Raw genomic sequence first — 55,902 nt, 5'->3', positions numbered from 1 at the left:
AGAAGGCTCACTACGAAAAGAAATAGTAGGCTCGATAAAATGAGCAAACCTGAAAGTTCTTCCAGCATGATAGCATCCCAATCTGAAATGTTCATAAAAATACTGGACTGAAAATTGAGCTTTATAGGGCTTTGATCGTCCTGCCACGTACTGTTATTGATGAGAAGTCCGTCATTTTGTGCAAAATTTTCTCCCAAAAGGATTATTGTATCATTGTCTTCAGGATTATAAATTTCCTTTTTGTTTCCCAAAGAATCTGTAAGTGTTACTGAAGTGAGTACCTTTTTAATCTTTACATTATAATTCTCTTTCTCCTTTGCCAATCCTTGATTAAAAAGTTGCAGAAAACCCGGGTTGATTTCTATAGTTTTTTCCCGAAGGTTTAAGAGTAAATCTTTTTCTTTTAACTCACCCTTTTCATATGCTCTCAGGTTTTCAAGAAAATCTGTCCGGTACAACCACATTATGGAGTCCAACTCCTTGGTGTTGTACACCTTGGCAATCGCGTTACGGGCATCAATAGTGTAAGTTTTCTTTTTGAGCTCGTAGGTATTATAAATAAGATATCCCTGAATGCCAATAAGCGCGATCAGGGTAAAAATTGAAATGGCGACTAAGCCTTTAAACTTCAATTGCATGGCGTAAAAATATTGTTTAGATGAAAAGTTAAGGAAATAAAACGAACCGTTAACTTATCGTTAACCGAAGTGTAAAATTTTGGAATGGGCAATTTGTATTATAGAAATTTTGATTTCAGTTCCGCAGTGGGAATCATACAACTTTCCTTTTTCCCGAACCATTTATAGCGGTTTTTGGCAATGTAATCATAGACTGCATTTCTGATGAATTTTGGCACAACCATAAATCCAAAAAGTAGGGGATAGGCGCCCGAAAGGTATTTGGCTATACGAAGCGCCGCCGAGGATTTTTCGTAATGTTTTTCGCCATCAATAAGAATGATGGAATCTACTTTTGAAGTATCTATATTGAATTTTGAAGTCAACTCACGCCCAATTTCACTTTGAAGCGCTGCAAATTTAAAAACATCCTTTTTGTCCCGCTTGATTATAAAAGTAACAGCGCCGTTGCAGAGATTGCAAACGCCGTCGAAGAGGATTATTTTGTGGTCTTTACTTTTCATAAATAGTATTCAGTCGCAGTCTCAGTTAGCAGTTTCACTGAAAACTGCGACTGAAAACTGAAAACTTTTTTCAGACTTTTTCAAGTTCTTCCAAACTAACATTCGTTGTAAACATTCCATAATTCACAATGGCCTTATTTTTTTCAATGGTATCAATCGTGCCGATGGCGCGACCATCAATCATTCGTACTCTGTCGCCAATTTTTAGGGTAACTTTCGGTTTTGGCGGTGGCAGCTTTTTGGCTTTTTCTTTTTCTTCTTTTTTGCGTTCCCGGATTACTTCCACCTTTTTTTCAACTTCCTGTATCACTTTCTTTTCCTTGGCTTTTACGGCTTTTTTGACTTTGGGCGCCAGCTTTTTGCGTTTGCTGTTTTCAATCATCACAAGTTTCATCAACTCGTCAATCAATTGCTTTTTCTGCTTGTTGTTGAAATATTTCTCAGAAAGCACATCAACCTTTTTTCCCAGACTGATGAGTTTTTGGTTAGCGTCAAACAATTCCTGATAGCTTTCCAGTTTTTCCTGTACACGGGCATTCACTTCTTCCAATTGTTTGCTTTCAATCCGTGCCTTTTGTTCTTCGGTTTTTAAAGATTCCGAAGTCTTCCGAAGGTTTGACCGCTCTTTTTGAAGATTGGCAATGGTTTTATCAAAACGCACTTTGCCACGCTCAATCTTCTTTTTCGCCTTGTTTATCAAACTGTACGGAATACCGTTTTTCTGCGCAACCTCAAAGGTATAGCTGCTTCCCGCTTCGCCCAAGTGCAACTGGTACAACGGCTCCAGCGATTTATTATCGAACTGCATATTTGCATTGATGGCGTGGGGCAGTTCATTCGCCAATAATTTTAAATTGGTGTAATGTGTGGTGATTATCCCGAAAGCTTCCCGTTCGTAAAAAACCTCCAAGAATGTTTCTGCCAAAGCCCCGCCGAGTTCCGGGTCACTGCCCGTTCCAAATTCATCAATAAGAAAAAGCGTTTTGTAGTTGCACTTTTTCAGAAATTGGTTCATTTTTTTTAAACGGTAACTATAGGTGCTGAGGTGGTTTTCGATGGATTGATTGTCGCCAATATCTGTGAGAATTCTTTTGAAAAAACACATTTCGCTTTGCGGCACAGCAGAAATCAAAAGCCCGCTTTGTAGCATCACCTGCAAAAGCCCAACGGTTTTTAATGTGATACTTTTCCCGCCGGCGTTGGGTCCGGAGATTACAATGATGCGTTTTTCCGGAACCAATTCAATGCTCTGCGGAAATGTTTTTTCTTTTCTTTTATTGTTTGAAACCAGCAATAGCGGATGATATGCCTTTACTAATGAAATCTTTTTTTCCGAAACGATAATGGGCAACACGCCGTTTATTTTTAAAGCATATTTTGCTTTCGCGTAAAGCACGTCCATCGTTATCAAATATTCCTGATAGCTTGCCAAAAGCGATGCATGTGGACGCACAAATTCCGTCATCGCTTTTAGAATACGTTTTATTTCTTCGTCTTCCTCGTAAATTAAATTGCTGAGCTCGTTGGCATATTCAAGCGTTTCTTGCGGTTCTATGTAAACAATGCTTCCCGTCTTTGAACTGCCCAACACGGCGCCTTTCACTTTTTTGCGGTGCATAGCTTTTACGGCAAGCACACGACGGTTTTCAACCACAGACTCGCGGATTTCATCCAAATAATCACTCTGTGCGTATTGTGAAAGAGCCTTTGTGAAAGAGGAATTGATTTTTCCCTTTACCACATTCAATCTTCTGCGAATCGTGCCAAGCTCGGTGGAAGCCTCATCCTTTATTTCGCCGTATTTGTCAACGCGTTTGTTTATTTCTTCAGAAATGATGGAAGTGTAATTTACTTCTTCCGAAAAGGAATTCAAGTGAATATAAAACTCTTCAAATTTTTTAAAGAATTTCAGAAGAATCCGCGTGGTTTCAGAAATGGATAGAATTTTTCGGAAACCCGAAATTTCCAAACTGCTGTTTTCAATTTCAAGCAAACGCAGCTCTCTAAAAATTGGATCGAACCCGTGGTTTGGGATGCGGTTTTCTCCATCAAAAGAGGCCGTGAATTCTTTTACGCGTTTCAGTTCCGGCTCAATTTCATCAAAATCCTGAAAAGGAGAAATAGAAAGTACACTTTCCTTTCCGGGCTCTGTAACACAAAATTCAGCAACTTGCCGAAGCACGGCAGGAAATTCTAAATCCTCTAAAGTTTTACTGTCAATACGGGCTTTCCGTTTTATTTCCATTAATTTTACTTTTTCAGCAATCATACAAAAGTAACAATAATGGAGGTAACAATTGAGCCGGGTTGGAAAGCCATTTTAAAAGATGAGTTCGAAAAACCCTATTTCAAGAATTTGGTCGAATTTGTAAAGAATGAGTACGCGTCTTCAAAGTGTTTTCCTCCTGGAAAGCAGATTTTTTCGGCCTTCAACCACACTCCCTTTAATGAGGTGAAAGTTGTGATAATAGGGCAGGACCCATATCACGGACCGGGGCAAGCCCATGGTCTATGTTTTTCGGTAGGCAAAGAAGTAGCTATGCCGCCTTCGCTTAAAAATATTTTTGAAGAGATACGGACCGATGTGGGTACGGCCATTCCGAACAACGGAAATTTGCAACGCTGGGCGGACCAAGGGGTTTTGCTTTTAAATGCCACGTTGACGGTTCGGGCGCACCAAGCGGGAAGCCATCAAAATAAGGGATGGGAAAAATTTACGGACGCCGTAATCGAAAAACTTTCAACGGAAAGGGAAGGTCTGGTTTTTATGCTTTGGGGCGGGCCGGCAAAGAAGAAAGGGGCTAAGGTTGATTCTTCAAAACATCTGGTGCTGACTAGTGGACATCCATCGCCATTAGCCGCGAATAGAGGCTATTGGTTTGGCAACAAACACTTCAGTAAGGCAAATGAATTTTTAAAGGAAAAGGGAGAGGTTCCGATTAATTGGTAGTGCTTCGGCATCGCTCAGCAGCCTTAAAAGGGAAAGCCTGAATAAACAATAAGATATAAAAATAAATAATAAAGAATAGAAACGGGGAGAAATTTTCTATTCTTCTTCAGGTGTTTCGGGTTCTGTGGCGTCGTTGCAGCTAAACTGCAATAGCAAAAAGTTTGTGACTAATAACGCCCCCAGAACGATTAAGAAAGTAGTCATAATAGTTGTTTTTATATAAACAAGATGCACTTAGCTCGGTAGGGTTGCGTAAATATTAAGATTTTATTTGGAAATGATATAAAACGCTGTCTTCCTGTATTTTATCGTCAATTAAATCCAAATCCATCAGTTTTTGCTGAATATTTTCCAGCTCTTTTGAAGTCAACTGGCGGTCGCTCCATTCGGTTAAAGATAGCCATTCGCGCACGTCCTCGATTTTTTGGCCGTAGCGTTTGGCAATCATTTCATCAATGTTTGGCAGGGTTTTAAAATTCTCGGTTACAGCGTTTATAACTTCCAAGATAGCTTTTATGCTTTCGCCATCTTTCTCCAAAACATCATTTCGAACGGCTATTACAAAACTTGGCCATGGGGTCGGGGACTCACCGACCAATCGGAAAATACCGCTGTCCACATAGGGCTTGGTCATAAATTTTTCCCACATAAAATAGTCGCCGTCTCCCTTTGGTAGCCCTTCCAAGGCGCCATCCAAATCCTGGATTACCTTAAATTTTAAATCATTCTTTAAATCCCAGTTATGATTTTCCGCATTTACGAAAGCCATTAAGTGAGAGCCCGAACCATAGCGGCTAATGGCCGCATCGGTCCCTCTTAAATCGCTCACTTCTTCGTATTCGGAAGCATTGGCCACGTGAATTCCCCAAAGCAACGGCGATTTCACAAAAACCTGCACAATCTTGCAAGGGTTTCCATTGATTATGTCGCGCACAATGCCTTCGGTAAGGATAACGGCCATATCTATCTCCTTTTCACGCAAGGCTTGCGCCATTTCCCCGGTGCCGCCGGGGTAATCCTTCCACCGTAGGTTGATTCCTCGTTTTTGAAATTCCTTATCGCGAAGGGCAATATACCAAGGTAGGTTAAAGTGTTCCGGCACGCCGCCGATTAAAAAATTTTTCATTCCGCAATTTTTTCCAAAGTATATTGAATAAGCGCATCGATGGTTTTTGAGGCATTTTCACTAAAGCTTCCCGAGGTGCGATTGGCTACGATAGCGTTCATTGAAACTGCGCGATGACCCAAAAGTTTCGCCATTCCGTACATTGTGGCGGTTTCCATTTCCAGATTGGTTATTTTTTTCCTTTTATATCGGAAGGAGGTCAGTTTTTCGTTAAGGTTTTCATCCTTCAGTTTTGCTCGAAGTACGCGGCCTTGGGGACCGTAAAACCCAACATTTGTAATGGTTATTCCCTGAATTGTTCTATCGGAAGTGAATTTTTTAAGCAGAGTTTTATCGGCTTCCACGGCATAGGGAACTGAATTGTCTGGATTCCATTGGGTGTGGTCTATAAATGACTGGGCAAAATCGCGATTGAAGATTTTATCGGTTTTATCGTAATAGTGCATCACGTTATCCAATCCTATTCCCAAAGCACTCACCACAAAACTATCTACTTCAATTTCAGGGGTTAGGCCTCCGGAAGTGCCAATTCTTATAATATCAAGTGAAGTGAGCTTTCTGTTGACTTGGCGTTTTTTAAAATCTATATTCACCAATGCGTCCAGTTCATTAAAGACAATGTCGATATTGTCCGGCCCAATTCCCGTGGAAATCACACTGATGCGTTTTCCTTTATAAATGCCCGTGTGGGTTTTAAATTCGCGATGTTGGGCGGTGGTTTCAACGGTGTCAAAATATTTTGAAACCATTTCCACGCGACCCGGATCGCCAACGGTAATTATCGTGGGCGCCAATTGGGAAGGAGCAAGGTCTAAATGATAGATTTTGCCTTCGGGCGTTAAAATGAGTTCGCTGGGTTGTATAGTTTGAGATTTCAATTTGTTTAAATTTTTAAGAGTTTATGAGCCTGCACGCTTAAGAGGATTAAATGTTAGAAGGTTTAGAAATGGTGGGTACTGCAAACTGCCACTGCGACTGTAAACTTTTTTCAACCGCCCACACGCTTCACCTTAAAACCCTTGTCCTTTAAAAACTGCATGATTTTATCCCGATAATCGCCTTGGATAATAATCTGTTCATTTTTAAAACTGCCGCCCACGCCCAAAAACTGTTTCAATTCCTTCGCAAGTGTTTTAAAATCTAAATCAGCACCCGTATAACCTTCTATTATTGTTATTGGTTTTCCTTTTCGCTTTTCATATTTGCAAAGCAAGGGTTCGTCCTGCAACCACACTGTAGGTTCATCGATTGTTTCAGGAACTTCTTTTGGTTCGTGGTCCGGAAATAGGTTTTTTAATTGGTCTTCTAAAGAATTCAATGTTTCAGGTTTCAGGTTTCAGGTTCAACTGCAAACTGCCACTGCGACTGTTTACTTTTTTATCAATCCAATCTCTACCAAACGTTGGTGCAGAAATTCGCCCGCGGTAATATCTTCGTAGGCTTTTGGGTGTTCTTCGTCAATACATTCTGGCAAACAATTCAATTTCATATCGCTGCGCGGATGCATAAAGAAAGGGATGGAATAGCGTGGTTGGTCCCACTCTTCGCGCGGTGGGTTTACAACGCGGTGAATGGTGGAGCGCAATTTGTTATTGGTGTGCCTTTCCAGCATATCGCCTACATTTATAACCAACTCGTCCTCATTAGGGATGGCGTCAATCCATTCGCCGTCTTTGCGCAACACTTGGAGTCCACCTGCGGAAGCGCCCATCAACAAGGTAATCAAATTGATATCGCCATGGGCTCCCGCTCGCACGGCGCCTTTGGGTTCTTCGGTGATAGGAGGGTAGTGGATGGGGCGCAAAATACTGTTGCCGTTCGTGGCCCAATGGTCAAAATAAAACTCATCCAATCCAATATAAAGCGCCAGCGCACGAAGAACATATATGCCTGTTTTTTCCAGCATTCGGTATGCTTCCATGCCCGTGTGGTTGAAATCCGGCAATTCCTTTACCTGCACGTTTTTTGGATATTCTTCGGAAAGGTTTGCGTCCTCAGTCGGTTCCTGCCCAAAATGCCAGAACTCCTTTAAATCGCCTTCCTTTTTGCCCTTTGCGTGTTCTTTTCCGAAGGATATATACCCGCGCTGCCCACCGAGGCCTTCAATTTCATATTTTTTCTTTACTTCGAGCGGAAGCGCGAAAAAGCTTTTCACCTCCTTATAAAGTTCATCTACCAAATTATCACTGAGGAAATGGTTCTTAAGCGAAACAAAGCCTATATCTTCATAGGCAGAACCTATTTGGTCCACAAATTTCTGTTTCCTTTTTGGGTCTTCGGAAAGGAAGTCTGCCAAATCTACGCTGGGTATATTATTCATAGCATTTAAAATTTAGGCTACAAAGATACCAAATTGTAAAAGTTTTTCCGCAGCTAAATATTCTCTTTAATAATCCTTGTTACAATAGGTTTTTTTCTACTTTTGATACTGCAAATTTTTTATGATGAAACCAGAAACCTCCACCCAAATTTTCTTCGACTATAACCGAAAAGACCTCGATGACGCTACCTTATTAAAATTATACCGCGGCATGTTGAAACCGAGGCTGATAGAAGAAAAAATGCTGATTTTGCTTCGACAGGGGAAGGTTTCAAAATGGTTCAGCGGCATAGGGCAGGAAGCTATTTCGGTAGGAATCACGGCGGTGTTGGACAAAGATGAATATATTTTGCCAATGCATAGAAACCTCGCTGTTTTCACAATGCGCGACATTCCGTTGCACCGCTTGTTTTCGCAATGGCAGGGAAAAGCAAACGGATTTACCAAAGGCCGTGATAGAAGTTTTCACTTTGGCACGCAGGAATTCCACATTGTGGGGATGATTTCGCATTTGGGGCCGCAGTTTGGCGTTGCCGATGGCATTGCACTGGCTAATAAGTTGAAGGGAAACAATAAAGTCTGTGCAGTATTTACTGGAGAAGGCGGAACAAGCGAAGGTGATATTCACGAGGCACTGAATGTAGCTTCTGTTTGGCAACTTCCAGTTTTATTTTGTGTTGAAAATAATGGATATGGTCTTTCCACGCCTACAAACGAGCAATACAATTGCGAGCATATTGCAGACCGCGGAAAAGGCTACGGAATGGAGGCCCATATAATTGAGGGGAACAATATTTTGGAGGTTTACACAAAATTAAAGGACTTGGTAGAAAGTATGCGCACTAATCCGCGTCCGATTCTTTTGGAATTCAAAACCTTCCGAATGCGCGGTCATGAAGAGGCGAGCGGTACCAAATATGTTTCGACCAATTTAATTGACGAGTGGGGCTTGCGCGATCCGCTGTTGAATTATGAAACCTATCTGCTGAATGAAGGCGTCCTTTCCGAAGAAAAAATACAGCAATTTCGGGAGGAGTTTAAACGGGAAATAGATGAAAATCTCGACATCGCCTTTGCGGAGCCAAAAATAGAATTCAATGAAACAATCGAATTAAATGATGTTTACAAACCGTTTAATTATGAAGAAGTTACTGCGAATTCTGCTAAGGAAAATATTCGCTTGATCGATGCCATTTCCCAAGGATTAAAACAATCCATGAAGCGGCATGATAACCTGGTTATAATGGGACAGGACGTGGCGGAATACGGGGGCGTTTTTAAAATTACCGAAGGTTTTGTGGAGCAATTTGGGAAAGACCGAGTTCGAAATACACCTATCTGTGAATCTGCAATTGTTTCTGCGGCAATGGGACTTTCCATCAATGGCTACAAAGCGGTTGTGGAAATGCAGTTTGCCGATTTTGTGACTTCGGGCTTTAACCCAATCATAAATTATCTCGCGAAGAGCCATTACCGCTGGAACGAAAAAGCAGATGTGGTTGTGCGCATGCCCTGTGGCGCAGGAGTGGGAGCGGGGCCTTTCCACAGCCAAACTAACGAAGCTTGGTTCACCCACACGCCCGGATTAAAAGTTGTATATCCCGCATTTCCGTATGACGCAAAAGGGCTGCTGGCTACAAGTATTGAAGACCCCAATCCTGTGATGTTTTTTGAACACAAAGCATTGTATAGAAGTATTCGCCAAGATGTGCCAACGGATTATTACACACTGCCTTTGGGAAAAGCATCTCTTTTAAAAGAAGGAAAGGACGTTACAATTATAACATACGGAGCCGGCGTACATTGGGCTTTGGAAACATTGGAGCAAAATCCGGAAATCAAAGCCGACCTTATAGATTTAAGAACGCTGGTTCCTTTGGACACCGAAGCTATTTATAAATCTGTGAAGAAGACCGGCAAGGCTATCATCCTGCAAGAAGATTCAATGTTTGGCGGTATTGCTTCAGATATTTCGGCTTTGATCACCGAAAATTGTTTTGAGCATCTGGACGCTCCCGTTAAGCGTGTTGCGAGTTTGGAAACACCAATTCCCTTTGCCGCAAATTTAGAATCTGGCTATCTTCCTAAAGAAAAATTTAAAGAAAACCTATTGGAATTATTGTCTTACTAATAATTTAACATTCCTTGTTAAACTTTAGATAAAGACGGTCGAAACGTTAAAATTGTTATTTACTTTAGTAGCATACTAATCATTAAAACTACTTATTATGTTACGTTGGATCATTATTTTTCTAGTTATTGCAATTATTGCAGCAATTTTTGGATTTGGTGGTATTGCAGAAGGTGCCGCAGATATCGCAAAAATTATTTTTTACATTTTCTTAGTGCTTTTGGTACTATCATTACTTTCAAGATTATTCAGAAGATAATCGCTACTTAAACAATTCAAAACTAATTTAAACTTTATGAAAAAATTCCTCATTCTGGCTGTAATTGCAGCCACAACATTCGCTTGCGGTACACCGAAGACCGTTCAAGAATCACGAAAAGTAATAAAAGGGTATTGGTCCTTGGACAATATCACTTATGATTCCTCGGGAACCTATAATGTAACTTTATTCAATGATACTTCCGTAGAATGTATTGAAGGAAGTTCCTGGAGGTTTATTCCGAATAACAATACTGGTAATTATACAGTTGACAATCCCAATTGTCCTACCGGTGAACGCAATTTCATTTTTACCATTCAGGAAATTGACCCAACTTCAGGGCTGTACGATTTCCTATTGAAACCAACCAATGCCAAAGGCAAATCAGAAACTAATGCCGGCTACAGATTACGTCTAGCGCAGCTGAATGATTCGTCTATGCGTTGGGAACAAACGGTTAATTTGGATGGTAAACCATTTAAAATAAATATGAACTTTTCTAAAATTCAAGACTAAATCTTATGAAGACATTTTTTAAACAAACCGCATTAATTGCATTGGCATTTACATTTGTTATTAGCTTAACAAGTTGTGAAGCTACACGAAATGCCAATAACAAGCAGAAGGGTGCCGTAATTGGTGCTACCAGCGGGGCCGTACTTGGAGCAATACTTGGTAACAATATTGGAAAAGGAGGTAACGGAGAACTCGGTGCCGTAATCGGCGGTGTTGTTGGTGGTGGTGCCGGAGTACTTATTGGTGCCAAAATGGACAAACAAGCCCAAAAAATTGAGCAGGAAATCCCCGGTGCCCAAGTAGAAAGAGTTGATGACGGTATCGTTGTTACTTTTGACGAGAATAGCGGGGTATATTTTGACACTGCAAAGTATAATATCAATCCCGCGTCGCAAGCTACTTTGGATAAATTAGCAAATATCCTAAAGGAATATCCTGACACCAATGTTTTGGTTGTGGGACATACCGATAGCGTAGGGGCTGATGAAATGAATATGACGCTCTCTAAAAATAGAGCACAAGCCGTTACCAATTATTTTACACAAAATAAAGGCTTAAGTCCTTCGAGGTTTACTACTAACTGGTATGGTGAAACCGCTCCAGTGGCAGACAACTCAACAGCTGAAGGCCGTGCAAAGAACCGCCGTGTTAACCTTGCCATCATTCCGAATGAGAAAATGAAGAAAGATGCCCAAAACCAAGCAGGCGAATAAAAAATAAATTAAAATTTTTAAAATCCCGTACCATATTTGGACGGGATTTTTTTTAGTTTTAAACGAAGTATGGACAGCTATCAAAAATGGGATGTAATAATAATTGGCGGCGGACTGGCTGGCCTTACCACAGCCTTGCATCTTGCATCGCAAAATATTTCGGTGTGTCTGGTAGAAAAAAATGAGTATCCCAATCACAAGGTATGTGGCGAGTACGTTAGCAACGAAGTTTTGCCATATTTACAATATCTTGGCATTGATCCATTCTCGGTAGGAGCAAAGCAGATTTCAAAATTTGAAATTACTGATACAAATGGAAACCCAATTACAGCCCACTTGCCACTCGGCGGTTTTGGAATAAGCCGCTATACTTTTGATAATATGCTTTTTGAAGCGTTAAAAAATAAAGCAAAAGTATTGTTCGACACGGTTGAAAAAGTAATTTTTGAAGAAAATCAATTTCGTGTTACTACCCAAAAGAAAACCGCCCTGCTTGCAGATTTTGTAGTGGGCGCCTTCGGTAAAAGATCAAATATTGATACTTTTTTGAACAGAAAATTTATGCAAAAGAATTCGCCATGGCTAGGCGTTAAGGCTCATTATGAATATGATTTTCCGAGTGATAGCGTGGCACTTCACAATTTTAATGGCGGCTACTGCGGGCTTAGCAAAACAGAAACTGGCGCTGTAAACGCCTGTTATTTGGCAACGTTAAAGTCTTTTAAGAAATATGGGGATATTGAAACTTTTCAAAAGCAGGAACTTTCAAAAAATCCATTTCTGGATGAATTCTTCAACACAGCAAAACCACTCTTTAATAAACCTTTAGCAATCAGTCAAATATCCTTTCGGAAAAAGAAACCCGTGGAAAACCATATATTTATGGTGGGCGACAGCGCTGGGCTCATACATCCGCTGTGCGGAAATGGGATGGCAATGGCTATAAGGAGCGCCCAACTTTTTTCTGAAATGTTTCTTAAGTTATTTAAGACGAAAAATTATGACAGAGCATTGATGGAGAAACGCTACGCAAGCCAGTGGCACAATGAATTTGACTCGAGATTGAAGACCGGAAGATATATACAGCAAATTTTAATGCACCCGTTTGCTTCAAAAGTTGGATTTGCTATGGTAAAAACATTTCCATCCTTGGTTCCAGCCCTCATTGAAAAAACCCATGGGAGTCCACAAATATGATATACTTCAGCAATAAAAAGAGATCTGAGCAATCGGAAATAATGGACTCAATGGATTTTCAGGGGAAGGAAATGGAACGGCTTCTGAATGACCTTAAAACAGTCAATAAATGGCTGGGTGGCAACAGAATAACCGTCAAGGGAATGGACTATCTACTGCGGAATCATCCTAAGGACAGGAAGCTGACCATCCTGGATATAGGATGTGGCGATGGCGAATTGCTTCGGAAATGCGCAGATTACGGGAAACGAAATAATTTTCACTTTGAATGTATCGGGATCGATTTCAATTCCAACATCTTGGAATATGCGAAAACGCAGAGCAAAAACTATGCGAATATTGAATTTAGAAAAGTTGATGTTTTTTTGGAGGAAAATTTAATTCCAAATTGCGATATTGCAGTGTGTACTTTGTTTTTGCACCATTTCAATAATAAGCAGATTGAAGAATTATTGATGAACCTTGTTCCTAAAGTAACCATTGGAATAGTAATAAACGATTTACACCGAAATAGAAATGCATTTCAACTTTTTAAGATTGTAAGCACCTTTTTTTTAAAAACCGAAACGGCAAGACATGATGGATTGGTTTCCATTGCCCGGGGTTTTAAAAAAGATGAATTAAATAATATTTCAATAAAGATCCCAAATCAAAAGAGTGAAATCAACTGGCGCTGGGCTTACCGTTACCAGTGGATACTCAAAAAGAACACATGAATGTAAAAATAACCACTGTCGCAAAACAACTGCCGCAATACAGCAGAAAAACGGAAGAAGTAATTCCGTTTGTAAAGCAATGGATGCAAGAGCAGGAAAGCCGTTTTCAACGAAAAGTAATCAAGATTTTTGAAGGCGCGGGGGTAGATAAACGGTACTCCATTATGGATCCCGTGGAAGTTTTTACCAACACGAGTTTTGAGGAACGCAATGATATTTACGTACGCGAGATTACAAAGCTGGGTAAACAATGTCTGCAAAACGCATTGGAGAAGGCAAATTGGAAACCTACCGACATAGATTTTATAATTACTGTAAGTTGTACGGGCATTATGATTCCTTCCGTAGATGCATACTTGATAAATGAACTGAAAATGAAGCAGGACATTGTGAGGCTACCGGTAACGGAAATGGGCTGTGCGGCTGGGATTTCGGGAATTATTTACGCCAATAATTTTTTAAAGGCCAATCCCGGCAAGCGAGCTGCGGTAATTGCTTTGGAAGCTCCCACAGCCACCTTTCAACTAGAGGATTTTTCTATGGTGAATATTGTGAGTGCCGCTATTTTTGGTGATGGTGCCGCCTGCGTTTTAATGTCTTCAAATGAAGAAGACAACGGCCCCGAAATCCTAGCAGAGGAAATGTACCATTTTTATGACGCTACAAATATGATGGGTTTTAAATTGGTAAATACTGGGCTACAGATGATACTCGATAAATCTGTTCCCGAAAAAATTGCGGAGCATTTTCCAGCAATCATACATCCGTTTTTAGCGAAGAATAACCTGAAAATAGAGGACATCGACCATTTAATATTTCATCCGGGAGGCAGGAAAATAGTGGAAACCGTTGAAGATCTGTTCGGAAGTCTCGGCAAAAATATAGACGATACAAAGGAAGTACTTAAATTGTACGGTAATATGAGCAGCGCAACCGTATTATATGTACTCGAGCGGTTTATGGACCAAAATCCAGGCGAGGGCGACTTGGGGCTGATGCTGAGCTTCGGCCCCGGATTTTCGGCACAGCGGGTATTATTGAAATTTTAATGATGGCAGAATTTAAGAACCAATGGGCATTGATACTTGGAGGCAGTAGTGGCTTGGGCCTTGCCACAGCAAAAAAACTCGCTTCCGAGGGAATGAATATCTGCATAGTACATCGCGACCGGAAAAGCAATTTAGAAAGTTTTGAGGCAACTGTAAAACAGATGCAATCTTTTGGCGTGACCGTAAAAACCTTCAATAAGGATGCCTTAAAAGAAAACGTTAGAGACGAAATCATAATGGAACTTCCCAAACAAAGCGTCAAATTGTTACTCCACAGCATTGCAAAGGGAAGTTTAAAAAAGATGTACGCCTCTGAAGGAGAAGACATATTGACCAAACAAGATTTTGATATTACCATTCACGCCATGGCAACCAGTTGGTATGAATGGACCCAGACATTGATCGCCCATGATGTTTTTGCTTCAGCGGGGCGAAATATTGCCTTTACCAGTGAAGGCAATTCTAGGGTCTGGCCAGGATATGCGGCGGTTTCTGCAGCAAAATCGATTTTGGAAGCATTGATGCGAAATATGGCAATTGAGTTGGCACCCTTAAATATCACAACCAATTGCATTCAAGCGGGAACTACCGAAACTGATTCATTTTTAGCTATTCCGGAGAGTGAAAAGTTAGCTGAAATGGCCGGGCTTCGCAATCCGCAAAACAGACTTACCACACCCGAAGATGTGGCGAATGCGGTCTATTTGCTCTGCAGAAATGAAGCCGATTGGATAAATGGCAGCATTCTGAAAGTGGATGGGGGTGAAAGTTTGAGATAAAATAAAGCCAATGGATTACACCAAAATTATAGACAAGCTTCCATATACCGAACCTTTTCTGTTCGTAGATGAATTGCTTTCGGTTTCAGAAGAGAGCATTGTCGGAACCTATATTTTTAGCACGGATTTATATTTTTATAAAGGCCATTTCAAGAACAATCCCATAACCCCGGGCGTCATTTTAACGGAATGTATGGCACAAATTGGGTTGGTTTGTTTTGGGATTTATCTTTTAAGGGATGAAATTTCTTTAGAAAAAATAAACGTTGCCCTAAGCAGTACCGAAATTGATTTTCATTGTCCGGTTTTTCCCGGTGAAAAAGTAGCGGTAATTTCAGAAAAAATATACTTTCGGTTCAATAAACTGAAATGCAAGGTAAAGATGGTTAATAGCAAAGACGAAATAGTAGCCAAAGGCACGATAAGCGGAATGATTGTGAATAAGGATTTAATATGAAAAAACGCGTTGTAATTACCGGACTCGGAATTGTTGCGCCTAATGGGGTGGGTATTTCGGCATTTTCGGATGCCATTAAGAAAGGCATTTCCGGCATTGAGTTTTTGCCGGAGTTGCGCGATCTTAACTTTTCCTGCCAATTGGGTGCAGCCCCGAAAATTTTCGAAGAAAAAAAACGCGAATACCTTACAGACCTTCAACTGCGTAATTTTAACAGCAGCGGTATTTTATACGGGGTTATTGCGGGGATGGATGCTCTTAAGGATGCCGGAATCAAACCGGCCTTGCCCGAGGAAGAGGCACTTTGGGATCTGGGGATAATTTTCGGCACCGGTATTAGTGGAGTGGATAAATTCCGGGAGGCAATCCATAAAATAGATGACGGTAATGTGCGTAGATTGGGGAGTACATCGGTAGTACAAACAATGACGAGCGGGGTAAGCGCCTATCTTGGCGGATTAATTGGAGCCGGAAATATGGTCACTGCCAACTCTTCGGCCTGTGCGACAGGGACAGAGGCGTTGCTAATGGGCTATGAGCATATTGCCGCGGGCAAGGCCAAGTATATGCTTTGTGGCAGTACTAGCGATTCGGGCCCGTATATTTGGGGTGGTTTTGATGCCATGAAAGTTACCACCTATAAATATAACGATGCGCCCAATGAAGTTGCTGGCCCAATGAGTGCAGATGCCAGCGGCTTTGTGCCAGGCAGCGGCGCCGGGGCCTTTGTTTTGGAGTCCTTGGAAAGTGCGCAGGAACGTGGTGCCACCATCTATGCCGAGATACTTGGAGGGGCAATAAACAACGGGGGACAGAGAAATGGTGGCAGTATGACGGCCCCCAACAGTTCCGCAATCCAGAAATGCATAAAGGATGCTCTGAAAGTTTCCAATACAGCCGCCTCAGAAATTGATTATATAAATGGCCATCTTACCGCTACCATAAAAGATCCCGATGAAATTGAGAATTGGACCCACGCCCTAGGCCGAAAGGGGAAGGATTTTCCTTATATAAATTCCCTCAAGGGAATGACGGGCCATTGTTTATCGGCAAGTGGCAGTGTTGAGATTGTTTCGGCAATTCTCCAGTTGCATGAAGGCTTTGTTTTTCCGAATGTGAATCGTGAAAATCTGCACCCAAAAATAGCTTCTTTGATCTCTTCGGAAAAAATTTCGTTGAAAATGCAAAAAACTTCGTTACAAACCATTGTCAAGGCCAGCTTTGGTTTTGGTGATGTGAACGCATGTGTTATCTTTAAAAAAATTTAAGACCCATGAATTCGGAAGAAATTTTCGCACTTCTTGAACCCATCATAATAACATATTTGCCCGATGATGTTTCGGCCAATGAGATTAACCGGGAAAGTGATTTAACCCGTGAGTTGAATATAAATTCGGCACATCTAGTTGATATAATTTTGGATATTGAGGATGTTTTCAATATAGAGTTTAAGAATGAGGACATGGAGAAGCTACGCAATGTAGATGATGCTATTTTGCTTATTCAACAAAAGACTTCAGCTTCCCAATAATTTAAAATATCGGGAAAAAGTTTGTTAAGCTACATCCACAGGCCGTTAAAGAGCGTTAAAGTAATTGGGGCTGGATTATTTTTTTATTATTTTAATTGAAAATAATTCAAACTGAACCCATGAAAAAATTAACAACCCTTATTATGCTGTTATTAAGTATATCAGCATTCTCGCAAGATCCGTTTTTCCAAAAATCAAATGAACAGGCTGAAAAGGAAGCACTGGAAATTACCAATAGCTACGATTTAGAACTATCGCTGACCGAAAAGCAGGAATTGCTTTTTCAACGAAAGGTGGAGGAATTCCTTATTCGCCGCTATAAAATTGAGGCCGAAATTTCCGGAAAGGAAAAACTCGACCTCCTATATGGACTGCAAAAGCAGGAAACCGCTGAAATGAATGATATTTTAACCCGGCCCCAAATGGAAGTTTATAAGCAGGTAAAACCTACTATTCAGCCATTGGAAACCGTGGCTAAGGAATAATTACTTTTCTTTTTCAATAAAGTTTTCGTTACCCGTAGTGCGTTCTATATCTGGCGGGGTATCGTTTGATGGGCTCTGCTCAAGCCCTGCAGAATCTACTTCAAAAAACTCCATAATCTCTGGGGGATTGTCGATCTGCTTGGTTCGATTGCCCTTTATGGCAATAGGCTTTGATATTACGGAATCATTATTCTGAATAATTTTAAGCCAGTCGTTGGAATCAAATTCTGCGGTACTTTCTACCTCAATGTCCATTTGGCGTTTATCTACCAGATCTCCAATTCCAACCCCAAGGGCATCGGCTATTTCGGCCCATTGGGTATCAGATACCTTAGTCTTGGCCAGGTCGATAGCCAGATATTTTTCATCAATTCCCGTTAAATAGCTTAGCGTGTGCGTGCCCACGCGGGTATTGCTGCTATATATAAGTGTTAACTGTCTTTCGTCTCTTGCTATTACTCCCATTTCTTTCATGATTAATGTGTTTTCATTTTTTCCTTTCGTTTCTGAAGTTGTGAGCGAAGCTCGGTAATAACTTTAGCAACGGAAGCCTCAAATGATGCGGTAGAAGATTCCGCAAAAATGGTAGGGCCGGGCATACTTAGACGTACACTGCAAATTTTTCCGATGTCGGGATTGGTGGTGTTTTCTTTTTTAAGATAAACATCGGCACCTACAATTGAGTCATATTTATTTTCAAGTTTGTTTAATTTTTCAGCTACAAAAGCTTCCAGTCTTGGGCTCGCTGCCACCTCGTGATACTCGAAATTGATATTCATATTTTTCGGTTTTGATTGTAGATTTAAAGATACAATAGCAAAAAACCAATCCAAACATTTTAATAGGATTTTGTGAAATTAATCTTCCTCTACCACCGCTGGGTTGGGGTCAGGAATCATTACGGAAGCAATAATCCCGGCAGCCAGTGAAACCCCTATTACGCCCAGCGAGAGCCATTCTGGAATTTCAATATTGTGGGACAGGATCATTTTCACTCCCACAAAGGCCAGGATAACAACTAAACTATAATTGATATATCGAAACTTTGTGAGCATTCTGGAAATAAGAAAATACATAGACCGAAGTCCCAAAATCGCTAAAATATTTGAACTGAATACAATAAAAGGATCTGCCGTTATAGCAAGAATAGCAGGAATACTGTCCAAAGCGAAGAGAATATCGGTCAGTTCAATTATAATTAACGCTACAAATAGTGGAGTAGCCGCTTTAACACCCATGCGTTTTATAAAAAATTTATCGCCGTCCATTTTATAGCTTACCGGGAAAAGCTTTTTCATAAAGCGAAACATCTTGGATTTCTTGGGATCAAATTCAGATTCCTTGTGGGTCAACATTCGAAAGGCAGTGAATAATAAAAATGCCCCAAAAACATAAATTATCCAATCAAATTTATTGATAAGCGCTACCCCGAAAAAGATCATCAGCGCCCTAAAGACAATTGCTCCCAAAATTCCATAGAATAAAACTTCGTGCTGGTATTTCTGGGGAATGGCGAAGGAGGAAAAGATTACTGCAATCACAAAAACATTATCAATACTCAAGGAAAGTTCTATCAGATAGCCGGTAATATATTTAAGAACGGCCACATCGGGCGCCAAATTGGTAGGATTTTCTACCAACCCATCCTTAAAGAGCCAATAAATAACTCCCGAAAAACCGAGGGCCAAGGTTACCCAAACAGTAGTCCAAATGGCAGCCTCCTTGGTTTTGATAACATGTGGAGTTCGGTTAAACACACCTAAATCCAACGCTAAGAATAAAATAATAAATGCGATAAAAATTCCCCAGACGATCATTAATTAAATTTTGAACAAAAATAACAGCAATTAAGGTTGAATTATGATATGAAAATGTTAATACTGAAACAGAGCGTTAAATCTTTTTTAAAAACTTTTTATGCCAAAGGAAAGCGGTTACATTTAAAAGAAAAAAATGGAAAACCCAGTTACAGTAAACAAAATAACACCTGTGGACCATCCGGTTCTCGACAGTATAAAAAACAGATGGAGTCCCAGAATGTTTTCGTCAAAACCGATTACGGAAGCAGAAGTCAAAAAATTGTTGGAAGCCGGCCGATGGGCGCCAAGCGCGTCAAACATTCAGCCTTGGCGGGTAATTTGGGGAATAAAGGGCACAAAAATGTACGACCGCATTTTTGATTGTCTGGATGAATTTAACCAGTCTTGGGCAGGCAATTCACAAGTGTTGTGGATAAACGCCTTTAAAAAAACAATGGAAAAAAGCGACAAGGAAAATTTTCACGCTTTGCACGACTTGGGCTTGTTTATGGGCAACGTAATACATCAGGCCAACAGTATGGGGATAGCGGTACACCAAATGGCTGGGGTACAGTTTAAAAAGGCGCAGAAAGAATTCAATTTTACCGACGATTACCACGTGGCAACCGCGGTGGCCTTTGGTTATTTTGGTGGCGACCCCGACGGCTTGCCAGACGATCTAAAGAAAAAGGAACTAAAGCAAATGAGGCAACGAAAGGAGCAGGGCGAATTTGCCTTCAACGGAAATTTTCAGAATAAAAACCAATAAAAAAAATTGATTATGAGTGATAAAAAGAAACATGCCGATTTTCAGGATGAATATCGAAAATCATCCAATTTTGGAAAACTGCAGCCAGAGGAAGACCTTAAAATTAAGGGAGATGGCGAATTGAAAGTGGAGAAGGATGCTGAGATGAAATCAAAGTCTGAAAAGAAGAAGATTTCTGAAACCATGAAAAAAATTAATTCAGAAGAAGAATAAACATAAAATAAAAAATTATGAAAATAGGAGTAATAGGAAGTGGAAACATTGGTGGAAACCTTGGAAAACATTGGGCCAAAGCGGGCCACGAAGTATTGTTTACTTCCCGTCATCCCGAAAAATTGAACCAATTGGTAAAAGAAGCAGGAGGAAAGTCAAAAGCAGTAAGCCTCGACGAGGCTTGGGAAGCCAATGCAGATGTGTATCTGTTGGCAGTTCCGTTCAAGGCAATAGATAAATTATCAGAACTCTATGCCGGGGAATACGGCAATAAGGTAATTATTGATGCTTCCAATCCATATCCCGAACGCGATGGCGAGATGGCGCAGGAAGTTCGTGACAGCAACCGAAATGCCTCTGAATATACCGCAATGAAATTCGGAACCGCCAAAACCGCAAAAGCGTTCAATACTATTTATGCCGAGCATTTAAAGGAGCGCGCCTTTCGGAACACCGATAAATTGGCGATCCCCTTTGCCGCCCAGGACGCCGACAGTAAAAGGGTTACCCAGCAACTAATTGAGGATATCGGTTTTGATGCCGTATATGTAGGAGGCTTGGAGGACACCCATATTATGGATCCCGAGCAGAAAATCTATGGAAAATCCACCAACCGGCAGCATTTAGAGGAAATGATACGCAAATAAGCGTACTTTTCAATAATATACGGGTTTCGTTTTCTGATTTTGTAAATAATTATATCTTCGGAAATCGAAACCTTTTTTATGAACATACCCTATGTCAAAGGAAAAAAACGAGAAGACCCAGGAGCAGCAGAATATTGATGACGAATTGAAAAATTCCAAGGCATCTGAGGCCGACACTGCAAAATCGCACGGAGAGATTCTGAAACAGCAGATTATTGAAGGGCAGGAGACTTATGATAAAAGTCCAGTGAGTATTTTGTTGAGTTCCCTTACTGCCGGTCTTGAGATAGGGTTCAGCTATTTACTGATTTGTACCTTATACTTTTTTCTGGAGGGCAAGGTTTCCGAAGACACCATCATTAAAAGTCTGTCACTGGTTTACCCCATTGGATTTATAATGATTATCCTCGGTCAATCCATTCTCTTTACGGAACAAACTTCGCTACTTACACTTCCGGTTCTCAATAAAAAGCGAAGTCTTGCCAGTTTATTGCGGCTTTGGGGATTGGTTATTTTAGGAAACTTGATAGGGGGTTATTTAATCGCCTTTTTATTGGTTTGGTTTGGACCCCAATTGGGAATCTTTGATTTAAAAACCATAGAAAAAATAGCCGTCCACGTTACCGATTATCACGGCAGTGTAATTTTTGTGAGCGCCATTCTTGCAGGCTGGTTGATGGGGCTGCTATCTTGGCTGGTAGCTGCTTCCAAAGATACTTTAAGCCGTATATTGATTATTTATATAATCACCGCCGTACTTGCATTTACAGGCCTTCACCACAGTATTGTCGGCAATGTGGAAGTATTTTCCGGACTCATAAGTTCACCAAAAATTATTTTAGTAGAATATCTTTCCTTTATATCATTGGCGCTATTGGGCAATGCCCTGGGAGGGGCTTTCTTTGTTGCACTTCTTAAATACCGTGCCTTTGTGTATGATGTAAAAGGTTGAAATAAAGCTTCTGAAAAAAATCTAAAAAGAGAATGATTTTACGGTTCAGCCAGCAAAACAAAACTTAGTCTGGGTTAATAATATCTTCCGGGTTTGGAGCTCCAGTTTTAATTGCTTTTTTAAGCAATAGTGGATGCTACAATTTCACTATAAAGTTTATATATCTAATTGAGGTATAGGTGGGTTTCCAAATATTCTATTTTACATAATATAAATTATAGTTCAAATGATATATGTATAAAATTGCGTATAGCTGTTTAATTTATATCTAATCAGTTCTAGAGCTTTAGCTATAATGTAACCCTTATTATTAGCTTATAGTTTTTTTTGATAAATAAAAGTGTTTTAATATTCCTCTATATTGATTTTCTATAATTTTCATATTCGCAAATTTGCCAACAATGTTTTTAAATATGCAATCTATGAATACCTTAAAAAATGGAATAAATGAAAATTATTTTTAGGTTTTGAATGATATGAAATTTACAGTCCTGAAAAATTATCCTAAAATTTAGACTAAATTACTGTGAGTATATAGGGCTTTCATAGGAAGTATCTATGGCTTTGGTATGGCTTTTATACGGGTGATCCTAGGGTTTGTTATCGGTTGTTTGTTGTCTGTTCAATGCTTAGAATATGGCTATGCACTCCATTGCTTTGGCTGTTTCAAAAGGTACGAATTTGTTATCAGTTTCTTTGCCAAAGCTTATGCCCAACCAGACTGTTATCGCTACACCACCGGAAATTGTTGTTTTGGCCGGGTTTATTAGTTGGATGCTTATATTTTGGTGTTCTATTTTACATAATAATGGTTCACTCTTTTTTGTATCACCCAGACCATTTACCTTAGGGTAATCCGGTTCATATTTTTTAATTTTTGAATTCCAATTATGAATTGAAACTATACTTAATGCTGCCGTAAGGATAAAATGGGTTGCGGAGCTTGGATTGTTCTTAAGATTGTATGGAGTAATATTTGGGATTTTTATTGTGATTTTTGTACGTTTCTCGTTAACGGAAACTATATATTTTGCCGTAAATATTTGATTGAAAACATTGTTTTTTTGCAATTGAAAACCCATTAGGTTTTCGGGACCGTTAAGGATGTTAGCCTCCCTCTTTCCAGGGGTGCCCCTCCCCTTTTTGATTATTTTTTGAAGAGCAGCCGTTAGACGACTTGTACAACGGGAATCCTTGAAGGTATGTATATTGTTTTTAAGACCGGTAGCTATAGATTTTGAATAAGTGGAGGCCCCTCCAAATTCCTTATTATTTGCCCTCACGCCCGCAAAGCGAGGATCATTATAGATTTGATCTTTGGTGGGTGGATTGGGGATGCGTTGGCGGGGTTCTCCATTTTCAAAATAGTAAGAAACCCCCTTTATGAACCCCTTAATTTTAATAATAAAGGATTTTTGTTTTGGCATATACTGATATTAAGCAGTTTGTGGATCTAATATAGATAAAATAATGTTAGTTTGTGAATAGGTAGGTTTTAGGCCGGAATCATTTTTATTTAAGAGTTTGTGAGTGGGTAGGCTTTAAGCTATAGGCATCTAGCACTTCAACCGCTGTGCAATCAGAAGGTTTTTTGGCCTTTATAAGGTTTTTTAAAGCGAGAAGACAATCGGTACCCGTCGTATACAATTGATCTTCCACTTCCTTAATGGCATGGTACATATCCCAATTTATATAGATTTCGTCTCCCTCCTCCGCGGCCTGTCCCGCCCTTTCCATAGTGGCGATAAGATAATACGTTTACCCATTCTACTTCACAAATAGCCCCTCTATGGATGGAAGGTATTGGGATAGGAATTTTATTCACTGAGTAAGGGATTTAAAAAGTGTACTCTGACCTATGTAAAGCTTTTCCAGATAGGTTAGATTATATTCATATAGTGAATATAGGTAAGAAATACACTTGTACGAGCCACTAGACGATAGAACTCTTGGTTCAATGTTCTTATCACCTCATGTTCTTAATAAAAGTCACGTTCAAATTTTTTGAAATGTTTTTTAAAATCCCTCCATGTGTTTGATGAGCTCCATTTATAAGTGGTATTTTGATACACTTTCGCAGCAGCAGTACAATAAGCTGCTATAAAGGGATGCCCATTTTTATACCCATACCACATGGGCTTTGAACCCTATACGTGCACCAATTGTTGGTATTTCTTAAAAGCATTCCGAAGCCATTCCCGGGCTTCAATAACCGCTGCGTTCTTAGTGCTTCCCGAAATTAGGATAAGGTGGCCAGGGGCTTGGGCTGTAGGTGCGTAATAAAATACCTGTTCAATAGTAAGTGCTTTAGTTAGCTGTTGCAGTTTGGCAGCCAATTCGGGCGACAGGGTCTGAAAGGATTGATTTTGAATTGTTTCCATGACATAATTTTAAAAGATTGCTTCAGTAAAGCTCTTTCAAAGAATAGGGATATTCAAGTTTGAAAAAGGGTATTTTATAAATGTCATTACGAAGGATGTACAACTGCCTGTACGGAGTGGAGTCGAAGTAAAGCAAATCGAAGATTCAACGGAGTTAATCTGCCGAGGTGTAGTCAAATCTATTCCCCTTTGGAGGGGGCTAGGGGGATGTTCATCACAACAAGCAGCCTCATGAAAGTACAACGACCTATCAACCTCACAATTAAGGGTTAACACCATTATCTTTTTCAGTATAGAAATAAATAGCATCCAAAAAAATACGCATAAGTGTAAACCACATTACGAGTTGTAAATGCTTTTTTAGTATTGGGTCATTTTCAAAAGCCCACCTTTGTTTTGGGGTTACCGGTTTGTCAAAAATGGTGATTTGTTCAAGCAGCCTGTCGTAATAGGGTTTCCCCACTATGTTCAGCATGGAAGCTGCCAATTCCACTTGAAATTCCTCAAGGGGCATTAAGGTGATCGCAACCTTCATGGTCATGGGGATTTCAAAGTTAGGCCAATCACCCTCCGGGTTACCATAAAATCTTTTTCCAAACAGTCGCCAACATTCACTTAATAAAAACATAAGGAGCATTGCCAAGCCCACCGTTTTCAGTATTTGTTTACTACTTATGCCGGGAAAATCCATTTTTGCCTCTAAAAAATCCGTTATTGAATAGTTCCCTTCCTCCAAAATTTCGGGTATATTCAAATAAAGTTTATAGGCTTCTGAATCTTCCATACTCTTTAGCCATAGTAGGATGCCCTCGTTTAATGTTTCCTCTGTTTGGTCATCAAATAATTCTCGAAGAACCAGTTTCGCCTGTTGCATATTGGTTACATATAGGTATTCTTGTTTTTTTTTATTCTCCTTCCCCGCTCTCATACCGTACTTTTTAATGGATTAGCGCAGGGAAGTTCTTTCTCAAAAAGCGGATATACCATTCTAAGGATGAATAATTTATCTTTTCAGGGGGATATTTTAGAAGGAACAAAGGTGGGGTTTATTAAAATATTTGGTAAATTTGATAACTGTCAGTTCGAGTGTTTTTAGGGTAAGCGACAGCGAAACCTAAAAATGTATCGAGAACCGACAAGAGACAAGATTCAAGAGATAAGAGACAAGAGCCAAAAGCCAAAAGCGACGAAATACGAATTACGAAAGTAGAAACACACTTAACGCTTAACGTTTTAATAGACAACCGACAACAGACAACAGACAACCGATAACAGAAGATGGAAACAAAAATACACCAAGGCCGCAACATAAAACGTTTTCGCGAGATGCTTGGCATTAAGCAGGAGGCGCTGGCCTATGAGCTGGGCGAGGAATGGAACCAAAAGAAAATATCTCTCTTGGAACAAAAAGAGGAAGTGGACACTCCCCTACTCGAGCAAATCTCCCAAGTATTGCACATACCGGTGGAGGCTTTTAAGAATTTTGATGAGGAGCAGGCTATTAACGTAATTTCAAATACTATTAATAATAATGATCATGCGACAATGACCAACCCAGCAGTATTTAATTTTCATCCAAGTTTCAATCCTATTGATAAAATGGTGGAATTATATGAGCGTATGCTGGAACAACAAAAGGAAATGATTGAGAAGTTGGAAAAATTAATAGATAAAAAATAAATCTTTTCCAAGTCATCCCACTCTTTTTAGTAACTTCTCACAAATATTTACGCCATTAACTTCTCAAGTCTATCCTTCCATTTTTCCCAATCCGGCATTTTTTCAGTTAAGAGTTTATAAAATTCTTTATTATGTGACGCTATTATCAAGTGGCATAGCTCATGGATTATTACATACTCAATACATTTTGAGTTTGCTTTTATTAGCTCTGGGTTTAAGATAATTTTACCCTCTGAGGTGCAGCTGCCCCATCTAAGTTTCATTCTTTTAATTTCAAAAGACTGTCTTTCTATTTTTTCAGCACTGAATTTATTTAACGATAATGCCATCACCTCTTGAAACTTTCGCTTTGCGTGGGTATAATACCAAGCTGTCAATAAACGCTTTACTATTTCATGCTTCCTGTTTTCTTCATCGTTAGGTTTTAGGGTTACCACTATTTCCCCAGCTTTTAGTTTTACGCTATTTTCATCAGCCTCTTTAACTTTTAGCATATACCGTCTGCCAAGATAGTAATGGGTTTCACCAGAAACATATCCACGTATGGGAGTAGCTGGAAGGAAGGTTTCAAAATACGCCTGTTGCTTCACAATCCATTTGCCACGGTGCGCTACCCTACTTTTTAATTCCTCCAAAGGAGCATTCTGTGGAGCTATCAACTGCACGCTGCTATCTGGATGTACTTCAATGGCCAAGGTTTTGCGAGCGGTCCTGGTTATTTTAAAGTCAATGGTCCTTGATCCGTATTGTACGCTGTGCATCAATAATTGTTTTTGGCCACTTTTAAACATTTGGCAAGGATGACGTCTATTTCATCAAAATTTATGGAAACCCCCAAGTCTTTACGGTGTTCCATTAAATAATCTTCTATGGCATTTTCCATTTTGTTCTGAATTGTCCGGCGTGAACAGCTTCATGATATCCAATTCGCAATAAATATTTGCCAAGGTTTTTTTTGGCTCCATTTCCAGGGTGAATGATTTCCGTTTCGTTTAATTCCCTATCCGAAAATTGGCGGATGCTTTCCAAAATGGCATTTCTATGGGGTTCAGCAAATTCAAGCTCGTCTGCAACACTGAGGTATGGACGAGTTTGCCAAGGGGTTTGATACTTTGCCATACTCCCATTATTGATTATAATATTCCATCCATAGTCTGCTTCCAGGACGTGTCTAACCATTGCTATGGCACTCATTGCCTTTGCGTCTGGTTTCAAATGGTGGTTGCTTTCAGGAAGCTCTTTCCATAGTATTACGCTTTTTCTCCTTATTTCCGTAAGGTTTAAAATAATGAGTTCAGATTGAGTTATATTCTTTGTTTCCGGGAATATGGGATTAGATTAGCTCCCGCTACCGCGCACTTGCGGTGGCTGACGCACCTAATTTAGCAAAACGAGGTGAATTTCCGATTAGTAAATGCAGCCGTTATTCGTGTACACGCTGTTGTGCTTTTGCTATTTCTTTTTTGTCATTTTTTGTTCTTTTTATTGTTTGCTGCGTTCGTCCATTACAACGACTGCCAACAACGAAATATCCTATTGCTTTTATCCCCCCCTGTGAGTAAGATCTAATTTCAAATATAAGTCAAAATAATGCAGCAGGAGCCCAAATCAAAAAATCCCACACCCAACCCCTTTCTATATTTCTCTATTGAAGCAATTGCTCAGAAAGTGCTTGAAGCTGGTTAAGGGAATGTTACTAAGCCAGCAATTTCATAATACAATGAAGACCAACATCTACACCAAATCCCAAAGCCAGTAGATAAAATATCCTCCCATTTTAGTTTTTTAAAAGTCGCATAGGTTTTTTATCCCCCCAACCTTTTACAACTTTAGCATTAGAAGGCTTTAGGCCGTGGACCATGCATTAACCTTTTCAGGCATCACGTCTAACTAAAAACCAAACTGAGAACTGAGAACTGACACCCAGAACAGATTCACAAACTCACAAATTCACATAATTATGAGCTACCAACCCATCATATCGTCCACCCCAACCCACCTACTACCGGAAGAACTTTTAAATGAGCTGATAGCTGCACTAAATCCGTTTTTTATTTTCTGGGGAGAATTTACGGTTAATCCTGAACTTAACATGCTTACCCTTATTGTAGGTGAGGCCGATTGCAAGCCCAGCAATTTTGAAAAGGCAGATGCTTTGTTGAAGGAACATCCACAACTGCGGCACCGTATATATACCCAAAGCTATGCTATGGAACAGATTGAAGCCGGAAACCTCTTTTTTATTGAGAATCTTTTATTGGGGAACGTTGTGTATGGACAGCAGGAGTTGGGATTTCCCTTTATGAATTCTACTCTATGTCTAAACGATTTGATAGGCAGAAGCAAACGCGCTTTCGATAAGGAGCTAAAAAAGATTGATGCTTTTAGTAAAGGGGCAAGTAGTCATTTTGAAAAGGGTCACTATGCCCAGAGCACCTTTGCTTACCACCAGACGATGGAACTACTATTTCGAGCAGCGGAGTGTGCCCTGATGGGCAGGAATAAGATAACCCATCGGCTACGTGAACACCAAGAGTACTGCCACGGCTTTATAACTTCCTTGGCTTCCTTTTTTGATTTAAATGATTTGGAAGAAGCTGCGACAATGGAACTTCTGGACCAGTCCTATTGCGCCGCCCGCTACCAAAGTGATTTTGAGCCTAGTATTGAAGCTGTGGATATGCTGTATTACAAAACAGAGCAACTTTTCATTTTGGTTAAATCATTATTCTATTTCAGTTGGCAACGGTGCTTTGTGGCAAGCTATAAAAAAGATAAGTCCGATGAAACCGGAGAGAAAATAGCGGTAGCAGTGGAAGCACCAAATGATACTTCCGTGGAAACTGCGGAAGTGCTACCCCATATGGATAGCGAAGAACCCCAATCCATTAGTATCAAAAGAGGCAACTACAAAACCGAAGACGAACTTTTAATTAGGGTAATCGAATTGTTAAAAAAAAAGTTGGAACTTGATTCCGTTTTTCTTATCAGCAAATACGAGGATTCACAAAGTATGGAAGTCCATTTGGAGCAGACTATTCCATTTTTGCAAAATACTATTATCTACACACTGATGCTTGTTAGTAATACACCCGCCTCCCTGGGCCCTGCCGCAATATCAGATTATATTTATAAAGAAACCGAGGGAAACTGTAGGGTGTATGCTATTTTATACACCGTAAACGAAGTATTTGAGAAAAGGAATTATGGAAGTCATTTTTTGGAATCTATTATTACACAGTCCCAATGGGCATATTATGCTTCGGAAAAAAATTATGGCCCAAACTTTCAAGTAAACTATCATCCATTAATGGTAGCAAATATTGAGAAAATTTGGGAAGATAGATCCAGCAAGGCGGCCTACTTATTAAATTTAATGGAGAATGATGGCTTTACTAATTATGATTTCAACATCACACTTACGATGGTAAGATTGGCAATTGAACAAACCTGCATAGGAATGGCACAGGTATTTTGGGAATATAAACCAAAACAGTCTTCCTTGCCATATCTCCTACATCTCTGCAGTCATTTCTCCAATACCCCCACAGCGATATTCCATAAAACCACCTATGAAAATCAACGGATGTACCATCTTATCTGCAATGCAAGGCGTATGCTGCGCAATAATAAGAACCCAAAAGTAAACTGTAATGACAGTGAAACGGCCATAAGTATAGCCGAGGAATTTGTACGTTTGGCAAGGGAAGAAGTTTCTGATCACATAAAACATCTAAGAACTTTGGCGGAAGCATATAAAACAAAGTGTGCCAATGAATGGCGAAAGAGACTTTAGTCAATAAGCTGTAAGCTGCGGACAGAAGGCGCAATGGTGAATAGTTGAATAGGTAAATCTGTGAGTTTGTGAGTGTGTGAGTATGTGAATTGTCTAAAAATCTTACGTCTTACCGACTAATGTCATACGTCTTTCAGCGCAGCGGTCTTACATCTTTCACCATCAAGGCATACGCCTCACGCTTCACTATTTAACAGCCAAGAGAAAAGAGCCAAGAGCGACGGTATACGAACGACAACGTACGAAGTACGAGATTTGAATTGCCTAATAGGAGATTTTGAGCAAGACGCAAGGCCTTTACCTGAAAAAACTATTTACCAATTAAATTTAACTTTTATAATAAAGTCAGTGTTAAATAATGTTAGCAAACATGGGAAAGCGCTGGGAATTTGATAGTTTGTATAAATATTTAGAAAACAGTATAAAATAACTTAAAATCAAATTGTTATGAAAACACCAAACTTCGAAGACAAACAAGGCAAACACCCCATTCCCCACGCAAAAGGAATCGCAAAGGACGATAACTTAAATCCAAAGTCGCAAACGGATGGTAAAGGCGCAAAAAAAGTTAAGCAGGAAGAGGAATAACAACTAATTTCACTACAAAATCAACCAAAAATGTACTATTATGGAAAAGAAAACCCCTATGTTGGACCCAAAAAAGAAAAACGAACAAAACATAGAAAAGCAGGACAGTCCCAAGGAACCAAATTCCAAACCCGAAGCTATAAAGATGCCCAAAAAGGAAGATCCCAAAAAAGTACCGGAATCCAATGATCCTGCTGGTTATGGCGAATCGGAAGATGTGAAGGAAGCTCCTTTTAAGAAGAAATAGGGTTTTTCTGGAAACTATCCCGAAGCGTGTGTAAGTTCAAAAAAGCTTTGATGTCCCGTTAGAATTTTCACAGTTACTACTGAAAGTAGCACTAAATCTGTTACAATCAAAGTATTTATTTTAATAATAAAGCATGTGATTTTTCTAGATTAACCAAGCTACTTCTTTGGTACGCTTTCCTACCCTAAGATAACGGTTTAATGCGCAGCTGCACTATAAATTACCGGCATCTGTCCTTTCCATTTAGCCCATAAATCGGCATCATGGATTAACCGGGCCATAAAATGGGCTACGTTTATTCTGCTTACTTTGCCAGCATTAAAAATGGCGCTTCTTGTTGGAGAAGGATAAATCTTATAATCCGTTACCACTTCCTCATTTATCAAACCATCGGGCCGTACTGCAGTCCATTCAACATAGGGATTGTCTTGCCCAATTTCTATACGCAAATAATCCGCCGCTTTTTCGTTGTCAACATGCGGCGGCAGCAACAAGCGAAGCAACCCAATAACACATTTTTGGGCGAAGGAAATAGGTTCGTCTAAGTCGCGATTGCGGTTTCCCGTGGTGTTCATCAAAACAAATTTCACTGCCCGTTGCGGTTTATTGTATTTAATGGCATCGCATAACCTTCGCGTAGCATCCGTTACCAATTTTCTGGGTTGGCCATAAATACCTTTCCAGGATAGATTGTGCCCAAGACAAGACGCTACGGCGTCACAATCCTTTACTATTTCGCGTATTTCGTCATCAGTTAAATCCAAAACACTGGCAGTTATTATTTGAAGATTATCATTCGTTTTACAAGCGTCAGGAAGTTTTTCGGGAGATCGTACAATTATTTTCACCCTGTGGTTTAGCATTAAAAGTTGTTCCACTAATTTACTGCCCGTGGCACCACTTGCTCCTACTACTAAAATTGTCATATTGCATTATTTGGATGGTAAATCTATTTATAGGACGAACTACTTTGGTAATTGTTTCATTATTTAAAATAGATGTATATATTTAATAAACAGATATTTATATATCAGAACTTAAATATAAATAATTATTTAGAAAAAGAAATTTGGCTTCGTTGTTATTATGCCGTTATTCGAGCCTCATACAATACTTGTTCGAAGCTCGTTCGAAGAATACCCCATTTTTCCAAACAAAACCCGAACAACACTCGAACAATGTTCGAACAAATCTTTTAAAAAATAGGGAAATGTCGGGTTACGAATTGGAGCTAAATAATTGCAGGTTTGATGGTTTCTTCGCAGAAAAAATGATTATTATTTTTTGGTAATACCTTAGCCTAGAGAAAAGAACAAAAAGAAGTCACTTTAACAGAACAGTCAACTGACAAATAATCACCCGCTCTTCCGCAACACCTCCAGAGGCGAGCTACTTAAAACTTCCCGAATATTGCTCAATCCAATTCCCAATACCAAAAGGGAAATTCCGGGTAAGAAGACAAGAAACGGAATAAGCGATGGCGCAAAGGGTTCCTCAAATACAAATATTGCCAAAAGCAAACTGCTTATGAGTGCCAATAGGATACCCAAGAGGCTACCCAAAATTCCCAGAAATAGATATTCCAAAGCGGTAATGGTGAGTATCTGTTTGTTTTTTGCGCCCAGCGTTCTTAGCAACACACTTTCCTTTATTCGCTGATATTTGCTGGTACGCACGGAACCAATCAAAACAATAATCCCGGTAAGGATGCTGAAAAATGCCATAAAATTGATAATCCATGAAACCTTGTTCAGGATATCCTCCACTACCGTGTACATCTGCCGTAAGTCGATAACGGACACATTTGGAAATTTGGTCACCAAGGCACGTTGCAGCCGGGCCGAGCTGGCTTCGGTGGGCGCGTAGGTGGTCAACACATTAAATTGGGGCGCATCTTCCAAAACGCCGCTGGGAAATAAAACCGTAAAATTGGGTTGCAGGTTTGCCCAATCCACTTTTCGGATGCTTTTCACCACGGTCGGCATCAGAACACCCTGCACGTTAAACACTATGGAATCACCGACCGTTACCATCGCATCTTCGGCAAGATTTTCGGAGACGGACACAGGCACGATCTCGCCCGCCGGTTGCGAGCCTACCCACTCCCCTTTTACAATTTCCTCGGAATTGATCAAATTGGCCCGGTAGGTAGTCCTAAACTCGTGGCTCAATACCCAGCCTTTTATCTGGGTGGTAGTATCGGTGCGTAAGGTGTTTACCAATTTATTTTTTATGCTGTGCATCCGCATCGTTACCAGCGGAATATTGTCCAATACGGGCAGGTCGTTGGCTTTAAACGTATTGGCCACCGCCTCCACTTGGTCTGGTTGCACGTCCAGGGTTATCAGGTTTGCGCTTTCGGAGCTTTGGCCTATTTCGGCCTTATCCAGTAAAATATCCTTCGTAAAGTACAGCGTACTGATCAAAAACGTCCCCAGTCCAATGGCCACTAGCAGTACAATGGTTTGGTTGTTGGGCCGGAATAAATTCAAAAGACTCTGCCGGGTGGTAAATCCTGCTCCACTGGGGAAGTAGGTTTTTAACAGTTTCATAGTGCCTATCGCAATCCCCGATAATATACCGAAGGTTACCAAAACCCCGCCGATAAAAGCCAATGCAAACAACCAATCCCTGAGCAGCCAATAGGAAAAGGCGTATAAAAACAAGATGATCACGGCGATGGCAACATAGCACGCCTTTGCGGATTGCTTTGAGGTATCGCCACTCACCCGCAGTACTTCCAATGGGGAAACGTACCAAGTGCGCAATAATGGCAGCAAGGCGAATAAAACAGACATCACCAAGCCCAGAAGCACGCCCATTATCAAAGGTTGGAGGGTAATGCTTATGGTTAAATCGAAAGGCAAAAACTCCTTTAAAACCATGGGGAAAAGTTCCTGAAGCCCTACTCCTATTGCTGTTCCAATTATTCCGCCTAATATTCCTATTCCCGCAATCTGAATTAAGAAAATCAAAAAACTTTGTTTCCTGGAGGCACCCAAACATTTTAGGACGGCAATGGCCTTGATTTTTTCTTTGATATAGATATTAACCGAGCTGGCAATGCCCACACAGCCCAATAAAAGTGCAATAAATGCTGTGAGGTTTAGGAAGGAGCCCACATTTTCATACCGTCTTCCCAATCTACTGCTGGTGCTGGTGTGGGTGTCCAGATCGGCATTTTCCGCTTCCAGCATGGGTTGAAGGCGTTCTTCCAAAGCCGCCAAATCCGCATCGGGTTGGTTATAGAAGTATTCGTATCGTTTTCGACTTCCAAATTGCAACAATTCGGTGTCTTCAATAAAGCGGAATGGAATGATGACCAAAGGAGCCACCGAGCTCGAAACTGCGGTATTGCCGGGGATGGCTATCAAGGAGCCAGTTATTGGAAGGGAAATTTCACCCACTTTTACAAAGTCGCCCACTTGTAGATTGTACTGCAACATTAGGGTAGCATCCACCAAAGCTCCACCTAAAGTTTGATAGGAAGTAGCAGCCGTAATGGGCTCTGTTTCAAGTTTGCCGTAGAACGGAAAATCACCTTGCAGCCCACGAACGCGCACCAATTTGGTACCGTTATTTTTTGGGAAGGCCACCATGGAAACGAAACTTACCTCCGAAGCATCCGGCTTTAAGGAATCAATAATTGCCTGCGCACGTTCCGACGGAAGCTCGTTGATGTCTATGCGAAAATCGGCTCCCATCAACGATTTTGATTGCCGTTGGATATTATCGGTAAGAGTTTGGCTAAATAGCTGTATGGAAACCACGGCGGCAATCCCCAGAATAATGGAGGCCATAAACAGCAGCAACCGTGCCCGGCTGGCCTTTGCATCGCGCCACGCCATTTTAAGGAGCCAAGCAGCGTTAATATTCGATTTTAAATTGGATTGTTTCAAATTGCTGCCGTGGTTTCATATGTTAGAACCTTACCGCCCTTCAATCGTAATATTCGCTGGGTCCGCGCGGCCAAATCCAGGTCGTGGGTAATAATCACCAACGTGGTCCCCGCCTGTTCATTGAGGTCAAATAGCAACTGGATTACCTTTTCGCCGGTTTCTTCATCGAGATTGCCCGTGGGTTCATCTGCAAATAAAATAGAAGGACCGTTGGAAAATGCTCTTGCCACGGCTACCCGCTGCTGTTCACCTCCGGATAATTGCGAGGGGTAATGGTGCATACGGTCTGCCAAGCCCACTTTTTCCAAAAGTTCTTTTGCCCTGTCCACAGCATTTTTGGCGCTTTGCAGTTCTAAAGGCACGCTTACGTTTTCAAGAGCCGTTAAGGTTGGTAGCAACTGAAAATCCTGAAATATAAAGCCTACTTTCTCATTTCGCAATTGGGCGCGTTGGTCTTCGTTAAGAGTGTTTAAGTCGTGGCCACATAATTCCACCGTCCCTGCATTGGGCGTGTCCAATCCTGCGGCCAGCCCCAAAAGAGTAGTCTTCCCGCTTCCGGACGGCCCGACGATGGAAAAGGTTTGCCCCTTTTCTATATCAAGAGAAATATCGCGAAGTACCGTCAATTCCTTAGAACCGCTTTTATAAGTCTTCTCTAGCCCGTTAATCTTTAATATCTTTGTCATTTAAGTTTTTATAATAATCAGCCATAATATGCCGAAGTCCAAAACTACACAAAGCCTTTTAAATAGTACACTTTCCCCTTATCGAAACATCTTAAAGTTTTGTTATTTCTTACTGATTTTTGTAGCAGTTGGCTGTGGAAATAACGCAAAATCAAAACCCGCCGAAGACACCGGCGAAACTAGAGCTACGGAAACGGAAGCTCCGGAAACTACTTCTACCAAAACCATCCTGTTTTTTGGGGATAGTATTACCGCGGGTTACGGTCTTGACGACACTAACGATGCCTTTCCGGGAATTATCCAGCAGAAAATAGATTCGCTGGGATTGAACTATGAAGTCGTAAATTCAGGCGTCAGCGGCGAAACCACGGCTGGCGGCAAAAGCAGGATCGACTGGATCCTCAACCAAGATATTGATGTTTTCGTTTTGGAACTAGGCGCAAACGACGGGTTGCGCGGAGTGCCCATTTCAGAGACCAAGGCAAATCTGCAGGCAATTATAGATGCCGTAAGAACGAAGAGTCCCGATACAAAAATCGTTTTGGCCGGAATGCAACTGCCGCCCAATATGGGGCAGGAATACACCTCGCAGTTTAAAGCCATTTTTACAGACTTGGCCGCAAAAAATGATTTGGCGTTTATTCCTTTCATTTTAAAAGATGTGGGCGGGGTTAAGGAATTAAACCAAAGCGATGGAATACACCCTACCGCCGAAGGACATAAGATTGTGGCGGGGAATGTTTGGGAGGTTTTGAAGCCGATTCTCGATACTGAATAGTCACTTTTTAAACCCATTTATAGAAAACCAGTCTGTATTTTCGTGATTTATATTCTAACCCATAAAGATTTCAAAAACCAATTCTTTTTATCGTCATATCTATACAAAGCTTTCCTCATATCCACAATGCGTTTGTATTTATAACAAACCAAATCAATCCGGATTCAATTCATCCACATGCATCATATAAGTGGCAATGGCATCCAGTTCTTCGTCAGTAATCTTTTTCAAAAAACCGTCTATGTTTTCTTGCATGATTGCTATTTGGCTGGCCGTGGTATCAACTATGGGCTTGGCATTTCCTTTTAAAAACGCAACAATATCACCATCTTTTGCTTTGTAAACGGCCATAATCTTCTTGACGGAAGGCCCTTTTTTTACGGAATAAACATCGTGGCAGGTAATACAGGTCTTTTCGGAAAACAATCTATTCCCAAGAAAAATCTTGGAATCCAAACTAAGTTCGCCGCGTTCAGGTACATCTGTTTCAAAGGCACCTTCTGCCTTTTTTTCAGTTTTACAGCCAAACAGCAAAAGGCTAAAAATTAACAGTGCAGGTAGTTTCATAAGGTATCGCTATGAATTTATACCCATAAAAGTAGTGAAACCAAAGATTTGGTTTTATGCCATAAGTCATTAAAAACGATTAACTTAAAACTAAAAATGGAGAAATAGTCGGGTTGATAAAATTTCGCTTTAAAAGTAGATGAATCAGTTATAAAAACAAATATGCTACAACCACTTCTTCCTTTTGAAATACCATAGCAAGCCCAGGAACACGAGGATCATGGCGCCCCATAGGTAGTAATATCCATACCGAAAATGAAGCTCGGGCATATGGTCAAAATTCATCCCGTAGATACCCGCCATAAAGGTAAGCGGAATGAAAATGGAGGCCATAATTGTCAATACCTTCATCACCTCGTTCATTTTGTTGCTGATGGTGGTCATATACATATCCATCAAGCCCCAGATCATATCGCGGTAAATTTCAACACTTTCGTTTACCTGAATTATATGATCGTACAAATCGCGGATGTATTTGTTAGTGCGTTCCTCAATCAAGGTGGTGTCTATTTTTTCCAATCGGTTTATAACCTCCCGCAAGGGAATGACCGCCTTTCGGATTTTTAAGATTTCCTTTTTTAGTTCTTGGATCTCCTCGGTTATGTTTTCATCGTCCTTGTCGTCAAAAAGTTTATCCTCAAGGATTTCTACCTTATTGCTCAAAAATTCAATAACGGTAAAATAGTTGTCCACCACCGCATCCATAATGGCAAACATCAGGTAATCAGAGCCCAACCCGCGAATCCTTCCTTTTCCGTGCTCCAAGCGTTCCCTTAAATCGCCAAACACGTCCCCCTCGGCTTCCTGAAAAGTTATAACATAATCCTTGCCCACTACCATGCTTATGTGTTCATTGTTCAGTTGTTCGCTTTCATCGTAGTGCAACATTTTGAAAACAATAAACAGATATTCCTCGTATTCATCAATCTTTGGGCGCTGATTGGTTGTAACAATGTCTTCCTGTATAAGCGGGTGAAGTTCAAAGTGGTTACCCAGGGTTACAATGTCGTCTGTATTGCTAAGTCCGTTTACATTTATCCAAGTAATGTTTGAGGAGTCTTCATAGTTAAAGGCTTCCTGTATATTATTTGTTTCAAAGCGGTGGAAATGTTCTCTGGAATAATCAATTATGTCCAGCTCGGTAACCGTAGTTGTTTTTTTTCCGGTATAGGTTACCGTTCCCGGGGAAAGGTTTTTTGCCCTTTTAGGTTGTATTTTGGTGGTTTGCGGTTTTTTTCTTCTTCGTGCAGCCATAAAAAATTGATTATTTTTTTAAAGGTAGGAAAAAGTAAAAAGATTATTCCAATTTATGGCGCTGCCGAAGTATTTTCTCCACATCCTGAAGCGTAAAGCCCTTTGCCCGAAGTAAAATCATATAATGAAAGAGCAGATCTGCACTTTCATTGAGGAAAAGATCGTCGTTGCTGTCTTTGGCTTCAATAACCACTTCCACCGCCTCCTCGCCTACTTTTTGTGCAATTTTATTGATGCCCTTTCGGAAAAGGGATGCAATGTAGGAATCCTCATTTTCTGGGTTTTCTTTTCGCTTTTGAATGATTTTTTCCAATGCTGAAAGAAATCCATATTCTGAAACATTTTCTTCCTGCCAACACGTATCAGTTCCTTTGTGGCAAACGGGTCCTTTGGGGTTCACTTTTAGTAGCAGGGCATCGTTGTCACAATCTACCGCAATGGAAACAAGTTCCAAAAAATTGCCGCTTTCCTCCCCTTTTGTCCACAACCTTTGCTTACTTCTGCTGAAAAAAGTAACCTGCTTTGATTGATTGGTTTTCAGAAATGCTTCCTCATTCATATATCCCAGCATCAGCACTTTACTTGTTAAAACGTCTTGAATTATCGCTGGTACAAGACCATCGTTATATTTTTTAAAATCTATTTTCATATCGTTAAAGTCTAACAGGTATGCCCTGAATTTTCAATTCTTTTTTTAAATCTTCCACAGCTATTTCCTTAAAGTGAAATACACTGGCAGCCAAGGCCGCATCGGCTTTCCCTTCAATAAAGGCATCCGAAAAATGTTGGATTGTTCCCGCACCTCCCGAAGCTATTATCGGAATATTGAGTTCGGTTGAAAGTTTGGCCAAAGCTTTGTTCGCAAAACCGTTTTTGGTGCCGTCGTGGTCCATGGAGGTAAAGAGAATCTCACCCGCCCCGCGCTGTTCCACTTCTTTTGCCCACGCAAACAAATCGAGCTCGGTAGGCACCTTCCCTCCTACCAAATGCACTTTCCAATGGCCGTCAATCTGTTTGGCATCAATGGCCACTACAATACATTGCGAACCAAATTTTGAAGCCAAATCATTGATCAATTGCGGATTTTTTACTGCTGAAGAATTTATTGAAACCTTGTCAGCCCCGTTATTCAATAGTGTTTCCACATCTTCCACAGAAGAAATCCCGCCTCCAACGGTAAAGGGAATGTTGATGGTTTCCGCTACTTTTAAAACCAATTCTGCCAAGGTTTTCCTTCGCTCCTCGGTTGCTGAAATATCCAGAAAAACCAGTTCGTCCGCTCCGTTTTCGGAATAGAATTTTGCCAGTTCCACAGGGTCGCCGGCATCGCGCAGATTTAGGAAGTTGATGCCTTTTACGGTTCTTCCGTTTTTAATATCGAGACAGGGTATGATTCGTTTAGTTAACATAATTTGAAGTACGAGGTAAGAGCGACGAACGACGAATTGAAATGCGAAGTAGGAGCCATTAAGGGAGAAATAAATGGTGAGGTACAAACGACGAAATTGAATTACGAGATACGAGCGCCGAGCGCCGAATTGAAGTTTGAGGTACGAGCGATGAACGACCAGATTTGGAAATATTTATCATAATCTTTTTCTTGCTGTTTTTATTGATGCAACAGTAATCGCAACCAATTCGTCGCTTTCCTTTATTAAATTTTGGATGGTTATAGTGTTATTTGAATTAATCTCCAATAATATCTCCAGCCAAAACATACTTTCGTCTGCTTCTTCTTCTACAATTTTTAACTTGTTTATAAAATCACGATCAGATTTTGCTCTGTTTGCAGCGCGATAATTTGCGCCAACAGAACTTGATGACCGAATAAGTTGACGTACAATTGAGTCAAATTCCCTTGACCTTGGAATTTTAGTACACAAGGCCAAACAATCCAAAGTGAACTTTTTGGTTCTAGCTTTTAAATCCTGCATATCCTTTTATTTTAATGTTAGACAAATTCAATTTAATAATTATTTCAATTATTTAATCATTCGAAACCTTTCATTTTTTACATAACTCAATACTCGTTCGTAGTTCGTCGCTCATCGCTCGTCGTTCGTCGTTCGTCGTTCGTCGTTCGTCGCTCGTCGCTCGTCGCTCGTCGCTCGTCAATCGTCGCTCAAAATATAGTTTTCGAGTTGTTTTAAACTTATTCGGTTTTCGTAAATCGCTTTGCCAACTATTACTCCTTCGCAGCCTATTTCAGCGAGTTTTGGAAGTTCATCAAATGATGAAATTCCACCCGAGGCAATTAGTTTCATTTCGTTTACATTAGGTTTCGTTCCGATAGCTATCGGGAGCGATTTAACAGACTGACATTCGTCGAGTATTTTTTTATATAAATCAAAGGATGGACCCTGCAACATCCCATCTTTACTGATGTCTGTGCAAATTACGTAGCCAATACCTTCTTCAATATATTTCTGTATAAAAGGAATCAATTCCAAAGCGGAATCCACCGTCCATCCGCTGATTGCTACTTTTTCATCCTTTGCATCGGCACCCAGAATTATTTTTTCGCTTCCGAATTTGTCCAACCAAGATTTGAAAATTTCAGGGTTTTTCACCGCAATACTGCCGCCAGTGATTTGGTTTGCGCCACATTCAAAGGCAATCCGCAAATCTTCATCGGTTTTTAGCCCGCCACCGAAATCAATTTTTAAAGAAGTATTTATAGCGATTTCTTCTAAAACCTTATGGTTCACAATGTGTTTACTTTTCGCACCGTCCAAATCTACCAAGTGTAAATATTTTATTCCGTGTGCCTCAAACTTTTTGGCCACTTCTAACGGATCTTCGTTATAGATTTTTTGGGTGCTGTAATCGCCCTTTGAAAGACGGACGAATTTGCCGTCTATGATGTCTATTGCTGGTATTATTCTCATTATTAGATGTTAGATATTAGATGTTAGACGTGAGATGTTAGACGTGAGATGTTAGATTTATAAAGTTTTTAAGTATTTGCGCGCCTGCGGTGCTGCTTTTTTCGGGGTGGAATTGTACGCCGTAAAAATTATCCTTTTGTAAGGCCGACGCATATTGAATTCCGTATTCTGAAATTGCAATGGCTTCTTTACACAAAGGCGCATAAAAGCTATGCACCAAATACATAAACTCGTTTTCTGAAATACCCTCAAACAAGCCGGATTTTAAATTTGAAATCTGGTTCCAACCTATTTGTGGCACTTTTACTCGGTTTGAAAATTTCACAACATCCACATCAAAAATGCCTAAGCCTTTAGTATTTCCTTCTTCCGAGGAATTGCAGAGCAACTGCATCCCCAAACAAATCCCTAAAACAGGCTGTTTTAAAGTGGGAATTACTTTGTCCAGCTCACTTGCTCTTAACTTTTGCATCGCGCTACTCGCCTCGCCCACGCCGGGGAAAATTACTTTATCTGCAGTTCGAATTTCAGCTTCCTCATCACTCAAAATTGCTTCAAAACCCAGTCTTTTGATGGCAAATTTGATGCTTTGGATATTCCCAGCTCCATAATTAATTATTACAATTTTCATTAAAGTAGACCTTTAGTTGATGGTAAAATCATTTTTTCCGCATCGCGCTTTACCGCCATTTTTATTGCCTTTGCGAATGCCTTAAAAATTGCTTCAATTTTGTGGTGTTCGTTGGTCCCTTCGGCTTTAATATTGAGGTTTGCCTTGGCGCCATCGGTAAAACTTTTAAAGAAATGCTGAAACATTTCCGTGGGCATTTTTCCTATCATTTCACGCTTAAATTCCGCATCCCAAACTAGCCAATTTCTGCCGCCGAAGTCAATGGCAACCTGCGCCAAACAGTCGTCCATCGGCAAACAGAAGCCGTAGCGCTCCATCCCCAATTTATCGCCGAGGACTTGGTTGAAAACTTCGCCCAGGGCAATGGCGGTATCCTCAATGGTGTGATGTTCGTCCACTTCCAAATCGCCTTTTACGGTGATTGCCAAATCCATTTGCCCGTGGCGCGCCAATTGGTCCAACATATGGTCAAAAAAGGCAATTCCCGTGTTTATGGCGCTTTTTCCCGTGCCGTCCAAATTCAGTTTTATGGAAATATCGGTTTCGTTTGTTTTGCGATGGATTTCGGAAACGCGTTGCTTCAGTTTTAAAAACTCATAAATTTTCTGCCAATCGTTGGTTTTCAAAGCGATATATTTTTGAAGTTCTTCAGCTTTTAATGAAATTTCGGAAGTGCCCAAATTGGTATCGTCATTTATAAAAATTCCTTTGGAACCCAGGTTTTTGGCCAATTCCATATCGGTCAACCTATCGCCGATTACAAAGGAATTTTCAAGATCGTATTCTTCGGAAAAATATTTTTTCAGCAGGCCAATCCCAGGCTTGCGTGTATCCGCCTTTTCGTGCGGAAAGGTCCTGTCTATCAACACTTCGCTGAAATGCACCCCTTCATTTTCAAAGGATTTCATTACGAAATTATGTACAGGCCAAAAGGTTTTCTCGGGAAATGAATCCTTTCCCAAACCGTCTTGATTGGTTATCATCACCAATTCGAAATCGAGTTCCTTTGCGATTTTTCCCAGATAAGTAAACACTTTCGGATAAAAAATCATTTTATCAAAAGCATCTATCTGCTCGTCCACGGTTTCTTTTATGATGGTGCCATCGCGGTCTATAAACAGTACGCGTTTTTTCATTATTTCAGTGTTTTTAAGATGTTGATTAATTTTATGTTTTCTGAATTTGTACCAATGGTTATGCGAAGCGTGTTTTCGCAAAGCAGTTGCGAACTCCTATTGCGAACCACAATGCCCTTTTCCAATATTTGTGCGTAGCGTTTTTCGGCATTGTCAACCTTTAAAAGGATAAAATTGGCATCGGTAGGATATATTTTTTGGATAAAATTGACTTCAACCAAAGCTTTGAGGAAAACCTCCTTTTCCGCTTTAAGCGAGGATACATCATTATTTAATTTTTGAACCTTTTGGAGTTGGTCAATTGCGCTTTGTTGGCTCAGTTTGTTGACGTTGTACGGTGGTTTGATTTTGTTTAAAACCGAAATTATTTCCGCGGAAGCAAAGCATAATCCCAAACGGATTCCCGCCAAGCCGTATGCTTTCGACAAGGTCTGCGTGACAATCAAATTTGGAAACTCGTTCAATTTTGAAATCCAACTTTCCTGCGGCGCAAAATCGATATAAGCTTCGTCGATAACTACCAAACCTTTGAAATTGTTGAGAAGATGGGTTATTTTTTCGAAAGAAATCAAATTTCCCGTGGGATTGTTGGGCGAGCAGATGAACAAGAGTTTTGTATGAGTATCCATCGTTCTTGAAATTTCGTCCAAATCCGGCTGAAATTCATCGTCCAGAAGCACTTCCCTGTTTTCAATATCGTTCAAATTTGCCAAAACCCCGTACATTCCATAGGTTGGCGGCAAGGTGATTATATTGTCCTTGGCAGGTTCGCAAAACGCCCGGAAAATCAAGTCGAGGACTTCATCGCTGCCATTTCCCAATAAAATTTGATTGGCAGGTATGTTTATTTGCTTTGAAAGAATTTCTTTCAGCCTTCGCTGTTGCGGGTCGGGATAACGGTTTACGTCCGTTTCAAAAGGATTTTCATTGGCGTCGAGAAAAATCATCTCGCTGTTAAAATCCTTAAATTCATCACGGGCCGAGCTGTATGGTTGCATTTTCGCCACATTTGGGCGAATAATGCTCTTTATATTAAAATCTTTATTCATCGGTTTTATTATTTAAACTCTCCAACCGCAAAGTCACAGCGTTTTTGTGTGCCTGTAATCCTTCTGCCTCCGCCATTGTTTCAATGGATTTTCCAATATTTTGGATTCCCTTTGCTGAAATTTTCTGAAAGGTCATGCTCTTCAAAAAACTGTCAAGATTTACCCCGCTGTACTGCTTTGCAAAACCATTGGTTGGTAAAGTGTGATTTGTCCCGGAAGCGTAATCGCCCGCGCTTTCGGGCGTATAATTCCCAATAAAGACCGAGCCTGCGTTTTGAATGTTTTCAACGAAAAAATCTTCTTCCTTTGAAACCACAATAAAGTGTTCCGGGCCGTATTCATTGATAAGATTGATGGCTTGGGTATTGTTTTCCACCAAAATAAGTTTTGAATTTTCGATTACTTTTTCAGCAATTGATTTTCGGGAAAGCGACGCCATCTGCTTTACCACTTCTTTTTCTACGGAAATCAGCAACTTTTCCGAAGTAGTAACTAAAATAACCTGGCTATCAGCGCCGTGTTCGGCCTGCGATAAAAGATCGGAAGCGACAAATGCGGGATTCGCGGTTTCATCTGCAAACACCAACAATTCCGAAGGACCCGCGGGCATATCTATTGCCACGCCGTGTTTGGTTGCAATTTGTTTGGCAACGGTCACAAACTGATTGCCCGGCCCGAATAATTTATAAACTGAAGGTACACTTGCGGTGCCGAAAGTCATAGCGCCAATAGCTTGAATACCGCCGATTTTAAAAATTTTGGTAACTCCGCAAAGTTTTGCGGTATAAAGAATGGCAGGGTTAATTTTGCCGTTTTTGTCGGGAGGCGTACACAACACAATCTCCTTACAGCCGGCGATATTCGCTGGGATAGCCAGCATTAAAACCGTTGAAAACAGCGGCGCCGAACCGCCCGGAATGTAAAGTCCCACTTTTTGGATGGCTCTTTTTTCCTGCCAACAGCTTACGCCTTCGGTAGTTTCGACGGTTATTCGTTCTGTTTTTTGGGCATGGTGGAATTTTTCGATGTTTGCTTTTGCGAGATTGATGGCTTCTTTCAATTCTTCAGAAACATTTTTTTCCGCAGCGGATATTTCTTTCTCTGAAACCGACAGGTTCTTCAATGATATGCCATCAAAAAGTTGGGTGTATTTTTTGACGGCGCTATCTCCCTTCAATTTTATTTCAGAAAAAATGTCGTTTACCGTCGCTTCAATATCCGCGATAGCTTGGGTTGGCCGTTTCAAAATTTCGGGCCACGTTTCGAATTTGGGGTTGTATATTTTTTTCATTGCTTAAGATTCAAAATTCAAGGTTCAAAATTCAAGATTTAACACTTCGAATTCGCTTAGGGTTACATATTTAATGTTTAATTTTCTTTCTTCAAGATTCAGCTCGTAGCGCGCAATTCGTCGCTCATCGCTCAAAGTATCATTTTTTCAATAGGGCATACCAATATTCCTTCGGCGCCGGCGGCTTTCAGTTCCTCGATTACTTCCCAAAAGACATCGCGGTTTACTACGGAATGGATGCTGCTCCAGCCCTCCTCTGCCAAGGGAAGCAGTGTTGGGCTCTTCATTCCGGGTAGGATTTTTATAATTTCCTCTATTTTTTCGTTGGGTGCATTTAACAGCACATAACGCGAATCGCGGCCTTGCAAAACGGATTGGAATCTAAAACGAATTTTGTCGAGAATTTTGTTGACATCTTGGGAAATTGTGGGTGAAACCGCAAGCACGGCTTCGCTTTTTAAAATGACTTCCACTTCCTTTAAATTATTTTTGAAAAGGGTGCTGCCGCTGCTCACAATGTCGCAAATGGCATCTGCCAGACCAATGTTGGGCGCAATCTCTACGCTGCCGTTGATAATATGAAGTTCGGCTTCAATTCCCTTTTCTTTCAGATAATTTCGAGTGGTTACAGGGTAGCTTGTTGCAATTCGCTTTCCTTTGAAATCTTCAATGGAATTATATCTAAAAGTTTTGGGAACCGCGAGGGAAACGCGGCACTTTGAAAACCCCAATCGACTGGCTATTGAAATCTCTTCGCCTTTTTCAACCAAAAGATTTTCGCCAATAATGGCACAGTCCACCACGCCATCCTTTAAATACTGTGGAATATCGCTGTTGCGCAAGTAATAGATTTCCAAAGGGAAATTAGTGGCCGAGGCCTTTAACTGGTCGCGGCCATTGTCTATATAAATGCCGCAATCCTTGAGCAATGCCAGCGATTCGTCGTGAAGTCGCCCAGATTTTTGTACCGCTATTTTTAGTTTTTCCATAAAATTTTAGTTGCGTTTAGGGAATAAAAAAACCCGTTTGAATGCTCAAACGGGTTTTCGAATATTGTCGAATTTACACAATAGCCATATCACCTCGCGAGCGCGTGGAAAAGGATATGGTGATGATGTAAAAATGAATTGTTCATAAATGTGAGGACAAATCTAAACAAAAAGATTGTTTATTAAACTGTGAATATAAAATTTAACGCTTTATTAATTTTAGGTGCAATTTCTTTACTTTCACGCAAGCAATTATAAACTGCTGAAAAACCGAGACCTTTTATGCATTTAGAAACACTTGATTGGGTAATTATAGTTTCATTTTTTATCGTTTTCATCGCAATCGGCCTGCTGGTTGCCAAAAAATCGGGGAAAGACTCCAAATCATTTTTTCTTTCCGATAGAAATATGCCATGGTGGCTGCTGGGCGTAAGTATGGTAGCTACTACGTTTGCGGCAGATACGCCCAATTTTGTGGCGGGCGTTATTCGCGAAGATGGCGTATTTGGAAACTGGATTTGGTGGAGCTTTCTTTTAACTGGAATGCTGACCGTTTTTTTCTACGCCAAATTATGGCGAAGAAGCGGTATTACTACAGATTTGGAGTTTTATGAATTGCGCTACAGCGGAAAAAGTGCTGCTTTCTTAAGAGGATTTCGAGCAATTTATCTCGGCGTTTTTTTTAACATCGTGATTATGGCGAATGTTTGCCTAGCGGCCATTAAGATTGGTCATGTAATGTTTGGATTGTCTTCTATTGAAGTATTATTGATTGCGTCTCCGGTAGTCGTTATTTATTCGGCATTTGGTGGCTTGAAAGGCGTATTGCTGACGGATTTTGTGCAATTTATCATTGCGATGGTGGGAAGTATTTGGGCGACCATTTTCATTGTTAACATGCCAGAAATTGGGGGGATTGAGAACCTGCTCTCCACTCCTGCCGTTGCTGCAAAAACAGCAATGCTTCCTGATTTCTCAAAACCCGAATTGTTGATTCCATTGTTAATCATTCCGCTGGCAGTGCAATGGTGGAGCGTGTGGTATCCCGGCGCCGAACCTGGTGGCGGTGGCTATATTGCCCAACGTATGCTCGCCGCCAAAAACGAAAAGCACGCCACTTGGGCTACATTATTTTTTAATTTTGCGCATTATGCCATCCGCCCGTGGCCATGGATTATTATAGGGCTGGCATCGATAATCATTTACCCGAATATCGAGAGTCTGCAAACCGCTTTCCCCAATTTGAATCCCGCTTTTGTGAAAAACGACCTCTCCTACCCTGCCATGCTTACCTTTTTGCCGGCTGGGCTTTTGGGAATTGTAATCACATCGCTAATTGCAGCGTTTATGAGCACCATTTCCACACACTTAAATTGGGGAAGTTCCTATGTAGTCAATGACTTCTACGTACGCTTTCTTCGGAAGGCGGCATCTGGAAAGGAGCAAGTTGCCGTGGGTAGGATTTCCACCGTATTAATGATGGTTTTTGCAGGGCTATTGGCGCTCGTTTTGGAAGAAGCGCGCGACGGCTTCAACTTATTGCTGTCAATTGGTGCGGGCACTGGATTGCTCTTCATTCTGCGCTGGTTTTGGAGCAGAATAAATCCGTATAGCGAAATAGCGGCAATGCTTATTTCTTTTGTAATTGCAGCTTTCTTTTTTGTGAATGGAAAAATGGACGCTCCTATGATTGAAATGGCGGGCCATTGGCAATTGGTCTTAAGTGTTGCAATAACTACAATTGGATGGGTGCTTGTAACCTTAATGACACAGCCTTCAAATGCCGAGACATTGAATAGTTTCAACAGTCTCATTTTTGGAAAAGAATCCAAGTTCAAAGGTTTTGGTATGAAGATTCTTGGTTTCTTCGCGGGTGTGGTGGGCGTTTATTGCTCGTTATTTGCCATTGGTAATTTTATTTACAGTAATACCGTTTTGGCTCTTGGTTTAACCGCTGTGGCTGTGATTTGTGGGTTGGTGATTATTAGGTCGTTTCAAAAGACAGATTAAAAGTTTTTAGGAACATTTTATTTTGTACCGTCAATCAGTTTCAGGATTTTATCCAAATCTTGCATTAGGGGACGATAATGAACCTCTTCAGTTGCGTAACTGGTGATGATAAACATGAGCACATTATTTTCAAATTCCTTTGAATCCAATAAATTTAGGTTACTTTCTGGGACGTCGGTGCTGGGCAAGCCAATGGATTCAGACACTCCGGCCTTTTCAAAGATGGTGCGCAGGCTGTAATCATTTGTGCGGAACATATCCAGGACTTTTATGCGCTGAATGCCAAGTTCTTCCTCCTGTCTTCGAATATCTTCAATAGTTGAGATCCAATTGGTCAACTGTATTCTCAATTCGGGGTTGGAAAGATTTTTTAAATTTCCGGAATTGATAATTTCCTGCAAAAGTGAGTTGTTGGGGTTAAAAGCGATATCGGTTGAAAAAGTGGAATACAAAACTTTTGAAAATTCTTCTTCCGAAGGCGCTGCAGAAGGATCGCCGGTATATGCCAGTATTTGCTTGGCACCGTTGTAATTGTCTTGGTTAACCGCAATCAATTCCTTTAATTTCAATTTACTGGTCTGAAATTCTTCCTTTAAGCCCATTAAATAAGTTACTTCGTTTTTTTCAGTCAATCGTTTTTGGTTGGCGTTGTTGATGGCAAGGGCAATCAAGATGCCGATTACAACCAAGATAATTTCTCCAAAGGCGTAAAAAAGATATTTTGTAAATTTCTTTTCGGCGAGTAAGTTCTGTCTTATTCTTCTAAAAAATCTAAGCATTTATTTTAATTCTTTTAGCGCACTTTTACCTCCTTTTACCAAAAGCCACACTGCCAGCGACATCTCGCCTATTACACTTGGAATAGCCACGAGAGTCAAAAAGATGGAACTGTATTCATCATAATTGACCAATAAAAAATGTGCTGCAGTGTCGAGCAGGTACATCATTCCTGCAAGAATGAGAAAAAACACGATGAAAAATGGTTTTTGAAGAATTCTCCCAAGCAGTATTAAATGAATCCCGAAGAAAAATAATCCAATTAACCACATAATATTGAAGATTTCCACTTGTTTAAGAATTTCCGCAGCAGTGGTCAGCGACACTGTTAACATCAAAGCAAAAACCGCAATCCCCATAATGGCCGCGTGCATAATCCTGAAATAGGTACTTAGATTTGTCAAGGGGTGTTTTTTGAACAAAAGATAGAGTGCCCAAGCTACGACAACATCAAAAACCGCCGCCGCGAGAAAGGCCACGGCCCCAAAGCGCACCATTAAATTGTTTTGCTGAACTGTTTCGAGCGGGGCGGCAAGCAAGGATTCCAAAACAAAAAAGTTGGCGAATATTGCGGCAAAGAAAATTACCAAATAACTAAGTCCGGCGATAATGGATAGTTGTCTCGGGTTCATATTAAAATTACAGTTTAAATATAACGCATAGGAAGGTCGTTTGCCTTCTTTCAGATTCATTTTTATACGTTTCAAATTTAATAAAAGTAAACAATATGCTCACAATCAATGGTCTATCAAATTTTTCTGAGGAACACTGAAAGGTTATTTATACTATAAACTTGGATTTATAGGAATAATATTTGTTCTATAAAAGGAATTATAGACTCATAAAAAAACCTTCCGCGCGGGAAAGTTTATTAAATAAATTGTAGTTCTTATAAGTAGATTAAAAGAGGTCTCGACCTATCAGCAGGTTTAGTTATTCCCCAAAATCAAAGGCAATCCGCTATCACCAGAACCAACCACCACTACTTTGGCATTTGGTGATTTTGCAAGTTCTAATGTGGCGTCAATTCCTTTATCCTGAAGGATTTTATCTGTTAATGAAGCACTTAAAATAGCATTCGCATCTGCTTTTCCTTGGGCTTCAATTCTAACTTTTTGAGCTTCTTTATCTGCTGTTACGAGTCTAAATTCATATTCCAAAGATTCTTGTTCCTGCTTCAGTTTTCTTTCGATCGCATCTTTAATTGTTGGCGGTAGGGTTACATCGCGCACCAAAATTTCATTTAATTGTACGTATTGTTTGTCAAGAATTTTTTTGGTTTCCTCAAAAATTTCTTCTTGAATTGCATCTCGCTTGGTAGAATACAATTGTTCGGGCGTATAACGACCTACAACACTTCTTGCCGCACTTCTGATGGCTGGCTGAATAACACGTTGCAAATAATCTTCTCCTTTTTCTTGGTGTAACTTGGCAACATCACTGTAAATGGGTTGATACCAAGCAGAAGCATCCAATTTAATTTCAAGTCCGTTGCTGGATAGTACCTGCATTTTTTCACTAAGTTCTTGTTGGCGTACTTCATAAACGAAAACCTTATTCCAAGGCGCAATAATATGAAAACCTTCGCCAAGCGGCGGTTCATCGGTAACCACACCGTTTCCAAAAGTTTGATATAGCACACCTGCGTGACCGGAGTCAATAGTAACCGAAGATTTTGATACTAAAATTATCAGCAAAATAATTCCTACGATGACGGGTATTGTGAGTTTGGGTAATTTTTCCATTGTATATTTTTATATGGGTTAATTTTTAGATGAGTCCGTTATATTTTCTTATAAACCATTCTGCTGCGAGGGCGAGAACGATAAGGGCGAGAAGATATTTCCAATCCACCAAAGGTACCACTTTTTGCTCGCTTTTCTCGATGTTTTGGAAGTTAGTATTATCAACCAAGGCATTGATAAGCAAATCGCCCTGTGTGGCAAAAAAGGCTTTTCCGTTAGTGTTTTGGGCCACGCGCCGAAGTTTTGGAACATCGGCATTGAGGAATTGCTGCTCCACATTAAAATCCAAAATAGTGAAATTGCCACTGCTTGAAATCGCTTCGTTTGCCACCGAAACCGTGTAATTGTACTCTCCAGCCGGAAGACTGTTTAAATCTACCTCGTAATAATTGTTTCGCAGCAGCATCGGGAAAACGGTCTGTTTTTCCGTCTCGGTATTTTTTACTGAAATATTCAACGAGGCACGATTGTCAAAAACATAATTTTTGTCGAAGTACTGTGCCGAAATCTTTATGGGATTGTTGTTGTAATAAAAGGTTTCCGAAGAGACTTCCAACCTGCTTCGGCGTTTGTTTGAAGCCAAATATTGAACGAGGTTTCCTATGAAATCGTCAAAACTTTGAAAACTTTCGGTTTCCAAAAAACTGCGGGCGCGCCACCGCCAAAAGCCTTCGCCTTCCCAGATTGCGTCTCGTTTGCCGTTTATTTCCATCGTGGCGAGCATCGGGTTTCCGTTATCGATGCCGCTCACGGTCTGTGCCAGCATTGCCTCATTTGGAACGCTGATGGTCAATGCGCCAAACTCGGTGTGGAGCGGCGGGAAATCGTCAAAGCCAATATCCTCAACCGCAAAAGTGCCGTAGTTGCTGTTCAGTTTAGCTTGAACGTCCTCACTGGCGTTGGAAGTTTCTTTGTTGAAATTGTCCTGCGCGCCATTTAAAAAATACCAATCCGTTTGCAGGCCCGAAATGATCCAAGTGTTTTTATTCAACTTTTCAATTTCAGCAAAAACCGAAGCGAAACTGCGGTCCGGTTGATACAGGATTACCAGCTGAAAATCATTTAAAACGCTCATGGCCTCCGCAGGTTTTTTAAACGCAACCGTTCGCCGTTCGTTGGAGGTAATCGCTTTTTTTAGTGCGCCCAAATCGGGGTGGGTAATTTTGCTCACGACCAAAACGTTGGTGGCTTGGTCAATCACTTCCACGGCAAACTGTTTGCTGTTGTTGGTTTTGTTTTTTTCATCGGCAAGCGGCAGGATTTGCGCGCTGTATTTTTGGAGTCCGACGCTGGAGGCATTTAAGGTGAAGTTAAGGGTTTTTGAAGTTTCATTTTCCGAAAAGGAAACGTTGGTTCTATAAACCGTCGCCGCGCCTTGGGTAACTACAAATTCAGAATTTACCGGCTCTGTGCCGCTGTAATTCAGAATAACTTCAACGGGAAATTGGTTTTTTAGGAATGCGTACCGGTTTGTGTTTAGTTGTTCAATCTTTAGGTCGGTGTATTGTATGGAATCGCCCAAAATCACCGGATAAATCGGGTTTTTAAAGGTAGCCGAAGAAAATTCGTAATCGTTGCCGAGGGTTTGGTTTCCGTCGGTTATGACGATTGTGGGTGCGGTTTGGTTTTTGAAAAGTTCGTTGGCCGAAGTCAGTGCTTTGGAAATGTTGGTATTCTTTTCATCAAAGGAAAGGGAATCGCTTTCGCGGAAATCATTTCCGAAGGAATAATAGGAAACATCAAATTTATCGTTGAGTTCGTTATTCTCTTTCAGTTTTTGAAGGAATGCTGAAACGTTTTTCGTTTGCCCCAACTCCCCTATTGAAGCCGAATTGTCAATAAGCACGGGAAGTTTCGGCTTTTCAATGGTATAGGTTTCACTTTTGAATTTTGGGTTGATAATTAAAAGCAGAATTAAAAACAAGGTTATAAACCGAAGAATCCCAAACACCCATCGCAGCGAACCCGTTTGTTTTGACCTATAGCCATACATAAAAACCGCCAGAGCGATTGATACTACTCCGGCGAGGATTATGTAAAGTATAGTTTCTGTGGACACTGAAAAAGTTTAAATGTTTAGGGGTTTTAAAGTTTAAATGCTTAAATGTTGATGAGTTTAGAGTAGAACTGCACACTGCCACTGAACACTGAACACTTTTTTAAGTAAGCATCCCCCCGTCAACGTTCAGCACTTGGCCAGTAACGTAAGCAGAGAGATCGCTGGCAAGAAAAACGCAAGCATTTGCAATATCCTCGGGAGTGCCGCCACGCTTTAACGGAATGGCATCGCGCCAACCCTGTACGGTGGCTTCGTCCAGTTTTCCGGTCATTTCAGTTTCGATGAAACCGGGAGCGATGGCGTTACAGCGAATATCGCGGGAACCCAGTTCCAGGGCAACTGATTTCGTAAAACCAATAATTCCAGCTTTTGAGGCTGCGTAATTGGTCTGTCCGGCGTTTCCTTTCACACCAACCACGGAGCTCATATTGATGATGGAGCCTTTGCGTTGTTTCAACATAGCGCGCTGTACGGCTTTTGTCATATTGAATACCGATTTGAGGTTTACCTCGATTACCTTGTCAAAATCTTCCTCGGAAATACGCATCAACAGGTTGTCTTTGGTAATGCCGGCGTTGTTTACGAGAATATCGATGCTTCCGAAATCCTTCAAAACCTCTTCAGCCAATTTTTGCGACTCGTCATAGGAAGCAGCATCGCTTTTATAGGCCTTTGCCTTTACGCCGGTTTTTGAAATTTCATCTGCCAAGGCATTTGCCGCTTCGGCCGAAGAGCTGTATGTGAAAGCCACATTGGCGCCGTGTTGGGCGAATGTTTCAACGATTCCTTTTCCAATTCCGCGGCTACCGCCTGTGATGATTGCTGTTTTTCCTTCCAGTAATTTCATATTTTTAAAAGGTGTTTTGATGGTTGGTAAAAAACCTACAAGGTTTGGAAAACCTACAAGGTTTGGAAAACCTTGCAGGTTCTATCTTATGGTCAAATATAACAAAAGGTTGCGGGTTCTCCATAAAAAAAGCCCTGTGAATTTCACAGAGCTTTTTATCTATAAATTCAAAAGAATTAACCCAATACTTCTTTTACTTTCTTTCCAATTTCCGCAGGCGAATCTACCACGTGGATGCCACACTCGCGCATTACTTTTTTCTTTGCCTGTGCCGTATCGTCGCTTCCACCAACGATGGCTCCGGCGTGGCCCATGGTTCGTCCCGCTGGCGCAGTTTCACCGGCAATAAAGCCAATAACGGGCTTTTTTATACCGCTGTTTTTGTACCAGTTGGCGGCATCTATTTCAAGTTGGCCACCAATTTCCCCGATCATAACCACGGCTTCGCTTTCGGAATCGTTAATAAGCATTTCCAAAGCTTCCTTAGTGGTTGTACCGATGATGGGATCACCACCAATCCCGATAGCCGTTGTAATGCCAAGGCCCTGCTTCACTACTTGGTCTGCGGCTTCATAGGTAAGGGTTCCCGATTTTGAAACGATGCCCACGGTTCCTTTTTTGAAAACGAAACCAGGCATAATACCCACTTTCGCTTCTCCCGGAGTAATAACACCTGGGCAGTTAGGACCAATAAGGCGACAATCTCTGTCTTTTATATAGTTTGATGCAGTAATCATATCTTTTACTGGAATTCCTTCGGTAATAGTGATAATTACCTTAATACCTGCATCGGCAGCTTCCATAATGGCGTCTGCAGCAAATGCTGGCGGAACGAAAATAATAGACGTATCGGCACCTGTTTTTTCAACTGCTTCTGAAACGGTATTGAACACAGGTTTGTCAAGATGTTTTTGGCCACCTTTTCCTGGGGTTACCCCTCCTACTACATTGGTTCCGTATTCAATCATTTGTTCGGCGTGGAATGTACCTTCGCTACCGGTGAAACCTTGAACTATTATTTTTGAATTTTTATTTACTAAAACGCTCATTGCTAATTATTTTCTATTAATTATTTCTATTTATTATTGAAGTGAAATCTCATGTAGGTTTTTCTGAATTGCCGCAAAGATACGGCTTTTGGGATGGCTTTTAAAAGATATTACACCTTAACTCGGTGGTAGCTTTCATTGGTATCATCTTTATCGGTAACGGGTTGGCTAACTTGGTATCCTCGGTATAGCTTATCATCCTTCACCTCCCAAATTGCGATAAAGTGGGCAATCCCCAATTCTTCATCGGGATTTTCCATAGTGCGGATATAATATTTATAGCGAATGGTTACGTGGTTGTCATCCGCCAGCAAATGACTCACCTCAATTCTTAAATCATTATAAGATCGTCTTACTTCACTAAAGAAATTTACAATATCATCATAGTTCATGATAGATAATCCGTTGGCACTGTTCCAAATAAGCACCAATTCTGGGTGAAAGAATCGTTCCATTACGGTATCGTCCCTTAAAATATCTGATCTGTAAAAATCCCTTACTACGTCTTTTGCTTTTTTGCTCATGATAATTTATCCAATTTTTCAATGATATCCGGAATCAGCTTGATGGAAGCCAATTCTTTATATTTTTTTCTGAATTCATCTGCGGGAGAACCAAAATATGCCTTGTGGCCCGAAAGTGATTTACTAACACCGCTTTGTGCAGAGATTACTGCCTTTTCACCTATGGTTATACCACTGGTTATGCCCACCTGACCCCAGATGGTCACAAAATCCTCTATCAGCACACAACCAGCGATGCCCACTTGAGAAGCAATCAAGCAGCGTCTTCCAATAACGGTATCATGACCTACGTGAACCTGATTGTCAAGTTTAGAGCCTTCGCCAATGGTTGTTGATGCCGTTACCCCTTTATCGATAGTACAAAGGGCACCCAAATCTACGTTGTCTTCGATTACCACATTACCCCCACTTAAAAGTTTATCGAATTTTTCAGGGCGGTTTTTGTAATAGAAAGCATCGCTGCCCAAGACGGTGCCTGCGTGAATGGTTACGTTATTGCCAATTATTGTATTGTCGTAAATACAAACGTTGGAATGGATTAGGCAATTGCGGCCAATTTTCACATTATTTCCAACGAAAACATTGGGTTGAATTACCGTGTCTTTACCTATTTCAGCGGATTCTGAAATCGCACTATTTGCACTTTTGAACGGTTTAAAATAATGGGTAAGTTTATTAAAATCACGAAAAGGATCTTCGGAAATCAACAGGGCCTTCCCGGCGGGACAATCCACCTTTTTATTGATAAGAATTACGGTGGCCTGTGATTGTAATGCCTTGTCGTAATATTTCGGATGGTCCACAAATACGATATCTCCGGGCTGTACCACGTGAATCTCATTCATTCCAAAAACCGGAAACGTAGGTTCCCCCACATAATCGGAACCGATTATGACAGCTATATTTTCTAGGGTTTGGGGAGTTGGGAATTTCACGGTTACTGTTTATAGTTTGAAGTTTGTGGTTTGTGGTTTGTGGTTTGTGGTTTGTAGAGTACTAAATAAGGTTGACCTTTTTTGAAGTTGGTTATTTAATTTAAAGTTACTAATTCTTTTTTCATTTTTATTTCCTTTTCAAATTGTACGGGAGTTTTATGGTTGATTGAACTATGGGGTTTTTCATGGTTGTACATATATACTGCTTTATTTAAACTTCTTACTAATCCTTCAAAACCTATGGGGTTATATCCTTTCAGATAGTTGTTCTTTATAGTGCCATTGATCCGCTCCGCATGGGGATTCTCATAGACGTTCACACACATACTGTTCCTTAATCGCCCCT

The 55,902-nt window shown here is 40.6% G+C and carries 64 protein-coding genes (1 of these 64 only partly in view); 24 read left to right on the top strand and 40 right to left on the bottom strand.

From position 1 onward, the window contains the following. From MB09_RS10570 to MB09_RS10560, 3 genes are all read right to left on the bottom strand, one after another. A protein-coding gene (locus MB09_RS10570; protein WP_045080896.1) for a sensor histidine kinase crosses the window boundary here: on the bottom strand, positions 1-638 show its 5' portion. 724 nt of this gene lie to the left of the window's left edge; the window shows 638 of its 1,362 coding nt (coding positions 1-638); its start codon is at positions 636-638; its stop codon lies off the left edge, out of view. A gap of 98 nt (positions 639-736) precedes the next feature. Beyond that, the gene (locus MB09_RS10565) at positions 737-1,141 is read right to left on the bottom strand and encodes a thiol-disulfide oxidoreductase DCC family protein (RefSeq protein ID WP_045080895.1); all 405 of its coding nucleotides are present in this window, start codon (positions 1,139-1,141) and stop codon (positions 737-739) included. A gap of 70 nt (positions 1,142-1,211) precedes the next feature. Beyond that, complete coding sequence (locus tag MB09_RS10560) at positions 1,212-3,386, bottom strand: endonuclease MutS2 (protein ID WP_045080993.1); 2,175 nt, start codon at positions 3,384-3,386, stop codon at positions 1,212-1,214. Positions 3,387-3,425: 39 nt separating this feature from the next. Here MB09_RS10560 and ung point away from each other — a divergent pair, with 39 nt between their 5' ends. Next, complete coding sequence (gene ung / locus MB09_RS10555; RefSeq protein WP_045080894.1) at positions 3,426-4,091, top strand: uracil-DNA glycosylase; 666 nt, start codon at positions 3,426-3,428, stop codon at positions 4,089-4,091. A gap of 259 nt (positions 4,092-4,350) precedes the next feature. Here the strand turns inward: ung and MB09_RS10550 are convergent, their stop codons facing one another. The 4 genes from MB09_RS10550 to MB09_RS10535 form a co-directional block, all read right to left on the bottom strand. Continuing rightward, on the bottom strand, positions 4,351-5,217 hold the full coding sequence (locus MB09_RS10550; protein WP_045080893.1) for a substrate-binding domain-containing protein: 867 nt from the start codon (positions 5,215-5,217) through the stop codon (positions 4,351-4,353). Then, positions 5,214-6,095: a nucleoside phosphorylase gene (locus MB09_RS10545; RefSeq protein ID WP_045080892.1), complete on the bottom strand. Its 882-nt coding sequence runs from the start codon at positions 6,093-6,095 to the stop codon at positions 5,214-5,216. The genes MB09_RS10550 and MB09_RS10545 overlap by 4 nt, the downstream gene beginning before the upstream one ends. 110 nt (positions 6,096-6,205) lie before the next feature. Continuing rightward, the gene (locus MB09_RS10540) at positions 6,206-6,535 is read right to left on the bottom strand and encodes a translation initiation factor (RefSeq protein ID WP_045080891.1); all 330 of its coding nucleotides are present in this window, start codon (positions 6,533-6,535) and stop codon (positions 6,206-6,208) included. A 51-nt stretch (positions 6,536-6,586) separates the two neighbouring features. Then, positions 6,587-7,537, bottom strand: coding sequence for an isopenicillin N synthase family dioxygenase (locus tag MB09_RS10535; protein ID WP_045080890.1), 951 nt, complete (start codon positions 7,535-7,537; stop codon positions 6,587-6,589). Positions 7,538-7,658: 121 nt separating this feature from the next. Here MB09_RS10535 and MB09_RS10530 point away from each other — a divergent pair, with 121 nt between their 5' ends. The 12 genes from MB09_RS10530 to MB09_RS10475 all read left to right on the top strand — a co-directional run bounded on the left by MB09_RS10530 (position 7,659) and on the right by MB09_RS10475 (position 17,370). Then, positions 7,659-9,668: an alpha-ketoacid dehydrogenase subunit alpha/beta gene (locus MB09_RS10530; RefSeq protein WP_045080889.1), complete on the top strand. Its 2,010-nt coding sequence runs from the start codon at positions 7,659-7,661 to the stop codon at positions 9,666-9,668. A 97-nt stretch (positions 9,669-9,765) separates the two neighbouring features. Continuing rightward, positions 9,766-9,927: a DUF1328 family protein gene (locus tag MB09_RS15765; RefSeq protein WP_045080888.1), complete on the top strand. Its 162-nt coding sequence runs from the start codon at positions 9,766-9,768 to the stop codon at positions 9,925-9,927. Positions 9,928-9,963: 36 nt separating this feature from the next. Continuing rightward, a complete protein-coding gene (locus tag MB09_RS10520; RefSeq protein ID WP_045080887.1) occupies positions 9,964-10,443 on the top strand; it encodes a lipocalin family protein in 480 nt (159 codons plus the stop codon). Positions 10,444-10,448: 5 nt separating this feature from the next. Then, a complete protein-coding gene (locus MB09_RS10515; RefSeq protein ID WP_045080886.1) occupies positions 10,449-11,156 on the top strand; it encodes an OmpA family protein in 708 nt (235 codons plus the stop codon). 69 nt (positions 11,157-11,225) lie between these two features. After that, the gene (locus MB09_RS10510) at positions 11,226-12,353 is read left to right on the top strand and encodes an NAD(P)/FAD-dependent oxidoreductase (protein ID WP_045080885.1); all 1,128 of its coding nucleotides are present in this window, start codon (positions 11,226-11,228) and stop codon (positions 12,351-12,353) included. A gap of 41 nt (positions 12,354-12,394) precedes the next feature. Next, entirely contained in the window at positions 12,395-13,069 is a 675-nt protein-coding gene (locus tag MB09_RS10505; protein ID WP_165586699.1) for a methyltransferase domain-containing protein, read from the top strand. After that, positions 13,066-14,118, top strand: coding sequence for a type III polyketide synthase (locus MB09_RS10500; RefSeq protein WP_045080883.1), 1,053 nt, complete (start codon positions 13,066-13,068; stop codon positions 14,116-14,118). Before MB09_RS10505 ends, MB09_RS10500 begins: the two co-directional genes overlap by 4 nt. Then, positions 14,118-14,897: an SDR family NAD(P)-dependent oxidoreductase gene (locus MB09_RS10495; protein ID WP_045080882.1), complete on the top strand. Its 780-nt coding sequence runs from the start codon at positions 14,118-14,120 to the stop codon at positions 14,895-14,897. Before MB09_RS10500 ends, MB09_RS10495 begins: the two co-directional genes overlap by 1 nt. A gap of 10 nt (positions 14,898-14,907) precedes the next feature. Continuing rightward, entirely contained in the window at positions 14,908-15,354 is a 447-nt protein-coding gene (locus MB09_RS10490) for a 3-hydroxyacyl-ACP dehydratase FabZ family protein (protein ID WP_045080881.1), read from the top strand. Beyond that, positions 15,351-16,622: a beta-ketoacyl-[acyl-carrier-protein] synthase family protein gene (locus tag MB09_RS10485; RefSeq protein WP_045080880.1), complete on the top strand. Its 1,272-nt coding sequence runs from the start codon at positions 15,351-15,353 to the stop codon at positions 16,620-16,622. Before MB09_RS10490 ends, MB09_RS10485 begins: the two co-directional genes overlap by 4 nt. A 5-nt stretch (positions 16,623-16,627) precedes the next feature. Further along, positions 16,628-16,885, top strand: coding sequence for an acyl carrier protein (locus MB09_RS10480; protein WP_045080879.1), 258 nt, complete (start codon positions 16,628-16,630; stop codon positions 16,883-16,885). Positions 16,886-17,004: 119 nt separating this feature from the next. Beyond that, positions 17,005-17,370 carry a hypothetical protein gene (locus tag MB09_RS10475; protein WP_045080878.1) on the top strand — a complete coding sequence of 122 codons (366 nt, stop codon included), beginning with the start codon at positions 17,005-17,007 and terminating at the stop codon, positions 17,368-17,370. Here the strand turns inward: MB09_RS10475 and MB09_RS10470 are convergent, their stop codons facing one another. The 3 genes from MB09_RS10470 to MB09_RS10460 all read right to left on the bottom strand — a co-directional run bounded on the left by MB09_RS10470 (position 17,371) and on the right by MB09_RS10460 (position 19,187). Next, positions 17,371-17,844 carry an arsenate reductase family protein gene (locus MB09_RS10470; RefSeq protein ID WP_052671352.1) on the bottom strand — a complete coding sequence of 158 codons (474 nt, stop codon included), beginning with the start codon at positions 17,842-17,844 and terminating at the stop codon, positions 17,371-17,373. A 2-nt stretch (positions 17,845-17,846) separates the two neighbouring features. Further along, entirely contained in the window at positions 17,847-18,149 is a 303-nt protein-coding gene (gene hpf, locus MB09_RS10465) for a ribosome hibernation-promoting factor, HPF/YfiA family (protein ID WP_045080877.1), read from the bottom strand. Between the two features lie 78 nt (positions 18,150-18,227). Then, a complete protein-coding gene (locus tag MB09_RS10460; RefSeq protein ID WP_045080876.1) occupies positions 18,228-19,187 on the bottom strand; it encodes a TerC family protein in 960 nt (319 codons plus the stop codon). 136 nt (positions 19,188-19,323) lie between these two features. On the opposite strand from MB09_RS10460, the gene MB09_RS10455 reads away from it, so the two are divergent. From MB09_RS10455 to MB09_RS10440, 4 genes are all read left to right on the top strand, one after another. Next, positions 19,324-19,938, top strand: a complete 615-nt coding sequence (locus tag MB09_RS10455; RefSeq protein ID WP_045080875.1) for a nitroreductase family protein — start codon at positions 19,324-19,326, stop codon at positions 19,936-19,938. Between the two features lie 12 nt (positions 19,939-19,950). Continuing rightward, positions 19,951-20,151, top strand: a complete 201-nt coding sequence (locus tag MB09_RS10450) for a hypothetical protein (RefSeq protein WP_045080874.1) — start codon at positions 19,951-19,953, stop codon at positions 20,149-20,151. A gap of 17 nt (positions 20,152-20,168) precedes the next feature. After that, complete coding sequence (locus MB09_RS10445; RefSeq protein ID WP_045080873.1) at positions 20,169-20,798, top strand: NADPH-dependent F420 reductase; 630 nt, start codon at positions 20,169-20,171, stop codon at positions 20,796-20,798. A gap of 91 nt (positions 20,799-20,889) precedes the next feature. Beyond that, positions 20,890-21,750: a formate/nitrite transporter family protein gene (locus MB09_RS10440; RefSeq protein ID WP_045080872.1), complete on the top strand. Its 861-nt coding sequence runs from the start codon at positions 20,890-20,892 to the stop codon at positions 21,748-21,750. 629 nt (positions 21,751-22,379) lie between these two features. On the opposite strand, the gene MB09_RS10435 is transcribed toward MB09_RS10440, so the two are convergent. From MB09_RS10435 to MB09_RS10420, 4 genes are all read right to left on the bottom strand, one after another. Further along, on the bottom strand, positions 22,380-23,177 hold the full coding sequence (locus tag MB09_RS10435; RefSeq protein ID WP_045080871.1) for a hypothetical protein: 798 nt from the start codon (positions 23,175-23,177) through the stop codon (positions 22,380-22,382). An 85-nt stretch (positions 23,178-23,262) separates the two neighbouring features. Continuing rightward, a complete protein-coding gene (locus MB09_RS10430; protein ID WP_045080870.1) occupies positions 23,263-23,487 on the bottom strand; it encodes a hypothetical protein in 225 nt (74 codons plus the stop codon). 410 nt (positions 23,488-23,897) lie between these two features. Then, complete coding sequence (locus MB09_RS10425; RefSeq protein WP_045080869.1) at positions 23,898-24,131, bottom strand: hypothetical protein; 234 nt, start codon at positions 24,129-24,131, stop codon at positions 23,898-23,900. A 262-nt stretch (positions 24,132-24,393) separates the two neighbouring features. Further along, a complete protein-coding gene (locus tag MB09_RS10420; RefSeq protein ID WP_045080868.1) occupies positions 24,394-25,059 on the bottom strand; it encodes a hypothetical protein in 666 nt (221 codons plus the stop codon). A 350-nt stretch (positions 25,060-25,409) separates the two neighbouring features. On the opposite strand from MB09_RS10420, the gene MB09_RS10415 reads away from it, so the two are divergent. Further along, the gene (locus MB09_RS10415; protein WP_045080867.1) at positions 25,410-25,811 is read left to right on the top strand and encodes a helix-turn-helix transcriptional regulator; all 402 of its coding nucleotides are present in this window, start codon (positions 25,410-25,412) and stop codon (positions 25,809-25,811) included. Positions 25,812-25,858: 47 nt separating this feature from the next. On the opposite strand, the gene MB09_RS10410 is transcribed toward MB09_RS10415, so the two are convergent. From MB09_RS10410 to MB09_RS10405, 3 genes are read right to left on the bottom strand one after another with little or no spacing between them, the layout of a single operon-like run. Then, positions 25,859-26,572 (bottom strand): M48 family metallopeptidase, encoded by a 714-nt coding sequence (locus MB09_RS10410; protein WP_045080866.1) that lies wholly within the window; start codon positions 26,570-26,572, stop codon positions 25,859-25,861. Next, a complete protein-coding gene (locus tag MB09_RS16530; RefSeq protein WP_262987126.1) occupies positions 26,572-26,694 on the bottom strand; it encodes a hypothetical protein in 123 nt (40 codons plus the stop codon). The genes MB09_RS10410 and MB09_RS16530 overlap by 1 nt, the downstream gene beginning before the upstream one ends. Further along, the gene (locus MB09_RS10405) at positions 26,679-27,062 is read right to left on the bottom strand and encodes a DinB family protein (RefSeq protein WP_240484832.1); all 384 of its coding nucleotides are present in this window, start codon (positions 27,060-27,062) and stop codon (positions 26,679-26,681) included. Before MB09_RS10405 ends, MB09_RS16530 begins: the two co-directional genes overlap by 16 nt. Before the next feature lie 709 nt (positions 27,063-27,771). Between MB09_RS10405 and MB09_RS10400 the strand changes: the two genes are divergently transcribed. From MB09_RS10400 to MB09_RS16190, 3 genes are all read left to right on the top strand, one after another. After that, positions 27,772-29,607, top strand: a complete 1,836-nt coding sequence (locus MB09_RS10400; RefSeq protein ID WP_045080864.1) for a HEPN domain-containing protein — start codon at positions 27,772-27,774, stop codon at positions 29,605-29,607. A 447-nt stretch (positions 29,608-30,054) separates the two neighbouring features. Beyond that, on the top strand, positions 30,055-30,195 hold the full coding sequence (locus MB09_RS16195) for a hypothetical protein (RefSeq protein ID WP_165586698.1): 141 nt from the start codon (positions 30,055-30,057) through the stop codon (positions 30,193-30,195). Positions 30,196-30,235: 40 nt separating this feature from the next. Then, positions 30,236-30,442: a hypothetical protein gene (locus tag MB09_RS16190; RefSeq protein ID WP_045080863.1), complete on the top strand. Its 207-nt coding sequence runs from the start codon at positions 30,236-30,238 to the stop codon at positions 30,440-30,442. A 197-nt stretch (positions 30,443-30,639) separates the two neighbouring features. On the opposite strand, the gene MB09_RS10390 is transcribed toward MB09_RS16190, so the two are convergent. The 3 genes from MB09_RS10390 to MB09_RS10380 all read right to left on the bottom strand — a co-directional run bounded on the left by MB09_RS10390 (position 30,640) and on the right by MB09_RS10380 (position 35,027). Next, positions 30,640-31,368, bottom strand: coding sequence for an NAD(P)-dependent oxidoreductase (locus tag MB09_RS10390; RefSeq protein ID WP_045080862.1), 729 nt, complete (start codon positions 31,366-31,368; stop codon positions 30,640-30,642). A gap of 429 nt (positions 31,369-31,797) precedes the next feature. Continuing rightward, complete coding sequence (locus tag MB09_RS10385) at positions 31,798-34,290, bottom strand: ABC transporter permease (RefSeq protein WP_045080861.1); 2,493 nt, start codon at positions 34,288-34,290, stop codon at positions 31,798-31,800. Positions 34,291-34,337: 47 nt separating this feature from the next. Further along, positions 34,338-35,027, bottom strand: a complete 690-nt coding sequence (locus MB09_RS10380) for an ABC transporter ATP-binding protein (RefSeq protein WP_045080860.1) — start codon at positions 35,025-35,027, stop codon at positions 34,338-34,340. A 28-nt stretch (positions 35,028-35,055) separates the two neighbouring features. Between MB09_RS10380 and MB09_RS10375 the strand changes: the two genes are divergently transcribed. Continuing rightward, complete coding sequence (locus tag MB09_RS10375) at positions 35,056-35,805, top strand: arylesterase (protein ID WP_045080859.1); 750 nt, start codon at positions 35,056-35,058, stop codon at positions 35,803-35,805. A gap of 153 nt (positions 35,806-35,958) precedes the next feature. Here the strand turns inward: MB09_RS10375 and MB09_RS10370 are convergent, their stop codons facing one another. The 4 genes from MB09_RS10370 to hisF all read right to left on the bottom strand — a co-directional run bounded on the left by MB09_RS10370 (position 35,959) and on the right by hisF (position 39,035). Next, on the bottom strand, positions 35,959-36,372 hold the full coding sequence (locus MB09_RS10370; RefSeq protein ID WP_045080858.1) for a c-type cytochrome: 414 nt from the start codon (positions 36,370-36,372) through the stop codon (positions 35,959-35,961). 165 nt (positions 36,373-36,537) lie between these two features. After that, complete coding sequence (gene corA, locus MB09_RS10365; RefSeq protein WP_045080857.1) at positions 36,538-37,626, bottom strand: magnesium/cobalt transporter CorA; 1,089 nt, start codon at positions 37,624-37,626, stop codon at positions 36,538-36,540. 43 nt (positions 37,627-37,669) lie between these two features. Continuing rightward, on the bottom strand, positions 37,670-38,275 hold the full coding sequence (hisIE, locus tag MB09_RS10360) for a bifunctional phosphoribosyl-AMP cyclohydrolase/phosphoribosyl-ATP diphosphatase HisIE (protein ID WP_045080856.1): 606 nt from the start codon (positions 38,273-38,275) through the stop codon (positions 37,670-37,672). 4 nt (positions 38,276-38,279) lie between these two features. Next, entirely contained in the window at positions 38,280-39,035 is a 756-nt protein-coding gene (gene hisF, locus MB09_RS10355; RefSeq protein ID WP_045080855.1) for an imidazole glycerol phosphate synthase subunit HisF, read from the bottom strand. Positions 39,036-39,038: 3 nt separating this feature from the next. Between hisF and MB09_RS16050 the strand changes: the two genes are divergently transcribed. Next, a complete protein-coding gene (locus MB09_RS16050; protein WP_131459890.1) occupies positions 39,039-39,218 on the top strand; it encodes a hypothetical protein in 180 nt (59 codons plus the stop codon). On the opposite strand, the gene MB09_RS10350 is transcribed toward MB09_RS16050, so the two are convergent. From MB09_RS10350 to hisG, 7 genes are all read right to left on the bottom strand, one after another. Further along, positions 39,213-39,560, bottom strand: coding sequence for a four helix bundle protein (locus MB09_RS10350; protein WP_045080854.1), 348 nt, complete (start codon positions 39,558-39,560; stop codon positions 39,213-39,215). The genes MB09_RS16050 and MB09_RS10350 overlap by 6 nt on opposite strands. Positions 39,561-39,737: 177 nt before the next feature. Beyond that, on the bottom strand, positions 39,738-40,514 hold the full coding sequence (gene hisA, locus MB09_RS10345) for a 1-(5-phosphoribosyl)-5-[(5-phosphoribosylamino)methylideneamino]imidazole-4-carboxamide isomerase (protein WP_045080853.1): 777 nt from the start codon (positions 40,512-40,514) through the stop codon (positions 39,738-39,740). 37 nt (positions 40,515-40,551) lie between these two features. Continuing rightward, positions 40,552-41,145 carry an imidazole glycerol phosphate synthase subunit HisH gene (gene hisH, locus MB09_RS10340; protein WP_045080852.1) on the bottom strand — a complete coding sequence of 198 codons (594 nt, stop codon included), beginning with the start codon at positions 41,143-41,145 and terminating at the stop codon, positions 40,552-40,554. Further along, complete coding sequence (hisB, locus tag MB09_RS10335; RefSeq protein ID WP_045080851.1) at positions 41,145-42,281, bottom strand: bifunctional histidinol-phosphatase/imidazoleglycerol-phosphate dehydratase HisB; 1,137 nt, start codon at positions 42,279-42,281, stop codon at positions 41,145-41,147. Before hisB ends, hisH begins: the two co-directional genes overlap by 1 nt. Beyond that, positions 42,281-43,330 carry a histidinol-phosphate transaminase gene (gene hisC, locus MB09_RS10330; protein ID WP_045080850.1) on the bottom strand — a complete coding sequence of 350 codons (1,050 nt, stop codon included), beginning with the start codon at positions 43,328-43,330 and terminating at the stop codon, positions 42,281-42,283. Before hisC ends, hisB begins: the two co-directional genes overlap by 1 nt. Next, the gene (gene hisD, locus MB09_RS10325; protein WP_045080849.1) at positions 43,323-44,621 is read right to left on the bottom strand and encodes a histidinol dehydrogenase; all 1,299 of its coding nucleotides are present in this window, start codon (positions 44,619-44,621) and stop codon (positions 43,323-43,325) included. Before hisD ends, hisC begins: the two co-directional genes overlap by 8 nt. A gap of 131 nt (positions 44,622-44,752) precedes the next feature. Next, entirely contained in the window at positions 44,753-45,610 is an 858-nt protein-coding gene (hisG, locus tag MB09_RS10320) for an ATP phosphoribosyltransferase (protein WP_045080848.1), read from the bottom strand. Positions 45,611-45,892: 282 nt separating this feature from the next. Between hisG and MB09_RS10315 the strand changes: the two genes are divergently transcribed. After that, on the top strand, positions 45,893-47,620 hold the full coding sequence (locus tag MB09_RS10315) for a sodium:solute symporter family protein (protein ID WP_045080847.1): 1,728 nt from the start codon (positions 45,893-45,895) through the stop codon (positions 47,618-47,620). Positions 47,621-47,637: 17 nt separating this feature from the next. Here MB09_RS10315 and MB09_RS10310 read toward each other — a convergent pair whose 3' ends face one another. The 9 genes from MB09_RS10310 to MB09_RS10270 form a co-directional block, all read right to left on the bottom strand. Further along, positions 47,638-48,399, bottom strand: a complete 762-nt coding sequence (locus tag MB09_RS10310) for a DUF6090 family protein (protein WP_045080846.1) — start codon at positions 48,397-48,399, stop codon at positions 47,638-47,640. After that, positions 48,400-49,089, bottom strand: a complete 690-nt coding sequence (locus MB09_RS10305) for a DUF4386 domain-containing protein (protein WP_205618095.1) — start codon at positions 49,087-49,089, stop codon at positions 48,400-48,402. A gap of 237 nt (positions 49,090-49,326) precedes the next feature. Continuing rightward, on the bottom strand, positions 49,327-50,142 hold the full coding sequence (locus MB09_RS10300) for a prohibitin family protein (RefSeq protein WP_045080845.1): 816 nt from the start codon (positions 50,140-50,142) through the stop codon (positions 49,327-49,329). Between the two features lie 25 nt (positions 50,143-50,167). Further along, complete coding sequence (locus tag MB09_RS10295; protein ID WP_045080844.1) at positions 50,168-52,201, bottom strand: vWA domain-containing protein; 2,034 nt, start codon at positions 52,199-52,201, stop codon at positions 50,168-50,170. Positions 52,202-52,301: 100 nt separating this feature from the next. After that, on the bottom strand, positions 52,302-53,048 hold the full coding sequence (gene fabG / locus MB09_RS10290) for a 3-oxoacyl-[acyl-carrier-protein] reductase (protein ID WP_045080843.1): 747 nt from the start codon (positions 53,046-53,048) through the stop codon (positions 52,302-52,304). 176 nt (positions 53,049-53,224) lie between these two features. Continuing rightward, a complete protein-coding gene (gene sucD, locus MB09_RS10285) occupies positions 53,225-54,097 on the bottom strand; it encodes a succinate--CoA ligase subunit alpha (protein ID WP_045080842.1) in 873 nt (290 codons plus the stop codon). Between the two features lie 110 nt (positions 54,098-54,207). Next, the gene (locus tag MB09_RS10280; protein ID WP_045080841.1) at positions 54,208-54,621 is read right to left on the bottom strand and encodes a nuclear transport factor 2 family protein; all 414 of its coding nucleotides are present in this window, start codon (positions 54,619-54,621) and stop codon (positions 54,208-54,210) included. After that, positions 54,618-55,556, bottom strand: a complete 939-nt coding sequence (locus MB09_RS10275) for a UDP-3-O-(3-hydroxymyristoyl)glucosamine N-acyltransferase (RefSeq protein ID WP_045080840.1) — start codon at positions 55,554-55,556, stop codon at positions 54,618-54,620. The genes MB09_RS10280 and MB09_RS10275 overlap by 4 nt, the downstream gene beginning before the upstream one ends. A 95-nt stretch (positions 55,557-55,651) precedes the next feature. After that, on the bottom strand, positions 55,652-55,902 hold a 251-nt coding region (locus MB09_RS10270), incomplete at its 5' end, for an integrase core domain-containing protein (protein ID WP_165586713.1).

Source organism: Aequorivita vladivostokensis (assembly GCF_000952855.1).
GTDB classification, from domain to species: domain Bacteria; phylum Bacteroidota; class Bacteroidia; order Flavobacteriales; family Flavobacteriaceae; genus Aequorivita; species Aequorivita vladivostokensis.
Note: the sequence above shows the minus strand (reverse complement) of the source record. Positions and strands in the feature narration are given on the sequence as shown.

Excerpts from the sequence above, each read along its gene's own strand:
- MB09_RS10565 (WP_045080895.1), bottom strand. The coding sequence starts at position 1,141 with ATGAAAAGTAAAGACCACAAAATAATCCTCTTCGACGGCGTTTGCAAT.
- MB09_RS10560 (WP_045080993.1), bottom strand. The coding sequence starts at position 3,386 with ATGGAAATAAAACGGAAAGCCCGTATTGACAGTAAAACTTTAGAGGAT.
- ung (WP_045080894.1), top strand. The coding sequence starts at position 3,426 with ATGGAGGTAACAATTGAGCCGGGTTGGAAAGCCATTTTAAAAGATGAG.
- MB09_RS10550 (WP_045080893.1), bottom strand. The coding sequence starts at position 5,217 with ATGAAAAATTTTTTAATCGGCGGCGTGCCGGAACACTTTAACCTACCT.
- MB09_RS10535 (WP_045080890.1), bottom strand. The coding sequence starts at position 7,537 with ATGAATAATATACCCAGCGTAGATTTGGCAGACTTCCTTTCCGAAGAC.
- MB09_RS10530 (WP_045080889.1), top strand. The coding sequence starts at position 7,659 with ATGATGAAACCAGAAACCTCCACCCAAATTTTCTTCGACTATAACCGA.
- MB09_RS15765 (WP_045080888.1), top strand. The coding sequence starts at position 9,766 with ATGTTACGTTGGATCATTATTTTTCTAGTTATTGCAATTATTGCAGCA.
- MB09_RS10520 (WP_045080887.1), top strand. The coding sequence starts at position 9,964 with ATGAAAAAATTCCTCATTCTGGCTGTAATTGCAGCCACAACATTCGCT.
- MB09_RS10515 (WP_045080886.1), top strand. The coding sequence starts at position 10,449 with ATGAAGACATTTTTTAAACAAACCGCATTAATTGCATTGGCATTTACA.
- MB09_RS10510 (WP_045080885.1), top strand. The coding sequence starts at position 11,226 with ATGGACAGCTATCAAAAATGGGATGTAATAATAATTGGCGGCGGACTG.
- MB09_RS10505 (WP_165586699.1), top strand. The coding sequence starts at position 12,395 with ATGGACTCAATGGATTTTCAGGGGAAGGAAATGGAACGGCTTCTGAAT.
- MB09_RS10500 (WP_045080883.1), top strand. The coding sequence starts at position 13,066 with ATGAATGTAAAAATAACCACTGTCGCAAAACAACTGCCGCAATACAGC.
- MB09_RS10495 (WP_045080882.1), top strand. The coding sequence starts at position 14,118 with ATGATGGCAGAATTTAAGAACCAATGGGCATTGATACTTGGAGGCAGT.
- MB09_RS10490 (WP_045080881.1), top strand. The coding sequence starts at position 14,908 with ATGGATTACACCAAAATTATAGACAAGCTTCCATATACCGAACCTTTT.
- MB09_RS10485 (WP_045080880.1), top strand. The coding sequence starts at position 15,351 with ATGAAAAAACGCGTTGTAATTACCGGACTCGGAATTGTTGCGCCTAAT.
- MB09_RS10480 (WP_045080879.1), top strand. The coding sequence starts at position 16,628 with ATGAATTCGGAAGAAATTTTCGCACTTCTTGAACCCATCATAATAACA.
- MB09_RS10475 (WP_045080878.1), top strand. The coding sequence starts at position 17,005 with ATGAAAAAATTAACAACCCTTATTATGCTGTTATTAAGTATATCAGCA.
- MB09_RS10470 (WP_052671352.1), bottom strand. The coding sequence starts at position 17,844 with ATGAAAGAAATGGGAGTAATAGCAAGAGACGAAAGACAGTTAACACTT.
- hpf (WP_045080877.1), bottom strand. The coding sequence starts at position 18,149 with ATGAATATCAATTTCGAGTATCACGAGGTGGCAGCGAGCCCAAGACTG.
- MB09_RS10460 (WP_045080876.1), bottom strand. The coding sequence starts at position 19,187 with ATGATCGTCTGGGGAATTTTTATCGCATTTATTATTTTATTCTTAGCG.
- MB09_RS10455 (WP_045080875.1), top strand. The coding sequence starts at position 19,324 with ATGGAAAACCCAGTTACAGTAAACAAAATAACACCTGTGGACCATCCG.
- MB09_RS10450 (WP_045080874.1), top strand. The coding sequence starts at position 19,951 with ATGAGTGATAAAAAGAAACATGCCGATTTTCAGGATGAATATCGAAAA.
- MB09_RS10445 (WP_045080873.1), top strand. The coding sequence starts at position 20,169 with ATGAAAATAGGAGTAATAGGAAGTGGAAACATTGGTGGAAACCTTGGA.
- MB09_RS10440 (WP_045080872.1), top strand. The coding sequence starts at position 20,890 with ATGTCAAAGGAAAAAAACGAGAAGACCCAGGAGCAGCAGAATATTGAT.
- MB09_RS10435 (WP_045080871.1), bottom strand. The coding sequence starts at position 23,177 with ATGCCAAAACAAAAATCCTTTATTATTAAAATTAAGGGGTTCATAAAG.
- MB09_RS10430 (WP_045080870.1), bottom strand. The coding sequence starts at position 23,487 with ATGGAAAGGGCGGGACAGGCCGCGGAGGAGGGAGACGAAATCTATATA.
- MB09_RS10425 (WP_045080869.1), bottom strand. The coding sequence starts at position 24,131 with ATGGAAACAATTCAAAATCAATCCTTTCAGACCCTGTCGCCCGAATTG.
- MB09_RS10420 (WP_045080868.1), bottom strand. The coding sequence starts at position 25,059 with ATGAGAGCGGGGAAGGAGAATAAAAAAAAACAAGAATACCTATATGTA.
- MB09_RS10415 (WP_045080867.1), top strand. The coding sequence starts at position 25,410 with ATGGAAACAAAAATACACCAAGGCCGCAACATAAAACGTTTTCGCGAG.
- MB09_RS10410 (WP_045080866.1), bottom strand. The coding sequence starts at position 26,572 with ATGCACAGCGTACAATACGGATCAAGGACCATTGACTTTAAAATAACC.
- MB09_RS16530 (WP_262987126.1), bottom strand. The coding sequence starts at position 26,694 with ATGGAAAATGCCATAGAAGATTATTTAATGGAACACCGTAAAGACTTG.
- MB09_RS10400 (WP_045080864.1), top strand. The coding sequence starts at position 27,772 with ATGAGCTACCAACCCATCATATCGTCCACCCCAACCCACCTACTACCG.
- MB09_RS16195 (WP_165586698.1), top strand. The coding sequence starts at position 30,055 with ATGAAAACACCAAACTTCGAAGACAAACAAGGCAAACACCCCATTCCC.
- MB09_RS16190 (WP_045080863.1), top strand. The coding sequence starts at position 30,236 with ATGGAAAAGAAAACCCCTATGTTGGACCCAAAAAAGAAAAACGAACAA.
- MB09_RS10390 (WP_045080862.1), bottom strand. The coding sequence starts at position 31,368 with ATGACAATTTTAGTAGTAGGAGCAAGTGGTGCCACGGGCAGTAAATTA.
- MB09_RS10385 (WP_045080861.1), bottom strand. The coding sequence starts at position 34,290 with ATGGCGTGGCGCGATGCAAAGGCCAGCCGGGCACGGTTGCTGCTGTTT.
- MB09_RS10380 (WP_045080860.1), bottom strand. The coding sequence starts at position 35,027 with ATGACAAAGATATTAAAGATTAACGGGCTAGAGAAGACTTATAAAAGC.
- MB09_RS10375 (WP_045080859.1), top strand. The coding sequence starts at position 35,056 with ATGCCGAAGTCCAAAACTACACAAAGCCTTTTAAATAGTACACTTTCC.
- MB09_RS10370 (WP_045080858.1), bottom strand. The coding sequence starts at position 36,372 with ATGAAACTACCTGCACTGTTAATTTTTAGCCTTTTGCTGTTTGGCTGT.
- corA (WP_045080857.1), bottom strand. The coding sequence starts at position 37,626 with ATGGCTGCACGAAGAAGAAAAAAACCGCAAACCACCAAAATACAACCT.
- hisIE (WP_045080856.1), bottom strand. The coding sequence starts at position 38,275 with ATGAAAATAGATTTTAAAAAATATAACGATGGTCTTGTACCAGCGATA.
- hisF (WP_045080855.1), bottom strand. The coding sequence starts at position 39,035 with ATGTTAACTAAACGAATCATACCCTGTCTCGATATTAAAAACGGAAGA.
- MB09_RS10350 (WP_045080854.1), bottom strand. The coding sequence starts at position 39,560 with ATGCAGGATTTAAAAGCTAGAACCAAAAAGTTCACTTTGGATTGTTTG.
- hisA (WP_045080853.1), bottom strand. The coding sequence starts at position 40,514 with ATGAGAATAATACCAGCAATAGACATCATAGACGGCAAATTCGTCCGT.
- hisH (WP_045080852.1), bottom strand. The coding sequence starts at position 41,145 with ATGAAAATTGTAATAATTAATTATGGAGCTGGGAATATCCAAAGCATC.
- hisB (WP_045080851.1), bottom strand. The coding sequence starts at position 42,281 with ATGAAAAAACGCGTACTGTTTATAGACCGCGATGGCACCATCATAAAA.
- hisC (WP_045080850.1), bottom strand. The coding sequence starts at position 43,330 with ATGAATAAAGATTTTAATATAAAGAGCATTATTCGCCCAAATGTGGCG.
- hisD (WP_045080849.1), bottom strand. The coding sequence starts at position 44,621 with ATGAAAAAAATATACAACCCCAAATTCGAAACGTGGCCCGAAATTTTG.
- hisG (WP_045080848.1), bottom strand. The coding sequence starts at position 45,610 with ATGGAAAAACTAAAAATAGCGGTACAAAAATCTGGGCGACTTCACGAC.
- MB09_RS10315 (WP_045080847.1), top strand. The coding sequence starts at position 45,893 with ATGCATTTAGAAACACTTGATTGGGTAATTATAGTTTCATTTTTTATC.
- MB09_RS10310 (WP_045080846.1), bottom strand. The coding sequence starts at position 48,399 with ATGCTTAGATTTTTTAGAAGAATAAGACAGAACTTACTCGCCGAAAAG.
- MB09_RS10305 (WP_205618095.1), bottom strand. The coding sequence starts at position 49,089 with ATGAATCTGAAAGAAGGCAAACGACCTTCCTATGCGTTATATTTAAAC.
- MB09_RS10300 (WP_045080845.1), bottom strand. The coding sequence starts at position 50,142 with ATGGAAAAATTACCCAAACTCACAATACCCGTCATCGTAGGAATTATT.
- fabG (WP_045080843.1), bottom strand. The coding sequence starts at position 53,048 with ATGAAATTACTGGAAGGAAAAACAGCAATCATCACAGGCGGTAGCCGC.
- sucD (WP_045080842.1), bottom strand. The coding sequence starts at position 54,097 with ATGAGCGTTTTAGTAAATAAAAATTCAAAAATAATAGTTCAAGGTTTC.
- MB09_RS10280 (WP_045080841.1), bottom strand. The coding sequence starts at position 54,621 with ATGAGCAAAAAAGCAAAAGACGTAGTAAGGGATTTTTACAGATCAGAT.